Raw genomic sequence first — 56622 nt, forward strand, 5'->3', positions numbered from 1 at the left:
CCGCTGGTGTGAACGCCGCGAACACGATTGAGAATGCGAAAAACCCGGCGCGCCATGCCCGGCTACCATGGAGACGTCCATGGATCGGGGCGGCACTGCCGGGTTTCAACACGACCCTGTTCCCGATCAGAACGGGATTTCGTCGTCGAGGTTCTGCGAATAGCCGCCTCCGCCGCCACCGCTGTCGGCGGGGCCGGACTGGCCGAAGTCGGAGCTGCGATTGCCGCCTCCGCCACTGTATCCGACCTGACTGTCGCCACCCTGGCCGCGCGTGTCGAGCATCTGCAGTTCGCCACGGAATTTTTGCAGCACGACTTCGGTCGTGTAACGCTCCTGACCGTTCTGGTCGGTCCATTTGCGCGTCTGGAGCTGGCCCTCGATATAGACCTTGGCGCCCTTCTTCAGATACTGCTCGGCAACCTTGGCGAGATTGTCGTTGAAAATCACCACATTATGCCATTCGGTGCGCTCACGCCGCTCGCCCGACTGGCGATCGCGCCATGTTTCCGATGTGGCAATCCGCATGTTGACCACCGGATCGCCGGAATTGAGCCGGCGAATTTCCGGGTCGGCGCCCAGATTTCCCACCAGAATGACCTTGTTGACGCTGCCCGCCATAACGCTTCTCCACGCTTGTCCGAAATCTGTCGCGCACCTTATCGCAAGCGAAGCTGCCGCGCGCTCTTCGCCTTTGTCCGCTCCGCTGTCGTCCACAGCTCATTTGTTCTTATTATGTTCACATTCGGCGGACATCTGTCAATGCCGTCAAGAGCGCCTTCCGGGACGCCCTCTGCGGCCGCCCCGAGCGACGCTCCGGGCCGGCAGATGCAAGGAAAAGCCCCGCCGCCTTCTGGTCGCGCGGGGCTTCGGGTCTTCTGACCCTCCATACCGGGAATGGTTTACCGGTGCCGTCAGGCAGGGCGATTTCACCAACCCTGTCTTCAAGTAAATCTGATTTTTGGGGGCAGCCAGCCGCCAGCGTTGTCATGCCTGCCGGCGAATGCGTTCTCCAGAAACGTCATGCGCCATGGACCGGAACCGAAACACATGCGTCGCGCCATGCGCCGAATGCGTTGCGGACCGATCAGCCAGCTGTGGCTTCGCGATCGAGGCGAAGCCCGGTGGATCGGTCAGGTGGATTCATGCCTTCCTCCTTCTTCGCGTTTCGGACATTTGCTCGGCGTCAGCGTGCTCAAGCGACGATGCGCAGCCGAAGCGCCCACCGGCGCCTCTTGCGAGCGCTCAAAAGCCGCGAGCGCTGACCGGGGCATACTGCGCCTTCGGGTTTCGCCGGTCAAGCGAATGGCCCGCCATGCCGGCAAATGTGATCGTCTGTAACGATCCGCACACTCCTGCCAGACACGCTCCGGCCATAATTGTCAGGAGAACGTTCGGCCTTTGTTCTTTTTGCTTGCCCATCAGCCGGGCAAGCGTGTTAAGGAAGGACATGCGCCCTTCCGCTCGTTGAGCGGCACTGGCGTATCTGCGGCGAAGCGATACCGGCTGGCGTCATCCCTGGCGCTGCGGTCGACATTTGCGTGCCGCTTCCTACATGATGCACGGACCGGCATGCTGCCGGCCAATCCGGTTTCTCAAGACAGGCAGCGACGGGGCATGCCAGAACACAAGTCCATTACCATTCGCGGTGCGCGCGAGCACAATCTGAAGAATGTCGATCTCGACCTGCCGCGCGAGAAGCTGATCGTCATGACAGGCCTGTCGGGTTCCGGCAAGTCGTCGCTCGCCTTCGACACGATCTATGCCGAGGGACAGCGGCGCTATGTGGAGAGCCTTTCGGCCTATGCGCGCCAGTTCCTGGAAATGATGCAGAAGCCGGATGTCGACCAGATCGACGGGCTTTCGCCGGCCATTTCCATCGAGCAGAAAACAACGTCGAAGAACCCGCGCTCCACCGTCGGCACGGTGACGGAAATCTACGACTATATGCGTCTGCTTTTCGCACGCGTGGGCGTGCCCTATTCGCCAGCCACGGGCCTGCCCATCGAGAGCCAGACGGTGAGCCAGATGGTCGACCGGGTGATGGCGCTGGACGAAGGCACGCGGCTCTATGTGCTCGCTCCCATCGTGCGCGGACGCAAGGGCGAATACCGCAAGGAGATGGCCGAACTCCAGAAGAAGGGCTTTCAGCGCGTCAAGGTGGACGGCACGTTCTATGAGATCGCCGAGGTGCCGGCACTCGACAAGAAATACAAGCACGACATCGACGTGGTGGTGGACCGCGTCGTGGTGCGCGACGACCTGGCGACCCGGCTGGCGGATTCGCTCGAAACCTGCCTAAAACTCGCCGAAGGGCTGGCGATTGCCGAATTTGCCGACAGGCCGTTGTCCGACGAGGCGACCGCAAAGGGTGGCGGGGCCAACAAATCGAAGAACGAGACGCATGAGCGCATCGTTTTTTCGGAAAAGTTTGCCTGTCCCGTGTCAGGTTTCACGATCCCGGAGATCGAGCCGCGTCTGTTTTCGTTCAACAATCCGGCGGGCGCATGCCCCACCTGCGACGGGCTCGGCAGCCAGCGCGCCATCGATCCGAATCTGGTGGTGCCGGACGACAATGCGATCCTGCGCGAAGGGGCAATTGCACCCTGGGCGAAATCGACCTCGCCCTATTATCTGCAGACGCTGGAGGCGCTGGGCCGCGAATACGGCTTCAAGGTGGGCGACCGCTGGCGCGACCTGCCGGCAGACGGACAGCACGCGATCCTGAATGGCACGGGCGAGAAGAAGATCGTCTTCGACTATGATGACGGCCTGCGCAGCTACCGAACCACAAAGCCCTTCGAGGGTGTCGTGGTCAATCTCCAGCGCCGCTGGAAGGAGACCGAATCGGCCTGGATGCGCGAGGAGATCGAGCGCTACATGTCGGCACACCCCTGCCCGGCGTGCGGCGGACACCGCCTGAAGCCCGAGGCGCTGGCGGTGAAGATCGACGGCCTGCATATCGGTCAGGTCACCGAAATGTCGATCCGCAAGGCGGGTGCATGGTTCGAGGATCTGCCTGAGAATCTCAATGACAAACAGAATGAGATTGCGGTCCGCATCCTGAAGGAGATCCGCGAGCGGCTGCGCTTTCTCAACGATGTGGGCCTCGACTATCTGACGCTTTCGCGCAATTCGGGCACGCTTTCGGGCGGCGAGAGCCAGCGCATCCGGCTTGCCTCACAGATCGGTTCCGGCCTGACCGGCGTTCTTTATGTGCTCGACGAGCCGTCCATCGGCCTGCATCAGCGCGACAATGACCGGCTTCTCGCAACGCTTAGACATCTGCGCGATCTCGGCAATACGGTGATCGTGGTCGAGCATGACGAGGACGCCATTCTGACGGCCGACCATGTGGTCGACATCGGCCCTGCCGCTGGCGTCCACGGCGGGCAGATCATCGCCGAAGGCACGCCGCGCGACATCATGGCCAGCCCGGCCTCCATCACCGGCAAATATCTGACCGGTGCGATGGGGATCAAGATGCCCGAGCAGCGCCGCGAAATCCCGAAGAAGCGCCGCATCCGCGTCGTGGGCGCGCGCGGAAACAATTTGAAGGATGTGACGGCGGAAGTGCCGCTCGGCACGTTTTCCTGCGTCACCGGCGTTTCCGGTGGCGGCAAGTCCACGCTTCTGATCGAGACGCTGTTCAAGTCTGCCTCGCGCCGGATCATGGGCTCGCGCGAACAGCCCGCCGAGCATGACAGGATCGAAGGGCTCGAACATCTCGACAAGGTGATCGACATCGACCAGTCGCCGATCGGGCGCACGCCCCGGTCCAACCCGGCCACCTATACCGGCGCGTTCACGCCGATCCGCGACTGGTTTGCCGGCCTGCCGGAAGCCAAGGCGCGCGGCTACCAGCCCGGGCGCTTCTCGTTCAACGTCAAGGGCGGCCGCTGCGAGGCCTGCCAGGGCGACGGCGTCATCAAGATCGAGATGCATTTTTTGCCGGATGTCTATGTCACCTGCGATGTCTGCCATGGCAAGCGCTACAACCGCGAGACGCTCGAAGTCACCTTCAAGGGCAAGTCGATTGCCGATGTGCTGGAAATGACGGTGGATGAAGGCGTGGAATTTTTCGCTGCCGTGCCGGCCGTGCGCGACAAGCTGGTCACGCTCGCCCGCGTCGGTCTTGGCTATATCCATATCGGCCAGCAGGCCACCACACTTTCAGGCGGCGAGGCGCAGCGCATCAAGCTTGCCAAGGAACTGTCGAAACGGGCCACGGGCCGCACGCTCTACATTCTGGACGAGCCAACCACGGGCCTGCATTTCCACGATGTGGCAAAGCTGCTTGAAGTGCTGCATGAACTGGTCGACCAGGGCAACACGGTCGTGGTGATCGAGCACAATCTCGAAGTCATCAAGACCGCGGACTGGATCCTCGATCTGGGTCCCGAAGGCGGCGACGGCGGCGGCGAACTCGTCGCCTCGGGCTCCATCGACGACGTGATGGCCGAGCCGCGCAGCTATACCGGCAAATTCCTGAAAGAACTTCTCGAACGCCGGCCCGCCGGCAAGGCACAGGCAGCGGAGTAAACTGATGACCACAGGCACCATTCGCGCCGGCATGGGCGGCTGGACGTTTCAGCCATGGGAAGGCACGTTCTATCCCGACGACCTGCCGAAGAAGCGACAGCTTGAATATGCCTCACGGCAGGTGCCGACAATCGAGGTGAACGGCACCTATTACGGCAGCCAGAAACCGGCCACCTATGCCAAATGGGCAAGTGAGGCGCCGGATGGGTTTGTCTTTTCGCTCAAGGGAAACCGCTTCGTGACGAACCGCAAGGTTCTCTCGGAAGCAGCTGAATCTCTTGAAAAATTTCTTGGATCGGGCATTTCCGAGATCGGCGAGAAGCTGGGCCCGCTGGTCTGGCAGTTCGCGCCGACGAAAAAGTTCGATCCCGAGGATTTCGAGGGTTTTCTGAAACTGCTGCCGCACCAGCGCGATGGCGTGCCTCTCCGACATGTTCTGGAGGTACGCAACGAGACCTTCTGTACACCGGAATTTCCTCAGCTTGTGCGCAAATACGGTGCGGCAGTCTGCTATGCGCATCACAACACTTACCCGGAGATCGCCGACGTGACCGGCGATTTCGTCTATGCCCGCCTGCAGCGCGGCGAGGACGACATCCCGACCGCATATCCTCCCAACGAGCTCGATGGATGGGCGAAGCGCGCGAGGCTCTGGGCCGCGGGCGGACAGCCGGACGACCTGCCCCTCATGGACCCGGCCTTCACGCCGGAGACAAAGCCGCGCGACGTGTTCGTCTATTTCATCCATGAAGGAAAGATTCGCGCGCCGCATGCCGCCAGGGCTTTCATGGAGCGTGCAGGCTAGATCGCCGTGCGTCCACCCGGACGCACAAAGGACGATCTAAATTATGGATGGAGCATCGGAATAGCCCGAAAGCCGGATTCCACTTTTCGGTCCGATGCTCTGGCTCATGTCTGCGTGATTTTATGAGTTGCCTTTGGTATTCGCTCTAAAACGCTAATTTTGCTTATGTTTGTTCGCTTCTTTGGGAGCGTTCCGCGTGCGTTTGTATGGTCCCAGCCCGCGGGCGGCGCGTGAAAACTGGCGTTGCTCATGCCATGGCCGATGGGGCTCGCTGATCGCATAAGCGATGTTGAACAGAAGCGCGTCAGGCCCCTTTCGTTCAATGCGTATCTCGGCACTGCCACGACGGGCCAGGTCGCGCGCCGTGACTGTGTGTGTGCCATCGACCCCGCAGGGCTGATCGATGCGCGCATCATTGATGACGACAAGATCGACGGCCCCACACAGTTCACGAAGGGACCGTCTCGACATTGGCACATCCCCCTTGCTCACATGGCCGATAATCGCTCCGCTTTCGTGGCGCAGGACGCAGATGGCGTCGTTGCACAGGAAGTGATGCGCTGACGCCCGGGCAATGAGTTCGGCGGTGCTCGCGCCGCTCAACCCGTCCGGTTTTCGCACAGTTTCGGTGCCTTCTGCGCGCAGCCAGTTTTCCAGCGAAAACGCATTGGGACGCTTTCGATTGACTGCGAGCGCGCCATCCTGCGTGCGTACCGCCACGAGGCGTGCGTCCTCGGAGATGAGGACGTCAGGCAGACTGCGTGTCGCTATGAGAAAAAATCCCATCGCCAGGAACGGCAATGCGGCAATCCTCAACCTCGTTGTGGTCATGGTGAGAACGACGAGTGCCGCTGTCAGGCTCAGTGTGGCGCCAAGCGGTATCGCCCCGGTCGCATCGATGGGGGTTCGCTCCGAGAACCATCGCGAGATGCTCATGACCGTGGAAATGCCCCATCCCATCACGGCCAGCGGCCACCCATCGAGATTGAGCGGCATGGTCGCAATTGCGGCGACGGCCGAGGGCATCACCACGAGGGAAACGACAGGCATCGCCGCCAGATTGGCGCCGAGAGCCAGCGGCGAGGCCCGCTGAAAATGCCAGACGCCATAAAGCGTTGTTGCGGTTCCGGCGATCAGGGATGTGAGCGCAATTCCGCCAATGGCCAGGAGAACGAGATGGATGAGCTTCGCAGCACCTCTCCGCTCGACATATGGCTTTCGGGCTAGCCGCTTCTCGCGGTGCGCGTTCCACGCCGCATAGCCTGCGATCAGGGCGGCCGTTGCCGAAAAAGACATCTGGAAGCCCGGCCCGACCACCTCATGTGGCGTCGTGATGATCACCGCCAGTGCCGCAACCGCGAGGTTGCGCATGGTCAGGGCAGCGCGGTCGAACAACAGCGCCAGCAGCATGACCGCCAGCATGAGAAAGCTGCGCTGCGCCGCCACACCGCTGCCGGAAACAAGCAGATAGAAGAAGCAGACAAGCAGCGCCGCTGCGGCGGCGTATTTGCGCACGGGATGGCGTGAAGAAAAGCCCGGGAACAGGGCAAAGCCCAGCCTTGCCGCCCCGATGATCGTGAAAGCTGCAAGCGCCATGTGCAGCCCCGAAATGGCAAGGACATGCGCAAGCCCGGCGCGGCGCAGGTCTTCATTATAGGCTTCGGGGATGCCGCCCCTCATGCCGGTGATCAAGGCGGCTGCAACCTCGCCTTCGGCCCCGCCCACTCGCTCGCGCAGCCTCGCGGCCAGGCTTTCCCGCAGTCCCTGCAGGGTGGACGACATCCGCTGCACCCACTGCCGCGCCCCGGGCAACTGCTCGATCTCCACAGGTTCGGGATCGCGCATGAAAAAGCCCACAGCCCCGAGGCCGTCAAAATAGCTCTCGAAAGAAAAATCATAGGCGTGCGGCCGCACCGGCCCCGAGGGCGTCATCAGGCGCACGAGGCCCTCGATCCCGTCACCCGGCCTCAGCCCAGCCGGGATGGAGCGCGCCGACAGGCGCGCCCGCGCCGGTGCATAACGCAATTGCGGGCGTCTGGTGGACACCACATCCACTGTCAGGCGGAAACGCCCATTCGCACGATGCTCAATGCTGATGACGCGGGCGGTGAGCCGGGTGGTCACGTCGGCGCCGAGCATGGGCGTACCGGCCCGCCAGCTCTCCACTTTGGCGCAGGCGAGCCCCAGCAGAACGATGAGGGCGGCAAGAACGGCACCACGCAGCAGCGGCTTTCCCGCGGCCAGGAATGCCACAAGGGCAAGCGCGAGCAGACCGCAGACAACGGCATAGGCCGGTGGTTCGACCGGCAGGGCGAAATAAGCGAGCGCGCCACTGCCCAGCAGGACAGGAAGCCAGAGGAACAGGGTGCCTCTTGCGGCTTCCCGCGAAAGTGCGGCGCGCATGTCTGCATTCAGGCGCTTGCCGAGCGGAGCGCCGAGGCCATGGATACGCGCTGCGACCGGCGTATGCGCAGGGCGCGCCGGCGGCACCAAGATGCCCTGCGTTGCGTCTTCAGCTTCCGGCGTCTGCGTGCCGACGGCGAACTGCGCCCGCTCGTCGCTCTCCGCAATTGCCAGTTTGCCCCCCATCGGCCTGGCCTCCCGTGCAATACTTGCGCCCGGACCGTTCTATGCTACATGACAGCCAACCGAAGGCCACCTGCGGTATCACACACCCTAGCGGATCGTGAGACCGCGCCAATTCCCGGGATAGATTCATGACCACACCCGTCGTCACGCGCTTTGCACCCTCGCCCACCGGATTCCTTCATATCGGCGGTGCGCGCACGGCCCTTTTCAACTGGCTCTATGCGCGCCACACCGGTGGAAAAATGCTGCTGCGCATCGAGGACACGGACCGGCAGCGCTCGACCGATGAGGCCACGGCGGCCATTCTGGACGGGCTTGCCTGGCTGGGGCTCAACTGCGACGGAGAACCGGTCTCGCAGTTCGAGCGGGCGGACCGGCATCGCGCGGTCGCCGAGGAACTGGTCGCCAGGGGCGAGGCCTATTACTGCTACAGCTCCCAGGAAGAGCTTGAGGCGATGCGCGAGAAGGCGCGCGCCGAGGGCCGCCCGCCCCGCTATGACGGCACCTGGCGCGACCGTGATCCTTCAGAGGCTCCCGAAGGCGTCAAGCCGGTGATCCGCATCAAGACGCCCCGGGAGGGCGAAACCGTGGTCCAGGACCAGGTGCAGGGCACGGTGCGCTTTCCCAACAAGGATCTCGACGATTTCATCATCCTGCGCTCCGACGGTTCGCCGACCTACATGCATGCCGTCGTGGTGGACGATCACGACATGGGCGTCACACACATCATTCGTGGCGACGATCATCTGACCAATGCCGCGCGCCAGACGGTGATCTACAGGGCCATGGGCTGGGAGGTGCCGGTGATGGCCCATATCCCGCTTATTCATGGGCCAGACGGCGCCAAACTCTCCAAGCGCCACGGTGCGCTCGGCGTCGAGGCCTATCGGGAGATGGGATATCTTCCCTCCGCGCTGCGCAACTATCTGGCACGGCTCGGCTGGAGCCACGGAGATGACGAGATCATGTCCGACGAGGACATGATTCGCTGGTTCGACATCGTTGACGTGAACAAGGGCGCCGCGCGTTTCGATTTCCAGAAGCTGGAAGCGCTCAACGGCGTGCATATGCGGCAGATGGACGATGCGAAGCTGCTCGACGTGCTGGTCGGCACATTGCCATATCTCGACGGTGGGAAAGCGCTTCTCGACGCACTCGACGAGACCCGGAAAAACCAGCTTTTGCAGGCCCTTCCCGGCTTGAAAGAGCGTGCCAAGACTCTCGTGGAACTCGTTGATAGTGCGGGCTTTCTTTTCGCAGAGCGCCCACTGTCGATCGACGAGAAAGCTGCACAGCTGCTCGATGAGAATGCACGCCAGCTGCTTGCGGAAATTCTTCCCGTATTGCAAAATGTCGGCGATTGGACCCTTGCGAACATCGAAGCTGCTGTCCGCGTCTTTGCGGAACAGACCGAACGCAAGCTTGGCAAAGTTGCCCAACCCTTGCGGGCAGCGCTCGTCGGGCGCACCACATCGCCAGGCATCTTCGATGTTCTCTCCGTTCTTGGGCGAGAGGAGAGTTTGGCGCGCATCCGCGATCAGGCTGCCTAGCTTCGTCCCGCAAAGGACCTGGCTGGCGGACAGGGTTCGATCACCGAGAGCGTGCTGCACTGCAATATTCAGATGCTGCACGCGCTTGGCACCACGGGGGAAATGCGTTAGCTATTTCGCGCGCTCGACCGCCGGCCATTTTTATTTGGGCGACAGTTTTCTGGCGCCAAGTTCCTTGAAGTGAGAGGTGATTGCGATGACCAAACCAACTGCGAAGCTGGAAATTGGCGGCCAGGAAGAAGGGCACGAATTCGAGGTTTTGAAGGGCAGCGTAGGCCCGGATGTCGTCAACATCACCTCGCTCTACAAAGACACCGGCATGTTCACCTACGATCCGGGCTTTACCTCGACCGCAAGCTGCGAATCGAAGATCACCTATATCGACGGCGACGAGGGAATTCTGCTGCACCGCGGCTATCCGATCGAACAGCTTGCCGAACATGGCGACTTCCTTGAGACCTGCTACCTGCTGCTCTACGGCGAACTGCCGACCAAGGCGCAGAAAGAGGATTTCGACTACCGCGTGACGCACCACACCATGGTGCATGAGCAGATGAACCGCTTCTTCACCGGTTTCCGCCGCGATGCACATCCGATGGCCGTCATGTGCGGCGTGGTCGGTGCGATGTCGGCCTTCTACCACGACTCGACCGACATTTCCGACCCGCATCAGCGTATGGTGGCGAGCCTGCGCATGATCGCCAAGATGCCGACCATCGCCGCCATGGCCTACAAATATCACGTGGGTCAGCCGTTCGTTTATCCCAAGAACGAGCTCGGCTATGCCGCCAACTTCCTGCACATGTGCTTTGCCGTGCCGTGCGAGGAGTACAAGGTGAACCCGGTTCTGGCGCGCGCAATGGAGCGCATCTTCATCCTGCACGCCGATCATGAGCAGAACGCCTCCACCTCGACGGTGCGTCTGGCCGGTTCTTCCGGTGCCAATCCGTTCGCCTGCATCGCGGCCGGCATCGCCTGTCTCTGGGGCCCGGCCCATGGCGGCGCCAACGAGGCAGCGCTCAACATGCTGGACGAGATCGGTTCCGTCGACCGCATTCCCGAATTCATCGACCGCGCCAAGGACAAGAACGATCCGTTCCGCCTCATGGGCTTCGGCCACCGGGTCTACAAGAATTACGATCCGCGCGCGAAGATCATGCAGAAGACCTGCCACGAGGTGTTAAGCGAACTGGGCATCAAGGATGACCCGCAGCTCGACATCGCCATGGAGCTGGAGCGCATTGCGCTGACGGATGAGTATTTCATCGAAAAGAAGCTCTACCCGAACATCGACTTCTATTCCGGCATCACGCTGAAGGCGCTGGGCTTCCCCACCACCATGTTCACGGTGCTCTTCGCGCTCGCGCGCACCGTCGGCTGGATCGCCCAGTGGAAAGAGATGATCGAGGATCCGAAGCAGAAGATCGGCCGCCCGCGCCAGCTCTATACGGGCGCGACGCAGCGCGACTACGTGCCGATCGCCAAGCGCTGATTCCTTATAGGATGCGACGAAGCCCCGCCGTTTTTCGGCGGGGCTTTTTCTTTATGGAGCGGCTCTGGCTTCCAGCGTGAGATGCGGCAGCCCGTTGGATGTGCGCTCGCGGGAATGCCCGTCCGGACCGAGAGTTCCGCGAATGCGTTTGCGGTGGTTGGAGAAGCTCTCGAACGTGACGACGTCCACGGGTTCGTCCAGGTCGATCACGACGCGAAACCAGCCGGGGCGCTGCCTTTGCGAAGCGATCAGGGTTCCCTCAAACGGCCGCGAGAGATAGGTCCCCTGCACGCGCTGCCCGGGAGTCCATGCATCAGGCCCATTCTGCCCGATTGCCGCGCAAAGCGTGTTCCAGTCGCGATATCCATGCTGGTGCGCGATGGTTTCGAGCGCCTGCGCATGCGATACGACGCGGCCGCGGTCCTTCAGATGCTGACGCAGGCGCTTTGCGAGCGCCTTTGCCTCTGCCATCGTCGGCAGTTCGGGCTTCATGCCTGCTCTCCCCTCACCGGCGGAAAAAGCCCCCATCCCAGCCTGTTTCCCCGGGCCATGCGGTAAAGCACGATGACGGTGAGGACGAAAAGCATCGCTTCGGCAAACGGCCCGGCAACCCAGATACCGGCCTCGCCGAAAATTGCGGCGAGCGCGAAGGTGAGCGGGATCGCAAAGAGATATGGCTTCGAAAGACCGAGCAGCGCCGCCCGGCCCGCATCACCGATCGCCTGAAAATGCATCGCGATCATCATCAGCGGACCAGTGGCGAAGAACAGGCCCGTCATCACGGGAAGGATGCGCGCCACTTCGGCCACGACCGCTCGATCCCCGACGAAGGCCTGCCCGATCGCAGAGGCGAAACAGGCCATCAGAACCTGAAGCGCAAGGCAGTAGACGAAGGCGACGACAACAGCAAATTGCAGGTTCCTGTTCACGCGCAACAGCCTGTCCGCGCCGAAATTGTTGCCCGTGATCGTCTGCATGGCATGGCTCAATCCAAGAAGCGGTAGGAAAGCGAAGGTCATGACCCTCGTTATGATCCCGTATGCCGAAACGGTGGTCCCATAGCCCGGCGCCCCTACCCATTGAAGTGCTGTAAGGATCGTTGCCGACCCCAGCGCGAGGCCGATAAAATTCAGGCTCTGCGGCGCGCCGAGTGCCAGGATGCTTGCCCAGCCTCCATGCAGCCCGTGGCGCACAAGCACGGAAAGAGGCAGTTGCGTCCGGCCCCGCAGACGAAAGGCAAGAATGCCTGCGAATGCGAGCGCCTGAGCGAGTGCGGTTCCATAAGCAGAACCGGCAACCCCCATGCCGAGACCGGCGATCAACATGTAGTTGAAGCCGATATTGGCGATTGAGACCAGAAGGCTCATCGCGGCCATCAGGTTGACGCGGCCCTCATTGCGCAATGCGTCGGAGTTGACGGAAAGCAGGAACAGAAGGGGTGAAAAGAAGACCGTGATCCGCAGATAAATCAGCCCCATCTCCGCCAGTTGCTGCGAGCCACCGGCAACAAGCAGGGAGATCGCCGGTCCAAACGGAAGGAAAAGCAGCATCAGAAGAAGGCTGACAAAAAGCGCGAGCCCGTGCGCGCCGGCGAACACTCTGCCTGCCGCCTGTATTTCGGCCGCGCCAAGACGACGTGCCAGAAGGCTCGACATGCCGCTCGAAACAAGCGTCGCCAGTGCGACAACGAGCATATAAAGCGGAAACATGAGCGTGACGGCGGCCAGCGCATCCGGTCCGACGAAATGCCCGAGGAAGAGCGCGTCGCAGACAGCAAGCAGTCCGTTCATGCCCATCACGAAGATGATCGGAAGCGCGGTACGCGCATAGATGGGTCCGAGAGGACCTTCGGTGAATGCGTTGGTGGGCTTTTCAGACAAATCCCCGTTCTCCTGTCGCAAGAGCCGCGCTGAAAAGGACGGGGGTCCGCATTGCCATCCGCGCGACATGCGTGGAAGAGGATCGAAAAGGTCTGAGGCAGAACTTCACCGTGACATGATGCCAGCGGACGGCAGGCGTCTGCAGCCGATCTGCTCTCTAGCCGGAAGCCGCCTCGACGTCAATGATCTGCGTGCTTTGCGAGCCTGTTGCCGGAAAAGCCTGCAAAATCTCAGGCGGCGCCTGAAACATGCCGGAGAACCACCTGCGCAGCGATCTCACCGGACGGTCGTGCGGTGGCCAGTGCGTCGGCGATCTCCTGGAAGCCGGCCATCTGCGCGGCCCGACCCGGCTTGTCGTCCCACAATGTCGTGATCTGGCGGGCCAGATAGGACGGCCGGACATATTGATTGAAATGTTCAGGCACGACCGGCCAGCCGGCAATCAGGTTTGGCAGGGCGGCCGACCACACGGTGATCAATGGAATAAGCGCACGCGCCGCGAAATCCGTCTTGTAGCAAAGAATGGTCGGCACCCGAGCCAGGGCCAGCTCCAGCGAGACGGTTCCGGAGCATGCCAGTGCTGCATCGGCCTCGGCAAACGCCTGCCATTTGCGGTTCTGATCGAGGATGATTTCGGGCTTTTGGGGCCAGTCCTTCACCGCAGCCTCGATCATGGAGGCGACGTGCGGGACGGTGGGCATCAGCACACGGAAATCGTGCCCCGCCTCATGAAGGTGGCGCACGGTTTCCCCAAAAGGCTGGAGAAGACGCGAGACCTCGCCACGGCGCGATCCGGGCAGAAGAAGCAGCGACCGCTGTTCGTCAGGCGCTTTGTCCGCCCCAGACAGATGCGCCTGCGCCGCAGCCAGGATGTTCGGGTCGCTTGCCAGACGATGGCCGACAAAGGTGCCGGCCGGGCCGCCGAGCCGTTCCAGCTCCGCGGGTTCGAACGGCAGAAGACAAAGCACCTCGTCGACATGCGGGCGCATGGCGGGCGCCCTTCCCGGCCGCCATGCCCAGACGCTCGGGCAGACATAATGAATGATCGGGATGGAAGGCGCGAGCGCGCGCACCTTCTTCGCGACGCGGAGGCTGAACTCGGGACTATCGATGGTGATCAGGCAGTCGGGCCCGGCATCTGCAATGGCTTTTGCCGTCTGGCCGATGCGGCGTATCAGTCGGGGCAGATCGCGCACGATAGCGCTGATCCCCATCAGAGCAATCTCCTCGGCATCAAAGATCGACTCCAGGCCCTGTGCGATCAGCCCTCGCCCGCCAACACCCAGAAGCTCGACGTCCGACCCGCTTTCCCGACGGAGCGCCTCTATGAGGTCTGCACCCAGAAGGTCCCCGGATTCCTCGCCGGCAATGATGGCAATCTTCAAAGGGCGGCGTTCAACGCTCATCGTGCGCCTCCGGATCGAGCCCGATCACGAACAGACCATGCTCGTCTGCCAGCCCGATCGTGGTCGCATAGTCCAGGATCAGCGAACGCCCGGCCTCGACGCCGACGCCGGCGAGCCCGGCGGCATGTGCCGCCCGTATCGTATCGGGGCCTATGGTCGGCATGTCGGCGCGTTTCTCCTGATCCGGCTTGACGCACTTCACCAGTGCGCCGCCCGCCTTTCCCGCAAGGCGCCCATGGTTGCGCATGCCGCGCATCCGCTCAAGCAGCCCTGCAGTTCCCTCAATGCCTTCCAGCGCCACGGCACGGCCGCCCACGGCGATGGCGGCCTGACCGATGTCGAGCGCACCGATCATGCGGGCTGCCTCGTAGGCGGCGGCCAGGTCTTTCCTGTCGGAGGCCTTTGGCCCGCTGCGGGTCATGACCCCTTCGGGCGCGAGAAGCTCCGGTGCAATCTCGTGCGCGCCCAGAACGCGAATGCCTTTGGATTCGATATGCGCAATGACCGCGCGCAGGAGACCATCGTCCCCCTTTGCATAGGCTGCCAGAAGTTTGGGAAGAGCGCGGAACACATCCCATCCAAGCCTGACCTTCAGGATCGGCGGTCGGCGGCTTACCCCCCCGGCAAGCACGAGATGGGTCACGCCTGCGCGCTTGAGCCTGGGCAGGAACAGCCCCAGACGCTCGGCCGGCGCCGGCCATAGATCGAAATCGGCGACGTTCTCGCCATCCAGCCAGTCCGCCTCACCCTCAATGGCAACGACGAGCGGCCTGTGCCCGCCCTTGACGAGCGTGCGCACCACATCCCGCGGCAGGGCTCCGCTGCCGGCGACGACCGCAACACGGGCATCGCGCGGCAGAACCGGGTGGTTTTCAGGCTGTGTCATCATCCTCGGACGCGCCTTTGCCACGCGCCGGGAGTGTGAAGTGGCGCTTGTCCCTGCCGGAAACGAAGGCGACAATGTCTCCGATCAGCTCCGAAGAGGGATAAGCGTTCCGGACAGCGACGGCGTTTTCTTCCAGCGATGCCCCTTCCGCAAAGAGCATCCTGTAGGCCCTGCGCAGGGCCGCAATGTCCTCGCGCGGCATGCCCGAGCGTTTCAGGCCGACAAGGTTGAGGCCACGCAGGCGCGCCCGGTCCCCGACCGCCATGCCATAGGGGATGACATCGCCCACCACGGCGGCAAATCCGCCCAGAAATGCGTGATGGCCAATGCGTACGAACTGATGAACGGCGGCATAGCCCGAAATGATCACATGATCGCCGATCTCTGCATGCCCGCCGAGACCGGCATAGTTGGCCATGGTCACGTGGTTGCCGACATCACTGTCATGCGCGACATGCGAATAGGCCATGAAAAGGCCGTGTGAACCGACCGTCGTCCTGCCGCGGCTTGTGTCCGTTCCCGAGTGAAAGGTTACGCCCTCGCGTATCACGCAATGGGCGCCGACATCGAGCGTGCTCTTGCCGCCCTTGTGCTTGAAGTTCTGCGGCGGAGCGCCGAGAACGGCCTGCGGGTAGACCTGGCAGGCCTCGCCCAGCGTCGTGTCGCCCATGATCGTCACATGGCCGATCAGTTCCACGTCGTCATGAAGCCTGGCGCCCGAAGACACATGGCAAAACGGGCCGATGCGAACCCCTTCGCCCAGTTCGGCACCGGGCTCGATAACGGCCGAAGGGTGAATGACAGTCTCGCGCGCCATAAAATTCCCGTCAGCTCGCCTGCTCAACGGACATCATCGCCGAGATGACCGCCTCGGCAACCTTGGCCTCGTCCACCTTTGCGACGCAATCGAACTTCCAGATGCTGCCGCGCTGCTTGACCTTCGTCACGTGGATCTCGAGACGGTCGCCGGGCACGACGGGCTTGCGGAACTTGGCATTGTCGATGGTCATGAAATAAACGAGCGAAGGGGTTTCGTCGCCGGCATTGTTGATGCAGATCGCACCGGCGGTCTGCGCCATTGCCTCGACGATCAGGACCCCCGGCATGACCGGCTGCGCCGGAAAGTGCCCCGTGAAATGAGGCTCGTTCATCGTGACATTCTTGATGCCGATGGCCGAACGGTCACCGTCGATCTCGACAATCCTGTCGACCAGAAGAAACGGGTAACGATGCGGAAGCAGCCGCATCAGATCCATGATGTCCAGGCTTTCAAGCGTGGTCGAAGCGGTGTCACTCATCCCCGTCCCTCATTCTCTTTCTCTTCCCGTCTACCAGCCCCCGCAAGGCAGCCAGCTCGCGAAACGCCTCGCGTATCGGCTGGGCGGGGGAACCGGCCCAGCGCTCGCCGGCCGGCACGTCGTTCATGACGCCGCTCGACGCGGCAAGCTGCGCACCGGTGCCTATGTTGATGTGATCGGCTATACCGACGCGGCCGCCCAGCATGACGAAATCACCCAGCGTCACAGAGCCCGAAAGGCCGCAATTGCCGGCAATGACGCAGCTGCGGCCGATGCGGACATTGTGCGCCACCTGGACGAGGTTATCGATCTTCGTGCCCTGCCCGATGACCGTATCCACGAGTGCGCCGCGATCAACGGTGGTGTTGGCGCCTATCTCGACATCGTCCTGAATGACGACCCGGCCGATCTGCGGCAGTTTTTCCAGTCCCCTTGCGCCCGGCAGATAGCCGAAACCGTCCTGGCCGATCCGCACGCCGGCATGGAGGATGACGCGATCACCGATCATGGCGCACTGGACCGAGGCCCCGGGGCCGACATAGCTGTCCCGGCCAATCCGGGTGAATGCACCGATCACGGCATTGGGCGCGATGGTCGTGCCGCGTCCGATCATGACGCCCGCGCCGATGACGGCGCCGGGCTCCACAATCACACCATCCTCAAGAACGGCATCGGCCGCCACGCTCGCCCGGACGGATATCCCGGTCTCGCCGGTCATCGATCCGGGGCTCATGGCCTGAGGAAAGAGAAGCCGTGTGATCTCGGCGAATGCGACCTGCGGCTTGTCGACGATCAGAACCGCGACAGTATCGGGGCAATGGCCTGCCGCCTCGCGCTTGCACAGGACAGCGGCGGCTGTCGTGTTTCGCACGAGCTCGGCGTTGCGTTTGCCCTCGATGAAAACAAGCATGCCGGCCCCGCCCTCAGACGCGGCGGCAACGCCCTCGATCACGACCTCTGCGAGCTCGGGGCGAACAAGCTCAGCTCCCGTCAGCGAGGCAACCTCGCCTGCCGTGATGCGGCGTGCGGGAGGAAAAAAATCAGGGTCCTTCATGGAAACCTTTCGCCCGGGCCCACAGGGCCCGGGCTAAACGGAACTGCTCCAGCAACACGCAACGGCTAGAAGCGTGTCGAAATACCGAAGTTGAAATGCTCCACGTCGTCCGTCTCTTCCTTCAGGACGGGGTAAGCATAGTCAACACGCAGCGGACCGAAGGGCGAAGCCCAGATCAGGCCGGCGCCCACGGAGGCGCGCCACTGCAGATCGGTTCCGATCGCGCCGGCAACGTCGCTGCCGTAGAGCGTGGCGGCGTCGGCGAAGACCGCGCCGCGAAGGCCGAAGCTCTCGGGCAGGATCGGGAACGGGAACTGGGCTTCGGCGGAAGCGTTGAAATAGGTCTTGCCGCCGATGTGATCGATGCCACCACCCGTCGAATTCTGATAGGGGCCGATGCCGTTGTAATCAAAGCCGCGAATGATGCGGTCGCTGCTCGAGAAATGATCGAACACGCGGAGATCGCCATCAAGCGCCTGAATGTGACCGGCGCCGACCGTGAACAAGCCGACCAGATCAAGCTCTTCCGACAGCGTGTGGTAATAGGTGCTGCGCGCGGTGGCCTTGACGAACTTGGCATCGCCACCGAGACCGGCAACCTCAAGCGTCAGGTTCGCATAAAGACCCGAATGCGGGTTCTTCATGTCGTCGATCGTGTTGTAGATCAGCGAACCGCTGACCGACGACTTGATCCACTTCTCCTGACCGATCGCTTCGACGAGCGCCGGAGCGAGGTTACAATTAGCGTCGTTGGCAGGATTCCCGTCGTTCAGGTTCGCGCAGTTGCCGATGCCCGTATATTCCTCCTGAGAGAGGTTGTAGGCGAGCTGCGTTGACAGCGCCTCGGTGATCGGCAGGCCGAAGCGGACCGTCGCACCCGTCGTGTCGCGCTCATATTTGTCGTCGAACTTGCGGGTGCGGCGATAGACGTCGAAACCGGCCGAGATGCGGCGACCAAGGAAATATGGCTCGGTGAACGAGAACGAGTAATCGCGCGAGTTCTTGCCGCCGCCGGCAGCAACGCGGACATACTGACCGCGACCAAGGAAGTTGCGCTCCGTGACGGAGCCTTCCACAGAGAAGCCACCGCTGCTGTCGACACCGCCGCTGGTCGAATAACCGGCGCCGATGGAGAATTCACCCGTCGACTTCTCGACCACATCGACCACCAGGACAACCTGATCGGGCTGCGATCCCGGCACGGTCGAGATGTTGACCGTCTGGAAGAAGTTGAGCGCTTCAAGGCGACGCTTGGCACGCTGCACCAGAACCTGGTTGAAGGCATCGCCCTCGCTCAGGTCGAATTCGCGGCGGATCACATAGTCGCGGGTGCGCTGGTTGCCGCGGATTTCGATGCGCTGGATATAGGCGCGCGGTCCCTCATCGATCGAATAGACGACATCGATCTCGCGGGTTTCGAAATTGCGGTTGCCGCGCGGCGTGACCTGCGCGAAGGCATAGCCCATGCCAGCGACGTGCTCGGTCAGGGCGATGATGGAATCTTCAACATTCTTCGCGCTGTAGACGCTGCCCTGACGGGTTTCGACCTGCGAGCGCAGGGTCTCCGGATCGATGCCGGAAATCGTGCTCTCGATGCCGATATTGCCAAAGCGATAGCGCTCGCCCTCTTCCACCGTGAAGGTGAGTGTGTAGGCGTTCTCGGTTTCGTCGAGATCGGCCGTCGCGGAAATGACGCGGAAATCGGCATAGCCACGATTGTAGTAGAAGCGACGCAGGGTCTCTTCGTCCGCGCGCAGGCGGTTATCGTCATAGATGTCGTTGCGCAGCAGGAAGGAAAGGAAATTCGACTGTTTCGTCGAAATCACATCCTTCAGACGACCATCACGGAATGCGTTGTTGCCGACGAAATTGATCGCGGCGATCTTCGTACGTCCGCCTTCCTGTACCTCGAAGATGACGTTGACGCGGCCATCCTCGAGTTCCTGCGTGCGGCTGCTGACGGTCGCGTCATCGCGGCCGATGCGCCGATAGGCTTCACGAATGGTCTCCTCGTCAGCCTGAAGCGCCTGATTGGAGAAGGACTTGCGTGGCTGCAGCTGGACGGCGCGCGCCAGGTTGGCGTCCTTGATCTTCTTGTTGCCCTGGAAAATCACCTGATTGACGATCGAGTACTCGTCGACCGTGACGATCAGCGCACCGCCCGACTGGCTGATCGAAACGTCAGCGAAAAGGCCAGTGGCAAACAGGCGTTTGACGGCATCATTCACATCGTCCTGCGAAAACGAACGCCCCGGGCGAATGCTGATATAATTGCGAATGGTTTCCGCGTCGACGCGACGGTTTCCACGCACCTCGATACGGCTGACCGTAGCGGCCTCGGCCGCCTCTATCGTGGCAAGCTCGACGGCGATTGTCCCCGTCATCGCCAACCCCGCCGAAAGGGCCACTGCCGAAACGGCGTTCTTAAAGCTCGAAGATGCCTTCATTGGGCCTGAAAACCTCTATTCTCTTTGTCCCCGCAGCGAGAAATAGGAACAATCTTGCAAAGCAGCTAACCTAATAGCCAGATTTTCCCTACACGCAAGCCTTCTGGTTAATTTGCGTTTACGAACCACCGCTTAGTGGCATTCGCATCACGCCAAAATCGAAGCCATGGTAAATATCGTCTCAATTTTTACACATTTTGCCTTCCCGAGCCTCCCTAGCACCCAAACAGGTCGTTCCAAAAAACAAACCCCATGAATGCGAGAACGGCGAACAGACCAACACGGTAAACCGCGTCCATGACCCTCTCGGACACGGGACGGCGCATCACGGCTTCTATGGCGTAGAACACCAGATGCCCGCCATCAAGGGGGGGAATGGGCAAAAGATTAAGAACGCCTATCCCGACTGACAATAATGCAACAAGTTGCACCAGCCATTCGAACCCGAGTTGCGCGGCCTTTCCGGCCATGTCTGCAATCTTGACCGGGCCGCCGAGCTGGCAGCGGTCTTCCCGGCCGGCCACGAAACGCTTGAGAAACTGGCCGGTGCGGTAAATCACATAGCCGGTTTCACGCACCGCCTCGCCAAGCGCCTCGACCGGCCCGAATTCGATCAGGCGCGGCTGTCCCGTCTCCTGATCGTTAACGACGCCGATAATGCCGATCTTCACCGTGTTTCCAAGGGCATCCTTCTGTTCGAGGAGATCCGGCGTCGCCGTCAGGGTCAGCTCCTCATCGCCCCGGCGGACGACGAAGGTCAGTTCGTCGCCCGCGCGGCCAGAAACGATGCGCTGGACATCGCCGAAGGTGCGAACCTGGCTTCCGTCGACCGAAACAAACCGGTCCCCCGGCTGGAACCCGGCAACGGCAGCGGGAGTGTCCGGACGCACTTCGGCGACCATCGGCTCCATGACATACCGGCCGAAACCCGCAAACATGACCGCGAACACGGCAATGGTCAGAAGAAAATTGAAGAACGGACCGGCAAACACGGTTGCCGCGCGCTTCCAGACCGGCTGGGTGTGGAAGGCGACCCGCAGCTCTTCCGGCGACAAATGCCCGGTTGATTCGGGGTCGGGCGTGCTGGTGACCGACATGTCGCCGGTGAACTTCACATATCCGCCAAGCGGTATGGCCGACAGTTTCCAGCGCGTACCGTGCCGGTCGTTGAAACCGAAAAGCTCTGGCCCGAAACCGATCGAAAACGCCTTCACGCCAATGCCGCACCAGCGACCGACGAGATAGTGTCCCATTTCATGAACGAAGACGACCACGGTCAGAACGAACAGGAACGGGATGATCGTCCCGACCAGCAGGCCGTTCGTGCTGAAGATGGAGGTAAGAAAATCGATCACGTCTTTCTCATTCGATCACGGTGTGCTTCAGCGCTTCAATCTGGAAGATCCTTACGACTTTCAGAAGGTCCGCTGCATTGTTCCAATAAGTTGCCGGTTAACACGGTCGCGCGCCGCAGAGGAGCCTCCCGAATCCCGACTTCCCCACACTCCATGCCATCGCGGCCGATCCAAGGCAAATGGTTACGGTTTCCTCAAAAGTTGAAAAGGGCGTGAGCCGGAGATTCCGCCCCGCCAAAAAGAGCAGCCAGCAGATAGAGGGCGAGTGCAGCCGCCATCAGCCCGTCCACGCGATCCATAACGCCGCCATGACCGGGGATGAGATTGCTGGAATCCTTCACCCCGCTGCGCCGCTTCAGGGCCGATTCGAAAAGATCGCCGATCTGAGAAATCACGGCGAGCACGAGCGCGATCAGGGCAATCAGCAACACGCCGTGGACTGCACTCTCATGAAACGCGAAGGCGGCTCCGGCTAGAACGGCGAAAACCGTGCCGCCGACAGCGCCGCTCCACGTCTTTCCGGGGGAAATGGAAGGCGCGAGTTTGGCTCCACCGAGAGTGCGTCCGGTGAAGTAGGCCATGACATCGGTGGTCCATACGACAGCGAACAGAAACAGAATCGCAAACAGTCCCGACTGGTCATCGGCGCGCAAATGCACGAGCGCCAGTGCGGGGGCGGCCGCATAGGCGAGACCTGCAGCCGTTCCCAGCCCGGAACCCGACATCCAGCCATGCAGGGCAAGCACGAGAAGTGCGGCAGCAAGGACAAGAAACAGGATCGTCGCGGGCTGGCCGAGAATCATCACAAGCATGACCCCGGCCAGGAGCGCACCGGCAATAGCCGTATGCACGCCGGGACCGGGGCGCATGGCGCACCATTCATAGAAAATCGCGCCGGCCATGGCCGCAGACATCAAACGAAACGGCAACCCGCCAAGATAGGTGATCAAGAGAACGGCGAAACCCAGAACAATCGCCGAGATGATCCGCAATTGCAGATTGCTGCGCTTTGGGCGGGGCGCCGGCGCCCCCTCCTCCCCACGCCCGCTCATAGGACGGCTTCGCGCGCTCCGACGCCGCCGAAGCGGCGCTCGCGGGCATTGAAGGTGGCGATGGCCGTTTCCAGATCGGCGCGGCCGAAATCCGGCCAGTGGCACGGCAGGAAAACGAACTCGGCATAGGCCGCTTGCCAGAGCAGGAAGTTCGACAGGCGCTGCTCGCCGCTCGTGCGGATGATCAAATCGGGATCGGGGATGCCAGCCGTATCGAGGTAGCCGCCGAACATATCGAGATCGATTGCGTCGGCTCCGATTCTACCGGACTGCACGTCGTGCATCAGCGCCTTCGCCGCCCTCAGTATCTCGTCGCGCGCGCCGTAGTTGAAGGCGATCACCAGGTTCATGCTGATGTTTTCCGCCGTCAGGTTCTCGGCCTCGAGCAATAGCGACCTGATGTCGTTTTCCAGGTTTTCGCGGTCACCGATGATGCGGACGCGAACGCCATTCTGATGCAGTTCGGCCAGGTCGCGCCGGATGAAAAGCCGCAAAAGCCCCATGAGGTCGTTGACCTCGGATCGCGGCCGCGACCAGTTTTCAGACGAAAAGGCGTAGACGGTGAGCCAGTTGATGCCCAGTTCGCCAGCCGAACGCACGGCATTGCGCAGCGCCTCCACGCCGGCACGGTGCCCGGCCCGGCGCGGCAGACCCCGCGCTTCGGCCCAGCGACCGTTTCCGTCCATGATGATGGCTACATGCGCCGGCTTCAACTGGCAGTCTCCCCTCACCTCTTGAGCATCGCCCCGGTGGCTGGAGCATCGGACCTTAAAGCGGAATCCGGTTTTCGGACTATTCCGATGCTCCATCAATGGTTTAGATCGTCCTTTGTTCGTCCGGATGGACGCACGACGATCTAGACCTGCATGATTTCGGCTTCCTTGGCGACCAGAAGCTTGTCGATGGCCGAAATCGTCTCATCCGTCATCTTCTGAACCTGGTCGGACTGCGTGTGTAGTTCGTCCTGGCTTATGTCGCCATCCTTTTCGGCCTTTTTGAGGTGTTCCATGCCGTCGCGACGCACATGGCGCGCTGCAACCTTGGCATTCTCGGCATACTGATGCGCGATCTTCACCAGTTCCTTGCGCCGCTCCTCATTGAGCTCCGGCAAGGGAATACGCAGGGTCGAGCCATCGACGATCGGATTGAAACCGAGATTCGATTCGCGGATCGCCTTGTCCACTGCGTTGACCATGCTCTGGTCCCAGACCGCAACGGAGATCATGCGCGGCTCCGGCACGGAAACCGTCGCCACCTGGTTGATCGGCATTGCCGCGCCATAGGCTTCCACCTGAACCGGATCCAGAAGGTTGGCCGAAGCACGGCCCGTTCTCAGCGAAGCAAGATCATGCTGGAAAGCGCTCGTCGCCCCGTCCATACGCCGCTTGAGGTCTTTAAAATCAACGCCGTCGGCCATCATTAAATCTCCTTACGCACCGGCACGCTGTTCTGGTTCGGCGTCATCGGACACGATGGTGCAATGCCCGCCGCCTTTCAAGATGGCGTTAAATCCGCCCTCTTCGTGAATCGAGAAAACGATTATCGGAATGTGGTTCTCACGCGCAAGAGCAATCGCGGCAGTATCCATGATGGCCAGCCCATCGCGGATCACCTGCGCGTGGCTCAGGCGCTCGTAGCGCGTCGCATCCGGATCCTTGCGCGGATCGGCGGAATAGACGCCGTCGACCTGTGTTCCCTTGAAAAGCGCATCGGCGCCGATCTCGGCAGCCCTTAGTGCCGCCGCCGAATCGGTGGTGAAGAACGGATTGCCGGTGCCGCCAGCGAAAATCACCACCTTGCCGGCATTCATATAGCTCGTAGCCTGGCGCTGGGAAAAGCTTTCGCAAAGCTCCGGCATGGCGATGGCCGACATCACCACCGCATCAACCCCCATCTTCACCAGCGAGGTGCGCAGCGCCAGTGAATTGATGACGGTTGCAAGCATGCCCATGTGGTCCCCGGTCACCCGGTCGCCGCCCTTGGAGGCCACGGCAACGCCGCGAAAAATATTGCCGCCGCCGATAACCACGCCGACCTCGACGCCAATCCTGCGCGCTTCCAGAATGTCGCGGGCGATGCGGTCGACGACCGAAACATCGATGCCGAACCCCTGCTCGCCCATAAGGGCTTCGCCGGATGCCTTCAGGACAACGCGCCGATAGCGTTTCTCGGTCATCTTCAAAGTCTCCAAATTTGACCCTGCGTTACACGAAGGGCGCCGCGTTGTCACGCGGCGCCCTTTGTCTTCAAACAGTTATTCGCCCGTCTTACGACTTTGCGGCAGCAGCCACTTCAGCCGCGAAGTCAGTCTCTTCGCGCTCAACACCCTCGCCGAGTGCGAAACGGACAAAGCCGACGATCTTTGCCGGAGCGCCGATTTCCTTCTCGGCCTCGGCCAGCGCCTTCTCGACCGTCAGGTCCGGGTTCATCACGAAAGCCTGCTTCAGGAGGACAACCTCCTCGAAGAACTTGCGCAGACGACCTTCAACCATCTTCTCGATGATGTTTTCCGGCTTGCCCGACTGGCGCGCCTGGTCGGAGAAGATGTCCTTCTCGCGGGCAACGGCCGCAGGGTCGACATCAGCCTCGGTCAGAGCCAGCGGGTTGGTTGCTGCCACATGCATGGCGACCTGACGGCCGAAGGCGCGGGCAGCGTCGGCATTGCCGGTCGTCTCGATTGCCACCAGCACGCCAAGCTTGCCAAGACCGTCGGTCACGGCGTTGTGGACGTAGCTTGCGACCGCACCGTTCTCCACCGAAAGCTTCGCCGAGCGGCGCAGCGTCATGTTTTCACCGATCGTGCCGATGGCGTCCTTCACCGTGTCGGCAACGGATTTGCCGGTCGCGGGATAAGTCGCGGACGAGACAGCGTCGATGGAACCGTCGGTGCCGAGCGCAACGGTCGCAATGTTGCTGACCAGTGCCTGAAAGGCGTCGTTGCGGGCAACGAAGTCGGTCTCGGAATTGACCTCTACGACAACGGCGCTGTTGGCGTCGGATGCAACACCGATCAAGCCTTCGGCAGCCGTGCGGCCGGCCTTCTTGTCGGCCTTGGCGATGCCCTTCTTGCGCAGCCAGTCCATGGCTGCTTCCATGTCGCCATTGTTCTCGGTCAGGGCCGTCTTGCAGTCCATCATGCCTGCGCCGCTCTTCTCGCGCAGTTCCTTGACCATTGCTGCTGTAATGCTCATCGTCGCCTCTTCATAAATCTTCTAACAAAAACGGCCGCGTAGCTTCCTGTGTGCCGCGCGGCCGCCGCGGGGCTCGAGCCCCGCATTTTCGGAACGGCGCTTATCAGGCGTCCTTGTTTTCTTCCGCTGCCGGCGCTGCGGCTTCATCGTCGAGAGCCGGTTCTGCCGGTGCCTCGACTGCTTCGCCGATATCGAGGCCGAGAGCACCCTGCTGGCGCTCAATGCCGTCGATCGCCGCCTTGGCAACGAGGTCGCAGTAAAGAGCGAGTGCACGTGCGGCATCGTCGTTGCCCGGGATCGGGTAGTCGACAACGTCCGGATCGCAGTTCGAATCGACAATGGCGACAACCGGAATGCCGAGGCGCTTGGCCTCCTGGACGGCAATCGCTTCCTTGTTGGTGTCGATCACGAACATCAGGTCCGGCGTGGAGCCCATGTCGCGGATGCCACCGAGGGCACGGTCGAGCTTCTCGCGCTCGCGCTCAAGGTTCAGGCGCTCCTTCTTGGTGAAGCCCTGTGCATCGGCAGCGAGCAGTTCGTCGAGCTTGCGCAGACGCTGGATCGAGTTGGAGATCGTCTTCCAGTTGGTCAGCATGCCGCCGAGCCAGCGCGCATTCACATAATACTGAGCCGAGCGCTTGGCGGAGTCGGCAACGATCTCGGACGCCTGGCGCTTGGTGCCGACGAACAGTATGCGGCCGCCCTTGGCGACGGTGTCGGAGACGGCCTTCAGCGCCTGGTGCAGCAGCGGCACGGTCTGGCTCAAGTCGATGATGTGAACGTTGTTGCGGGCGCCAAAGATGTAATTGGACATCTTCGGGTTCCAGCGATGGGTCTGGTGACCAAAGTGAACACCAGCTTCCAGAAGCTGGCGCATGCTGATATCGGGCAGTGCCATTCGTTATCCTTTCCGGTTGAACCTCCACGGACCGTCAGGCGGAAACCGCCACCGGAGGCGCTGGCCGGATGTCTCCCGACCGGAACCAAGATCCGTGTGTGGAATGCGCGCGCATATAGAAGCTTATGGCGCAGAATGCAAGCGTTTGGCCGGCGAAAGGGCCTAATCGGCGCAATCGCGCCCCTCTTTTGTCTCATCGAACATGGTCAGATCGACAAGCTGGCCGCGAATCGAGAACTCGCCATAATTCATGTCGAGGCTGCGGGTGACCCCGCTTTCATGCAACAGGAAGCTGATCTCGTAATCCGGCAAAGCCTCGCCGCGCTCCTGTGTCGGATCGAAATAGGCAATGCTCACCGGCCAGTAAGACTGGGTCCCAAGCGGCGCGGCGGCTGCACGTTCCGCTTCGCCCTCTCCCATGGGTTTCGGTCTGCCGATCGTCACGGACGTGATCATCACGCGGTCAGCATCCTCGGAGCTGTCATAAAGCGTGGTCTGGTAAAACCCGCCGCCGGATTCGGCCTTTGCCAGCACCTCTTTCATGTGCTGAACCGGGAACTGCGTCTTCTCAAGCGTCTCGCTGCGACGTTCGGGTTTGGAAAGTTCCACAAGTGTTTCGCCGTCGCCGAGGCGGGCAACACCCTTCACTTCCCGGTCGAGCGCGTTGTCGAGATACATCTTGTTGACGAACTGGAAGACCTTTCCGCTGCCGTCCTCATAGGTGGATGTCTGCTGATCGGAAAGCCGCGATGCCTCGTCCGTTTCAAGCCGCATGACGAAGCGGAAGGTGGTCGTGTAGCCCTCACAGGAGGATCCGGCGAACTCGTAGACCATGCGCCCGGTAATGCCGTTGATGCCGGAACGGTCACTCGCCTGTTCCAGAGAGAGGTCGTAAACGGCCCGATGCGGCAGCAGTTTTGGTGCAGCAAGGGCAACGCCCGGCCCGGCAACCGGAACGAAGAACAGGGCCAAGGCAAATAGGCGCGATGAGCGCATGAACGACCTCCGGAATTCGGCTTTTACGGTCGCAGCGTGTCGTGACCGTCTGGATGGTTCCCGTTTGAACGAGAGTCGTGGCGGAAGCGAGGCAAATATGCAACCTCTGCCGCTGCGGCACATTCCCCCTTGAGCGCAGATTCGATTGCGAAAGTGTTGCAACTGACGTTTAGTTTCGCCTGCGCGGCGGCGTTGCCGCGTCAAGAATCCTTTGAAATGCCGGGAGAGCAAGATGGCACGTAAAATCGAGAAAAGACTGCTGGAACTGGGTGTCGAACTGCCCGAAGCGGCAGCGCCGGTTGCAAACTATGTGCCTTATGTCCAGACCGGTTCGCTGCTGATGACCTCCGGGCAGCTCCCCATCAAGGATGGCAAGCTGATGGCCATGGGCCTTCTGGGGCGTGAACTGGGAACCGAAGCCGGCAAGCTCGCCGCCAAATGGTGCACCGTCAATGTGCTGGCGCAGGCGCGTGCCGCCCTTGGCGACCTGGAGCGGATCAAGCGTGTGGTGCGCATCTCCGTCTATGTCGCCTCGACGCCGGACTTCACCGACCAGCACCTGGTCGCCAACGGCGCTTCGGATTTCCTCGTGGCGGCGCTTGGAGATCGCGGACGCCATGCACGCGCCGCCGTCGGCATGGCATCGCTGCCGATGAACGCACCCGTCGAGATCGATGCCATCATCGAGGTTGCCGAGTAATGCCCGATCTTGACTGGCTGGCGGCACGACCCATCGCGCATCGCGGTCTTCACGACATGAACAACACGCGCTGGGAGAACACGCTCCCGGCTTTCGAGGCGGCGGCCGATGCCGGCTATTCCATCGAATGCGATGTGCATCTGTCATCCGACGGGGTGCCCATGGTCTTTCACGATCATGCACTGCGCCGTCTGACGGGGCAGGACGGGACGATTGCCGGAAAGACGGCGGCGGAAATGAGCGCGCTGAAGGTCGGCAATACCGCCGCTCATGTGCCGCCCCTTCGGGAAATGCTGGACCTGGTGGCCGGCCGCGTGCCGCTGGTGATCGAGCTCAAGGGCTCCGAGGGCCATGACGATGCGCTCGTTGCCCGTGTCGCTGAGACGCTTGAGGGGTATTCGGGGTCCGTGGCACTCATGTCGTTCGAGCATCGACTGGTGCGCCAGTTTTCCCGACTGGCACCCGGACTACCGTGCGGCCTGACGGCCGAAGGCACCTCGCCGGAGGCCATGGAAGCGCATTTTTCCATGCTGGCGTATGACATCTCTTTCGTCTCCTACGCGGTCCAAGAGCTGCCGAACCCGTTTGTCGCATTCGTGCGCGAACGCCTTTCCATGCCTGTCATCACATGGACGGTGCGGGACCGCGAGGCCGTCAAGCGCACCTTCGCTTATGCCGACCAGATGACGTTCGAAGGTTTCACACCCTGACTGCGCCAAGCGTTCGCAACCTCTTGAAGCCGCACCCGGCGGGCGCTTAGTTAAGCTATATGACCGCAACAGAAACCAACACGCCAATGTCGGGCGACGTGACCCTGACGGTTTCACCGTCACTTGCCGATCTGCCGGAGGCTGACTGGGCAGCTCTTTCCGGGGCGCGTCGGGACGGAACGGGTTCACCCTACAACCCATTCGTTTCATACGCGTTTCTGTCGAGTCTGGCAGACAGTGGATGCGCGGTGCGCGAAAGCGGATGGCTTGGGCAGCATCTGTTTCTGCGCGCGGCAGACGGCACGCTTCTGGGGGCGGTGCCGTGCTATCTCAAATCTCACAGCCAGGGCGAATATGTCTTCGATCATGGCTGGGCTGATGCCTTCGAGCGTGCCGGCGGGCGCTATTACCCAAAACTGCAGGTGTCGATACCCTTCACGCCTGCGAGCGGTCCGCGCCTCCTTGTGCGCGAGGGAGCGTCACCCCGCGCCGTGCGCGAGGCACTGGCGGAAGGAATCAAGACCCTGACGGACCGGCTGGGCGTTTCCTCGGCGCATGTCACCTTCGCGACAGACGACGACATCGCCGCGCTGGACCGCGCGGGGTTTCTGATGCGCACCGACCAGCAGTTTCATTTTTTCAATCGTGACTATGGCCGCTACGACGACTTTCTTGCCACGCTCGCTTCACGCAAGCGCAAGGCGCTGAAGAAGGAGCGTCGTACCGCGCTCGAAAACGGTATCGAAATCGACTGGCTGACGGGACCGGACCTTACAGAATCCGTCTGGGACGACTTCTTCAGCTTCTACGCCGACACCGGCAGCCGCAAATGGGGACGGCCCTATCTCAACCGCCGGTTCTTCTCCCTGATTGGCGAGCGGATGGCCGACGACATCCTGCTCGTCATGGCCCGCAGGAATGGCCGCTACATTGCCGGTGCGATCAATTTCATTGGCTCAGACACGTTGTTCGGCCGAAACTGGGGCTGCGTCGAACATCACCCCTTCCTGCATTTCGAGGTCTGCTACCATCAGGCAATCGAGTTTGCCATTGCGCGCGGACTGACGCGCGTGGAGGCCGGCGCGCAGGGCGAACACAAGCTCGCTCGCGGTTATGAGCCCGTTACCACCCGCTCAGCCCATTACATTCCCCACCCCGGCCTGCGGCGTGCGGTGGCGCAATATCTGGAAATGGAACGCCGCGACGTGGCGGAAATCAGCCGCATGCTGGAGGCCCATACACCGTTCCGCAAAGGCTGACGGGTTTCAGTGCATGACCGATTTCGAAAAGAGATTGATCACCAGAACACCGGCGATGATGAGCCCCACGCCCAGAAGCGCCGGAGCGTCGAGTGCCTGCTGAAACCAGAGCCAGCCGATGGCGGTGATGAACACGATACCGGCACCCGACCAAAGCGCGTAGACGATGCCGACCGACATGGTGCGCAGCGTGAGCGAAAGGAAGAAGAAGGCAACCGCATAGCCGATAAGCGTGACCAGCGACGGCATGAGGCGCGTGAAACCCTCGGTCTGCTTGAGTGCCGTCGTCGCCACCACCTCGAACAGAATGGCAACGATCAAATAAAGATAGGTCACGGTCTGAACCTTCTGGATAACGCGACGAATCGCTCGACACCGGGAGTTGACGGCCCGGACATTAGCGCAGAAAAATGCGGCGGCAATTGCCCGAGACGAGAGGTTCCCATGACCAGTGCCGCCTATGACAACGACAACGTTTTCGCAAAAATTCTGCGCGGCGAACTGCCCTCTCACAAACTCTATGAGGATGACGAGACCCTTGCACTGATGGACATCATGCCGCGCGGCGATGGCCACTGTCTCGTGATACCGAAAAAGCCCTCGCGCAACATTCTCGATGTCGACGCAGACAGCCTTGCGGCGGTGATGCGCACGGTGCAGAAGCTTGCCCGCGCCGCAAAATCAGCCTTCGATGCAGATGGCGTGACCATCCAGCAGTTCAATGAACTGGCCGGTGGTCAGGTCGTGTTTCATCTTCATGTCCACATCATCCCGCGTTTTGAAGGCGTTGCACTGCGCCCCCACACCGGCGAGATGGCGGATCAGACCGTACTTGCCGAACAGGCTGAAAAAATCCGATCCCAGCTTTAGATCAACCGATCACGTAAAGCCCGGTCAAAAGAACGGTTTCGGCAACGACGATCCCCGCGAGAATTTGCTTGCGGGCGAGAAGATAGGCGGCGAACCCTGCAATCGCCGCACCCACCCTCAGGACAAGAGGGGAATCGGCAAGCGCGCCGCTGGGAAAAACGATGAGATTGGCAATGACGGCAGCCACAAGCGCCGTCGCAACACAGCGCACAAAGACCAGAATGTCTGACTCCTCAGACATCTTGCCACCAAGATAGACGCCGAGATAGCGCCACGAATCCGTCGCCAGCCAGCCGGCAAGCAGGATGAACAGATAGGGCCACCACCAGGCGTCAAACGCGTCGAAACTCACCCGACCACCTCCCGTTTCACACGCATGCGATGCCAGATATAGGCGGCGCCCCCCGCCACGCCGCCGGCGGCGAGCAGGTCGAAGCCTGGCAGGACAATATGGAACACCGGCCCGCTTGCCAGCCCCAGGATCATTGCTACATGCCCTGCCCGTTCGCGTGCCGAACCCCAAAGCGAGGTTAGAAAATAGATCGGCGTCAGGAAGAACAGCGCTGCCGTCACCTGTACCGGCAGGCTTTCAGCCAACAGGAAGACGGTTGCGACCACGCCCATATTCACCAGAACGAGCGTGGACCCGATACCGGTGTAGTACGCCGTCCGCAGATGGCGCGGTACATGCTGGAAACTTTCCATGGCAAGCACCCAGGAGGTGATCGCGACGAAGTGAGAAAGGACGTAGAGAACCCATTTGCGGGTTCGGGGTGCACGCATTTCCGGCGTCAAGGCAACAACCATTGGCGCCAGACGAACTGATGAAAGGGCAACGGCGAAGGCCGCGGCAATCAGACTGTTGCCCGCCAGAACCGCGCCAACCAATACCACCTGCGCAGGCAGGGCCCAGACAACGCCGGTCATAAAAACGGTCTGGGGAAGCGTAAGCCCGGCCTCTCGCGCAAGGCCGGCAAACCCAATGAACGCGCTTACCAGCACCAGACCCGGTATCGAGAAGCAGCGCCGCACGCCCCGCAGATACCAGGCAAAGTGGCTTTCTTCGCTGCTCGATTCGGCTGTCGCATTCTCACTCATCGCTCCAACGACCTAGCACAGCCCGGCGCGGTGGGCGATACGACGAAGGCGTGGGTGCTTGGGACACCCACGCCTTCGAAATTAGGCCACTCGAAAACCGTCCCCGGCTATCAGCTCTTGCGCGGCAATTGCGGCACGAGGCTGCGCTTGGATGGACCCTTGGGCTTTTGCGCCTTCGGTTTGGCAGCCGATTTGGGCTTGCGCGTTTTCCTGGCGGCCGGTTTCGCCTTCTTCCTGGCCGGAACCTCGTCGCGCGGCTTGATCGGCGCATCGTCGGGCACGGCGTCAAGCTTCAGGCGGCTCTCGCCCGTATCGTCCTTCTCGACGGTTACGCGGACCGTGCCGCCCTTCTTGAGCCGGCCGAACAGCACCTCGTCTGCGAGTGGCTTCTTGATATGCTCCTGAATGACACGTCCAAGAGGACGCGCGCCCATCCGTTCGTCATATCCCTTGTCGGCCAGCCAGGCGACGGCATCGTCCGAGAGATCGAAAGTGACGCGGCGCTCGGCAAGCTGTGCCTCGAGCTGCATGACAAACTTCTGCACGACCTGATGAATGACCGGAACCGGCAGAGCGCCAAACGGAATAACGGCGTCCAGGCGGTTGCGGAATTCCGGCGTAAAGAGGCGGTTGATCGCCTCCATATCGTCACCTTCACGCTTCGACGATCCGAAACCGATGGCTGGCTTGGCCATATCGGATGCGCCCGCATTGGTCGTCATGATGAGGATCACATTGCGGAAATCGATGCTCTTGCCGTTGTGGTCCGTGAGCTTGCCGTGATCCATCACCTGCAACAGGATGTTGAACAGATCCGGATGCGCCTTCTCGATTTCGTCGAGAAGCAGCACGCAATGCGGATGCTGGTCGACACCGTCGGTCAGCAGGCCACCCTGGTCGAAGCCGACATAACCGGGCGGAGCGCCGATCAGCCGCGACACCGTGTGGCGCTCCATGTATTCCGACATATCGAAGCGCAGGAGTTCCACACCAAGCGATGCAGCGAGCTGTTTGGCGACCTCGGTCTTGCCAACACCCGTGGGGCCCGAGAACAGATAGGAGCCAATCGGTTTCTCAGGCTCCCGCAGGCCGGCACGCGCCAGCTTGATCGCCGAAGAAAGCGCCGTGATGGCTGCATCCTGCCCGTAAACGACACGCTTCAGCTCGTCTTCGAGCGTCGCCAGAACCTTTTCGTCATCGGCCGAAACGGTTTTCGGCGGGATGCGGGCCATGGTGGCGATCGTCGCCTCGATCTCCTTGACGTTGATCGTCTTGCGTCGTTTCGATTCCGGCAGCAGTTTTTGCGAGGCGCCGGTTTCGTCCAGCACGTCGATCGCCTTGTCGGGCAGCTTGCGGTCGTTGATATAGCGCGCCGAGAGTTCCACCGCCGCCTTCACGGCTTCATTTGTGTAGCGGACCTTATGGAAATCCTCGAAATAGGGCTTTAGCCCCTTCATGATCTCGATGGCGTCCTCAACCGTCGGCTCGCTGACGTCGATCTTCTGGAAGCGGCGTACCAGCGCACGGTCTTTTTCGAAAAACTGCCGGAATTCCTTGTAGGTGGTGGAGCCGATGCAGCGGATCGAACCGGACGATAAGGCAGGCTTCAGGAGATTGGACGCATCCATTGCACCGCCGGACGTTGCGCCTGCGCCGATGACCGTGTGAATTTCGTCGATAAAGAGAACCGCGCCGGGATAATCCTCCAGTTCCTTCACAACCTGCTTCAGGCGTTCCTCGAAATCGCCACGATAGCGTGTCCCGGCCAGAAGCGTGCCCATATCGAGGGCGAAAATCGTCGCGTCCGCCAGAACATCCGGCACATCGCCCTCGACGATGCGCTTGGCGAGCCCCTCGGCAATCGCCGTCTTGCCGACGCCGGGATCGCCCACGTAAAGCGGGTTGTTCTTGGAGCGGCGGCACAGGACCTGGATCGTGCGGTTGATCTCGGGCGCGCGCCCGATCAGAGGATCAATACGGCCTGCCCGCGCCTTCTCATTGAGGTTGACGCAATAGGCGGTGAGCGCATCCTGCGCCTGTTTCTTCTTGCCGCCCTCTTCCGCCTCCGCACCCGGTGCGCCGGCGTCGTCGTCTTCTGCACCGCGGGGCGTTCTTGCCTCCGACCCGCCGGGCCGCTTGGCGATGCCATGACTGATATAGTTGACCGCGTCATAGCGGGTCATCTGCTGTTCCTGCAGGAAATAGGCCGCATGACTTTCGCGCTCGGCGAAAATCGCCACGAGCACGTTCGCCCCGGACACCTCTTCGCGCCCGGACGACTGCACATGGATGACAGCGCGCTGGATGACGCGCTGGAAGCCTGCGGTCGGCTTGGAATCCTCGTCATAGCCCGTGACGAGGTTATCGAGCTCGCCGTCGATATATTTGACCACCGTATCCTTGAGCGCATCGAGATCGACATTGCAGGCCCGCATGACGGCTGCAGCGTCCGAATCGTCGATCAGCGCCAGGAGCAGGTGCTCGAGCGTCGCATATTCATGGTGGCGCTCATTGGCGAAGGTGAGCGCCTGATGCAGTGCCCGCTCCAAGCCTTGGGAAAAAGCCGGCATTCAGTACCTCATTTCTTTTCCATCACGCATTGAAGTGGATGCTGGTGCTGTCGGGAGAAATCCATCACCTGCGTTACCTTGGTTTCAGCCACTTCGAACGTGAACACGCCACATTCACCAACACCGTGATTGTGTACGTGCAGCATAATTCTGGTCGCGGCCTCGCGATCCTTCCTGAAGAAGCGCTCAAGCACGTGAATGACGAACTCCATGGGCGTGTAATCGTCATTCAGCAACAATACACGATAGAGACTCGGCTTCTTCGTCTTGGTTTTCGTACGCGTGATGACCGCAGTCCCGCGGTCGGAACTGTTACCGTCATCCTCGCCATCCTGCATTCGCCAGGCGTCGTGCTGCATGGCTTCACCGATATTCAAAAATTCCATTCCCTGTGCCGAGCCCTTACGTGGGACATGTAGGTACCCTTCCGACAATTTTAAGCCCTTATGCGTTCCTGACAATATGGGTGAAAGCCTTTTGCGTTCAAAACTACGCCATCGTGACAGTTGATCCGCCTTCGCCACCCTTTGACCGGAAAGATCGTTCGATTTCGAGTCAATGTTAAGAAATTCCGTCAACGAATGGCTCACCATAAACGGATTGGTAACGCCGACACCGATAGGGTGATGGGAAATGGGCCTGCGAGTGGGGATGCCTCGCGGCCTGAAACCAGATGCAAATGGGTGTAATCGTGCGTCAGGCGTTGTTGGGTAGAGCGAATCTTGTGCGGCTCTCAGGCAGGATTCTAACGGCACTTTTCGTTTCAGGTATCGTCATGCTGGGCGCGGCGGAGCAGGCTTCCGCAAACGCCAAATATGCAGGCATCGTCATGGACGCAAAGACCGGCAAGGTGCTTTACGAATCGAATGCCGATGCGCCGCGCTATCCCGCCTCGCTCACCAAGATGATGACGGCCTATCTGATCTTCGAGGCGCTTGCGAGCGGGCGCATCTCCAAGGATACGCGCATTCCCGTGTCACGCAATGCGGCGGCCGAGCCCCCGACGAACATCGCGCTGCGCCCCGGCGACAGCCTGACTGTCGATCAGGCGGTCCGGGCACTGGTAACCCGCTCCGCAAACGACGCGGCGACGGCCGTTGCCGAGTTTCTCGGCGGTTCGGAAGCCAAGTTTGCATCCATGATGACGGCGAAAGCACGTCAGCTCGGCATGTCCCGCACCACGTTCAAGAACGCGCATGGCCTTCCCAACAGCCAGCAAAAGACAACCGCGCGCGACATGGCCAAACTCAGCATCGCCCTGCGCGAGCACTATCCGCAGTATTACAGCTACTTTCAGACCACCTCCTTCACCTACAAGAAGCGCCGCTACGGCAACCACAATCGCCTTCTCGGGCGCGTCAACGGAGTCGACGGCATCAAGACCGGCTATACCCGCGCTTCCGGTTTCAATCTTGCCAGCTCCGTGCAGGCAAATGGCCGCAGCATCGTCGCCGTGGTTCTGGGTGGCCGCACGTCGCGCAGCCGCGACGCGCATATGGCCGATCTGATCAAGCGCTACCTGAACCAGGGTTCCACCGGGCGTGACCGCATGCTGATCGCCAAGGCGCCTGGCGGCGCCCGGACGGCCCTTGCAGCAATGATCCCCGGCAAGCAGGTGCCTCTGCCGACCGAGCGGCCGGAAGCTGAAACGCTGACAGCCTACGCGCCGGAGGCCCCAGTCAAGGCCGCCGCCATGAACACTGCCGTGCCGCGCCCGCGTGCGAAGGTTGCGGCGGTCGACCCGATGCCCACGGCTTCCACCGCGCCAGAGCCGCAGGGGGCAGCGTCCCCGGGCGGCTGGGTGATCCAGGTCGCATCGATGCCGAGTGAGGATGAAGCCCTCATGTTCCTCGCCGAAACCGAGAAGAAGGCCGGCCAGGTCCTCGCGCGGGCCGTGCCGATCACCGAAACGTTCGAAAAGGGTGGCATCACCTATCACCGCGCACGTTTCGTCGGGTTCGACAGCAAGTCCGACGCCTGGGGTGCCTGTGCGTCGCTCAAGAAGAAAAGCATCTCCTGCTACGCCGTGCAGCAGTAAGACCGGAGTTGAAGATGAGTCAGGATAGCGTCGCGCGTAGCGGAAATTCAGTGATGAGTGGACAGCAGAACGTCGCGCGCCTCGTTGATACGGGCGGCAAGAGACGAGGTTCCTCCCATGTCGGGATGCAGGCGCTGCATCAGGCGGCGGTGAGCCTCTCTGATCTGCGCAACGGTCGCACCTCGTTCAAGACCAAGGACCTCATAGGCCTCCTCCTCGGTCATGGGGCCCGTGCCCGGCGCAACTCCCTCCCCCCGGTCGCCATCCGACTGCGCGCTGTCGCGCCAGGCGGGGAATTCGCTGTCAAGATAGGTTTCGAGAAGCCGTAGGCTCTCCTCGTCGCGTTCGAGTTCGGCGTAGAGCGAAAGCAGTTCTTCCTGCGTCATGTCCGCGAGCCGGCGCCCTTCGTGCCGGCCGGCCAGAACCACACCGGACAATTTTCCGCTATCGTGATCGAGTTCCATCTCGATGGCAGCGGACCGCACGGTTGAGCGCTGGCCAGGCGTTTTGGTCCGCCCCATTCTCAGCCGCGCCGAACCGAACCAGGCGGCGGCTGCCGAAAGCAGCATTCCGCCGATCCCCGCCCTGCCGGCAAAGAGCATCACCACACCGACGAGCGCCAGCACTGCCGGGCCGACTATTCGCAGTGTATCGGCCACCCGCTTCGGGCTCGCATTGACGAATGCAAGACCGCCGAGAACCAGAAGCAGCAGAAGCCCAAAGAGAAAGAAGGGAAAGGTCATCGGTCTTTTCCGCCGCGCAGATGCTCCAGCATCCTGCGATCCTCCGGCCGGTTGCGATCGCTGAGTGCCTTCAGCCCGCCCGTCGCGTAGACGGCGACAGCGGACAGGAGCCTGCCGAGTTCCGCTGCCGAACGTGAATCGAACCGAAACCACGCCCCCTTCGACAGTCGGGCGATTTCACGGAAGGCACGCTCTGCGACGGGATCGTGCCCCTCCTGAAAGACGAAGACCGGAACGCCGCTCAGGCCAAGCCGCCCGGCCCTGTCGGAAAGCTCGTCCACGCTCTCCTCCATGGCATCGCCGATATAAACAAGCGCGTTGATCTTTTCGCGCGCTGTTTCCTTCAGCGCATGGGCAAGAACTTTGCCGATCTGCGTATGGCCGCCGCGACAGTCGATCTTCGTCATCAGCGTTTTCAACGCATCGGTATCGCGCACGAAACGCGAGGCGCGGCTTTCGCCAAAACCGCGGAAGTAGACGAGCTGGACATTGAGTGAACCGGCCTTGCCGACTGCGTCGAACATTTCCGCCTGAAGCTTGCAGGCGAGATCCCATGTCGGCTGACGGCTCATCGTCGCGTCGAGCGCCAGAATCAGGCGGCCTGTGCCCGTTCCGTGTACCGGCGCAACGGCACGGGCATGCCGAACGAAAGCGTCGATCGCGCCCGAACTGGACTTGGGCCCGGCGAGATCGGCTTTGGCGCGGTGTGGTGCAGGCGTTTTCTTGTCGCTCATGGTGAGAAAGATGGGCGTGTTCGGACCGGTTGCAAGGCTGACGACAAGCCTGCGCCAGAACGGTCGTTACAGCAAGCCGAGTTCAGAGAGCTCGCGGCGCAGTTCCTGAGGCATCGCGGCATCGTCTCCCGCACTGCCGATATCGCCCGGTGCATCCTTCGCATCCAGATAGCGCCATCCCTGAAAGGCCCGGCGTGGCTGAAACTGCGTACGCACCAGTCTGGGCTCCAGAACGAGATGGCAACGGGACACCCCCTCCGCATCGCGAAACGGGCGTATGTCGACAAGCCGTTGCCGGCATTGAATCGATCCCTTGATCACCCAGTAGAGGGAGCCGCCTTCCGTCAGTTCATCGACGCGTTTGGGCACCATGCGGGTCGTGTGGAAGTGTTCAGCCGGCTCGCCACGCGCCCTTTTTTCGCGAACGCGCAGCGCGATCCAGTCCTCCAGTTGCTCGACGCTTTCACAGCCGACGCACAATTTTATGAGATTCAGTGCCATGTCCTGAATGTCGGGTGGCGGGCAGTGAAGGTCAAGCGCGGCCCGTGCGCTCTCCACAGTGTCTGAACGCGCTCAGCACTCGACGACATTGACCGCGAGGCCGCCAAGGCTTGTTTCCTTGTAGCGTTCGTTCATGTCCATTCCGGTCTGCCGCATGGTCTCCACCGCAGCGTCCAGAGAGACGAAATGCTTGCCGTCGCCCTTGACGGCCAGTGAAGCCGCCGTGACGGCTTTGACAGAGCCCAGCGCGTTGCGTTCGATACAGGGAACCTGCACCAGCCCGGCAACCGGGTCGCACGTCATGCCCAGGTGATGTTCAAGCGCGATCTCGGCGGCATTTTCGACCTGCTCCGGCGTGCCGCCCAAAACGGCGGCAAGGCCTGCGGCAGCCATGGCGGAGGCCGACCCGACCTCGCCCTGGCAGCCCACCTCCGCCCCGGAGATGGAGGCGTTGTGCTTGACGATGCCGCCAATGGCCGCCGCCGTCAGCAGGAAATCGCGGATGCCGTTGGTGTCCGCATCCACGTGAAACTTCTGCCAGTAGCGCATGACGGCCGGCACCACACCTGCCGCGCCATTGGTCGGTGCGGTCACCACACGTCCGCCGCTGGCGTTTTCCTCGTTCACGGCCATCGCAAAAACGGAAAGCCAGTCGTTTGCAGCCAATGGGTTGGGACGGTTCTGACGCCAGTCCTCGTCCAGCTTTTCGTGCAGATGACGTGCGCGACGACGCACATTGAGGCCGCCTGGCATGACACCGTCCTGCGAGAGGCCGCGTTCGATACACGCGTCCATCGCCTGCCAGATGCGGTCCAGCCCGGCATCGAGTTCGGCCCGCGTCATGTGCTTTTCTTCGTTCGCCCGTTTCATCTCGGCAATGGAGAGCCCGCTCTCGGCCGCCATGGCGAGCATTTCGCGGGCGCTGGCGAAGGGAAACGGTACATCGTCCCTGGCGGGCTTTGCGGATTCGCTCTTGAGTGTCTGAAGCTCTTCCTCGGAAACCACGAAACCGCCGCCGATGGAGTAATAGATCCGCCGAAGGAGAAGCCTGTCGTCCACATCATGGGCGTTGAATGCCATGCCATTGGCATGCCCCGGCAGAGCCTGCTTTTTGTCCAGCACAAGATCGGTTTCCGGGTCGAAGTGGTAAGGCGGATGCCCTGCCGGCCGCACCATCTTTTCGGCGGCGATGGTGGCGAGCTGCCCGTCCATCCGGTCGGGATCAACGGTCAGCGGATTGTAGCCTGCAAGCCCGAGTATGACCGCCCGGTCCGTGCCGTGCCCGACACCGGTAAAGGCGAGAGAGCCATGCAGGCTCACCGAGAGCCGGTGCACGGCGCTTCCCGCCGGGCGCGGCCAGTCATCGCCCGCGATCTCAGCCAGAAAACGCTCCGCCGCCGTCATCGGCCCCATCGTGTGCGAACTGGACGGTCCGATGCCGATCTTGAACAGGTCGAAAACGGAAAGGAACATGGGTGAAGGCTCCAGAATGTAACCACAAGAAAGTTTCCAGTGGTCTGCGGCCATTGGCGGGTTGCGGCGCGGCATGCTCTGGCGTGACCGCGACATGCGAAGATGTAGGCGATTTCCCCGAACAAGCAAAGGGCGCAGCGGTTGCGCTGCGCCCTTCAACTTCAAAGAACCGATTTTGTGCGGTTTTGCTGGTAGTTCAGCCTGCCGTTGCTACGACCGCTGCCGTTTCGGCGCCAATCAAGAGCCATGCCAGAAAGATTATTCCCGCAAGCCCGATCACTGCTTTGGCGGTCACGCCCCAGCAGGATCTCTCAACGCTATCGTCCATGCATATCCCGTTTTGTTATCCGATCTCCGAACGGGATGATCCCGATCGCCGATCCGTGACGGCGGGAGATACTCCTCCGCGCAGGCTTCCGCAAGTCCAAAAACGGCAAAATGACGGCTGTGAAACAGTTAAAAAGCCTTAGAAAATCAGGCTTTCATAGTGCAATCAATCACTTGCAGGCGTAAAGGAATTTTCAAGAGATGTGGCGAAATACGGACAATTTTGCTGCATTGCACCATCATACCGCGAAGAAGACACCACGACTCAGTCCAAGGATGCCTCCGGAGCGGGCAAAAATGCATCTGTCCTGCCCGCGATGCGATAGGCGGCAAGGCCGATCCACTCGCGTATCCCGACCGTGACATTGCGCAGCGAATCGAGCGCGTTGTCTTCTGCGAAGCCCGGCTTCTCATTGCCGGCCGTCTTGTAATCGACCGGCCATGGCATCACAGGGAAACCGGCCTTGCGGAACACCCCGACGGCGCGCGGCATGTGGAAGGCGGAGGTGACGAGCAGCCATGTCTCACCTGCCGCCGGCTGCACCATCTCTCTGGAAAAGGCAGCGTTCTCATAGGTATCGCGCGAGCGATTTTCGAGGATGAGGCGGTCTGGGTCGACGCCCAGTGCGGTCAAAAGGCGCGGTGCGGTGTCCGCATCGCCCTCACCGTTCAGGAATACAGCGCCCTGCCCGCCGGAAATGAGAATTTTTGCCTGTGGGAAGCGGCGCGCAAGGATCGCGGCCTCCACGAAACGGTCGCCGCTGGCGTTAAGCTCGTGGCCGCCGCGCGCACTGTTGATGGAGCCTTCCAGCCCGCCACCCAGAACGACGATGCCGTGAACCCTCTCCGGGACGGGGTCGGGCTTCTGAAAACGGTCTTCGAGCGGTCCGAGAAGAAGCGCGCCAAGCGTCGTCCAGGCGGACAGAAAGAGAACCAGAAAAGAGAGACCGCCTGCCATCATGGACAGGCGGCGCCAGCCGAAAAAAGCGGTGACCAACGACACCGCAATCAGGATTGCGGCAAGGCCGAGTGGCTGCAGGAACAGCCAGCCAATCGCAGAGATAAAATGGAACATGACGCGGCCTTTCTATCAGGAAGCGAGCCGCGCCATGGGCATTACCACCACCTGTTCGGTGCGAAACGGCCTGCGGCCTGTTCGATCACGTGTGCTGTGCGGAACAGCGTTTCTTCTTCAAACGGCTTGCCTATGAGCTGCAGGCCGAGTGGCAGCCCCTTTGCGTCAAGTCCGGCCGGCACCGCGATGCCCGGAAGGCCCGCCATGTTCACCGTCACGGTGAAAATGTCGTTCAGATACATCTTCACCGGATCGGACGCCATCTCCTGATCAGCAACGCCGAAGGCAGCCGACGGCGTGGCCGGCGTCAGGATCGCATCCACGCCCTGATCGAAAACCTGTTCGAAGTCGCGCTTGATGAGTGTGCGTACCTTCTGCGCTTTCAGGTAGTAGGCGTCGTAGTAGCCGGCCGACAGCACATAGGTGCCAATCATGATGCGGCGCTTGACCTCACGGCCGAAACCGGCGGCGCGGGTCTGCTCATACATGTCGGCAATGTCCTTGCCGGGCACGCGCAGGCCATACCGCACGCCGTCATAGCGCGCGAGATTGGAAGAGGCTTCTGCCGGTGCCACGATGTAATAGGCCGGCAGCGCGTATTTCGTGTGCGGCAGCGAGATGTCGACGATCTCCGCGCCCGCATCGCGCATCCAGTCGATGCCCTGTTGCCACAGTGCCTCGATTTCCTCCGGCATGCCGTCGAGACGGTATTCGCGCGGAATGCCGATCTTCATGCCCTTGACCGACTGGCCGAGGGCGGCTTCGTAATCCGGCACTGGAAGATCGACGGAGGTCGTGTCCCTGTCGTCGACGGACGCCATGGATTTCAGAAGGATTGCCGCGTCACGCACGTCGCGCGCAATCGGCCCTGCCTGATCGAGCGAGGAGGCGAAGGCCACCGTGCCCCAGCGCGAACAGCGGCCATAGGTCGGCTTGATGCCGACCGTGCCGGTGAAGGCGGCGGGCTGGCGGATCGAGCCGCCGGTGTCCGTTGCGGTCGCCCCCGCGCACAGGAATGCCGCTACGGCTGCCGCCGAACCGCCCGAAGAGCCGCCGGGAACGAGGTCGGCATTGGAGCCTTCGGCGCGCCATGGGTTGATGACCGGACCATAGTATGACGTCTCGTTGGACGAGCCCATGGCGAACTCGTCCATATTGAGCTTGCCGAGCATCACCGCGCCATCAGCCCACAGATTGGCCGTGACGGTGGATTCGTATTTCGGCCTGAAACCATCGAGAATGTGGCTGGCCGCCTGGGTGTGGACGTCTTGCGTGGCAAAAAGATCCTTGATGCCGAGCGGAATGCCTTCCAGCGCGCCCGCCTCGCCCCTGGCGATCTTGTCGTCACTCGCCTTTGCCATCGCCCGCGCCTTGTCGTGCGTGACGGCGACATAGGCGTTCAGCTTTTCGTTGGCCGTGTCGATGGCCGAAAGATAGGCCTCGGTCAGTTCGGTGGCGGTGAAAGCTTTGGCGGCGAGCTTTTCGCGCGCTTCGGCGATTGTGAGTTTGGTGAGCTCTGTCATGGAAGATCCGTGAAAATCCGGAGGCCCTTCAGGGCAAATGGGTTTGGAAGCGGGGCGCTCTTATTCGACCACTTTGGGAACGACGAAGAAATTGTCTTCCGAAGCAGGCGCATTGGCGACGATATCGTCAGCCTTGCTGCCGTCGGTCACGCCGTCCTGGCGCTTCTTCATCGCCATCGGGATGACGGAGGTCATCGGCTCGACACCTTCAACATTCACTTCGTTCAGTTGCTCGACGAAACCGAGAATGGCGTTCAGTTCGCCGGTCATGCGCTCTGCATCGGCCTCATCAACGGCAATGCGGGAAAGGCGCGCAACGCGCTTCACGGTATCGATGTCCACGGACATGGTTTTCTCCAGGCGCTTATTGGCTGCGCCACGGCTATAATCGGCGCGCGGGCGGCGTGCAACCGCCAACGCGCTCCGGCGCACCGGAATTGCTATAGCGAAATCGTCTCGCCGACCTTCAGCGCCGGCACGTTCACACCCGAACCTTCCATCCCCTCGATGAATTTCTGCGCGGTCTGATCGATGATCGGGAACGTGCCGAAATGGCAAGGCAGCGCCGTCTCGAACTTGAAATAGCGTCGGCAGGCAAGAGCCGCCACCGCGCCGCCCATGGTGAAGCGGTCGCCAACCGGCACGAGGCCGATATCGGGCTGATGCAATTCCTGAATCAGCGCCATGTCGCCGAAAATGTCGGTGTCGCCCATGTGATAGAGCGTCTTGTCACCGGGGAAATGCAGGACAAGACCGGCGGGATTGCCCAGATAGGTGTTCGCACCGCCCTCGCCCGCAGACGACGAGGAATGCAGCGCGTTGACGAAGGTGGTGGTGAAGCCGCCGCAATCGACGGTGCCGCCGTGATTGCCGGGGTTGATGCGGTTCTGGTCCACGCCCTTGCCGACAAGGAACATGCAGATTTCGAAATTGGCGACCAGCATGGCGCCGGTGTTCTTCAGAATATCGACCGCATCGCCGATGTGATCGTCATGGCCGTGGGTGAGCAACACATGTGTCACGCCTTCAGCCGGCTCCTCCCACCCATTGTTCCAGGAAGGGTTCCCGCTCAGAAAGGGATCGATCAGGATGTGCGCATCGCCCGCATCCACGCGAAATGCTGAATGCCCGTACCAGGTCAGCTCCATGGAATTGTCCTCCTTGTCGGTTGTCGCGCCGCGCCGTCAGTGGCGACTATCGCGCAATGGCGGCTTTTCGTGTAACCGCCGCAGCGCTAGGGTCAGGACCTATTAGTATGGTCGCAATGGTCGGCCTGATTTGTGCGGATACGCGAAGCAGGACCGCGGGAAGACTTCACGTCTTTCAAGGTCTTGCGACAAAGTAGGCCGTGCAAATCAGGCCGATCCGAAGGACGCTCGATAGACCGGCGATCTGCCGCGTCAAACCCCTTGACCGGGGGGAAGACCCCGCTCTGCGGGCTTCTCCTTGCATTTCTTGGTCTATCGAACGCCATTGTGATCATATTAATAGGTCCTGCCCCTAGAACGATCCCACAGTCGTAATCGGAGAACACAGTTTTGTCAGTGGTCGACCTGCAGGAACTCCCCGCTTTTCTCGATGCAGGCCAGACGCTGGCCGGGCTCGATCTTGGCACCAAGACCATCGGGCTGTCCGTGTCCGATCGCGGGCTGTCTCTGGCAACCCCCCGTCAGGTGATCATGCGCAAGAAGTTCACGCAGGATGCCGAAGCGCTGCTTGCCGCCTTCAAGCGCGACAATGTCGGCGGGGTCGTCATCGGCCTGCCGGTGAACATGGATGGCAGCGAAGGCCCGCGCGCGCAGTCCACGCGCGCCTTCATTCGCAATCTTGAGCGGCTGACAGACCTGCCGGTCGCCTTCTGGGATGAACGCATGTCGACGGTTGCCGCAGAGCGGGCGCTGCTTGAAATGGATGTATCGCGCCGGAAACGGGCGGAGCGGATCGATTCGGCCGCTGCCGCCTTCATCCTTCAGGGCGCGCTGGACAGGTTGCGCGCTTCGGGTGCTGCGTCGCGGGACCGATAAGCGGCGCGTTTCTCCCTGAACCAGCCCCAGAGAGCACGTCGGCGCCTGAAAGCGACGATGCCCAGAAGGATAAAGCTGTCGAGCACGCAGGCGCGCGCCACCATGCCGGGAATGATCGCGGGATCGATGCCCAGAATGTCGCCGTAGATCCGGAACAGAAGATCGTTCATCTCGCGGCTGAAAAAGCCGAGGCCGAAATTGATGTCATGATAGGACAGGCCGTACCAGCCCCAGAACAGACCAAGCGGGAGTGCCCAGAAGATCAACAGGTAGCGCATCACGGGTTCCCATGGTCGTTGGCGGGCGGTGCGAAGCGCAGGCGCTGTCTTCGCGCGACACGATCAGCCATTGTGTCGTGTGCGGCATCGATAATGCGCAACGTCGAGACACGGGATGCGGTCCGCATTGCCGGCACCGTTTCTTCGCTCTCCGCGCCAACTTCAACACGGCGCAGAACCAGATGTGTCGCGAGCACGGCCAGGAACTTCATCGTTATCGCGGCCGAGGGAGCGACTGTTGCCGCCTTCGCAGCGAGCCCCGCGTAGAGAACATCCACCAGAAGCATGACCAGCGCAGCGGCGCAGGCAAGCCCGGCGAGATTTGCGGTCTCGCGCCGGTCCCCCTCCTCAAGCAGCGACACGAGCAGCGTCCATGCAAAGAGGGCGGCGACGAGCGCGTTGCCGAGCACCACGCCCAGATGGCCGAAAAACTGCGCCGCCTGCCAGACGCTGTCCGCACCTGGTGCGCCAGCAGGCATCATGATGCCTTCGGCCAGCGCGGCCGACCAGGCGGCAAGGCCGAAATTGACGGTCCAATAGACCGACAGAAGGATTGCGAATGTGCGGTTCATGAGTCTCGCCTCTGGATGAGAAGCACACTGAACCGACGCAAATCGACCTGCAACGCTTACCAATCGTTAAGGTTAACTTTCACAGGCGGCGCGCACCCGTCCCGCGCTTTACAGTTTCAATATCGACCATTAGCTAGGGTCAGGACCCATTAATATGGCCGCAATGGCGTTCGATAGACCAAGAGATGCGAGGAAACGCCCGCAGAGCGGGGCCTTTCCCCGGTCAAGGGGTTTGCCGCGGCAGGTCGCTGGTCTATCGAGCGTCCTTCGGATCGGCCTGACTTGCACGGCCTACTTTGTCGCAAGGCCTTGAAAGACATGAAGTCTTCCTGCGACCTTGCTTCGCGTATCCGCACAAATCTGGCCGACCATTGCGGCCATATTAATGGGTCCTGACCCTAGAAGAACCCTCCTGCCGCCGGATTCCCCATGTTCGCTATTTTCGAAAGCATCCTTCCGATCTTCCTGCTCATCATTGCGGGCAATGTGTTGCGGCGGACGCCGCTCATCCGGGATGAGACGTGGCCGGGGCTCGAGCAGCTTTGCTACTGGTTCCTCTACCCGGCGCTGCTTTTCATCACGATTGCCAACGCCGATTTCTCAAAACTCCGGCTCGATGCCCTGCTCGGCGCGCTTTCGGTCTCGGTCTTTGCGATGATCTTGCTGGTCCTGGCGCTGTGGCCGGTGCTCAGGGCGAGCCGGTTGATCCGGCACAGTCAGTATTCCTCGCTGTTCCAGACGGCCATACGCTGGAACGGGTTTATGGCACTGGCTGTGGCGCAGAAACTCTTTCCGCCTGAGGGTGCCGCCGTGGTCGCGCTGGTGATGGCGACGATCATCATTCCCATCAACATCGCTTCTGTGTTCGTTGTGACGCGCTTCGCCGACAGCAGCGCATCCTGGTCGAAAGTGCTTCTGGACGTTGCGCGCAATCCGATGGTGCTGGCGGCGGCGGCGGCCGTCGTGCTGCGCTTCATGCCGTTCGGTCTCTATCCGCCGCTGAACCAGACGCTGGACCTGGTCGGACGCGCCGCGCTCGGCATGGGGCTTTTGACCATCGGTGCGAGCCTGCGCCCGGGCGATTTCCTCGCCGCACGGGCGGCACTTTGGACATCCGCTTTTTTAAAGCTGGTTTTCTTTCCGGTGTTGATGATCTCGATCGCGCTTGCCTTTGGCGTTTCGGGCCCGGCGCTCGATTATCTGGCACTTTGCGCTGCGGTCCCGACCGCAATGAACGGTTATCTTCTCGCACGACAGCTTGGTGGCGATGCACCGCTCTATGCGAGCATCACCACACTGCAGACGGCACTCGCCTTCTTCACGATACCGCTGGTTCTGACAGTCGTGGCTCAGCTCGCCTCGGGGTAAAGCACATCGAGGATGGAAGCCGCGTCATGGCGCGCATCCAGCATGCCATAGGTGCTGCGCCACTGGCCGGCCAGACGCGTCTCGATGAAGGCATCGGCAACACGGCCGGCGCCCATGCGCTTGAGTTCGGCCGCTGCAGCGGCGAGCGCGAGCTGCTCGGTCAGGATGCGCGCCGAGCCCTCGTCCGTCTGACACACGCGGGCTGCGGCGGCCAGAACCTCGAGCGTCGCTCCACCCTTTTCGCCAAGATCCCCGCCGATCATGCCCAGCACCTCGTCAAAAAGCCCGGCGTTGCGTTCGAGGACCCGCAGAACGTCGAGCCCCATCACATTGCCGGAGCCTTCCCAGATCGCGTTGACCGGGGCTTCACGGTAGTGACGGGCGAGCGGGGCCTCCTCGACATAGCCATTGCCGCCCAGGCACTCCATCGCCTCATAGGTGACGGCGGGCGCCAGCTTGCAGACCCAGTATTTGACGACCGGCGTCATGACGCGGGCGAAAGCCGCATCGCCGCGGCTGTCGGCCGCCTCGTCGAAGGAGCGTGCGAGCCGCATAGAAAGCGCCGTTGCGGCGGCGACGTCCAGGGCCATGTCGGCAAGCACTCGCATCATCAGCGGCTGCTCGATGAGCCGCGCGCCGAAAGCCTTACGGTGGCGCGTGTGATGCACGGCTTCCGCCAGTGCGGCACGCATCATGCCCGCTGAGCCCAGTGCACAGTCGAGCCGCGTCAGCGTCACCATGTCCATGATGGTGCGGATCCCACCACCCGGCTCGCCAACCAGTTCGCCCATCGTTCCGTGGAATTCCACTTCCGAGGACGCATTCGAGCGATTGCCGAGCTTGTCTTTCAGGCGCTGGAGATGGAGGCCGTTTCCGGTGCCATCTTCAAGCACGCGCGGAACGAGGAAACAGGACAACCCCTTGTCGGCCTGCGCCAGAACGAGAAAGGCGTCCGACATCGGCGCCGACAGGAACCATTTGTGCCCGGTCAGGCGATAAATCTTACCTTCAAGGCGTTCGGCGCGGGTCGTGTTTGCGCGCACATCGGTTCCACCCTGTTTCTCGGTCATCCCCATGCCGATGGTGATGCCGCTTTTCTGAGCGACGGGCTTGTTCGAATGATCGTATTTGCGGACGGCCACACGCGGCGCCCAGCGGCGAAACAGCGTGTTGTCCGCCATTAGCGCCGCCAGCGAGGCATTCGTCATGGTCAGCGGGCACAGATGCCCGCATTCAAGCTGCGCAGTCAGATAAAAGCGCGCGGCGCGTATCTGGTGGCGATGGCCCGCCTCCGCTTCTGTCTTCTCCCAGATGGAGGAATGAAGCCCATTGGCGGCCGAACGGCGCATCAGTGCGTGATAGGCGGGGTGATACTCAACCAGATCGAGCCGGTTGCCGTATCGGTCATGGGTTCTGAGCTGGGGCGTCTCGGCATTGGCCAGCCGGGCCAGATCGAGCGCCTCCTGATTGCGCACGAAACGCCCGAGCGTATCGAGCTCTTTGCGCACGGGCTCGGAAAACCGCTCCGCCGCCTGCATCAGCAAAGGATCGCTGCGCCAGGCATTGGTCCCGGCGATCGGAGGCGACTGGTTGGTTACTTCGTGCGTCACGGCTTCACTCTATCACAACAAAAATGCGGCGCGTCGGGAATCAAGGCGCGCTCGACGCTTCATAGTGGCAAGCACACCTTGCCAATCGATGAAAGCGCGATGAACCACAAAAACACAAAACCTGTTATTTGTGCCCCGTTGATGTGCTTCGCACGCGATGCGCGCTTGCAGCCCACCAGACTGCGGCCTATAGCAGGCTCTTGAGATGACAAACGCCTCTTTCCCACTTTACCCGCACCGCCATCTGCTTGGCATCAAGGGGCTGTCGCCCCTCGACATCGAAACCCTTCTCGACCGGGCTGACGCCGCCGTAGCCATTTCACGGCAGCAGGAGAAGAAAACGGCCGCGCTGCGCGGCCGTACGCATATCAACCTTTTCTACGAAGCCTCGACACGCACCCAGTCTTCGTTCGAACTGGCCGGCAAGCGGCTGGGCGCGGATGTCATGAACATGTCAGTCGCAAGCTCCTCGACCAAGAAGGGCGAGACGCTGCTCGACACCGCGATCACGCTGAACGCCATGCGGCCCGACATTCTGGTGATCCGGCACGCGGCGGCCGGTGCTGCAGCCCTGCTCGCACAAAAGGTTTCGTGCTCGGTCGTCAATGCCGGCGATGGTGCCCATGAGCACCCGACGCAGGCGCTGCTTGATGCGCTGACGATCCGCCGCGCGAAAGGCCGAATCGGCGGGCTCACCGTGGCGATCTGCGGCGATGTGCTGCATTCGCGCGTGGCGCGCTCGAACATCGTTCTGCTGAATGCAATGGGCGCGCGGGTGCGGGTCGTTGCGCCCTCGACGCTTCTTCCCGCCGGCATCGAACAGATGGGCGTCGAGCCCTTTACGCGCATGGATGAAGGCCTCAAGGGGGCGGACATCGTGATGATGCTACGGCTCCAGCGTGAGCGGATGGCGGGATCGCTCATTCCCTCGGTGCGGGAGTATTTCCGCCATTTCGGCCTCGACGCAGAGAAACTGAAGGCTGCCAAGGACGACGTGCTGGTCATGCATCCCGGCCCCATGAATCGCGGCGTGGAAATCGCCTCCGAGATCGCCGACGGGCCGCAAAGCCTCATTCAGGAGCAGGTGGAGATGGGCGTGGCCGTGCGCATGGCCGTGATGGAAGCGCTGCTCGATCCGCGACGCAACGCCGAGGGAGGCCCGGCATGAGCGCGACCGTCTTTCAGAACGCCCGTATAGTCGACCCCTCGCGCGGCATGGACGAAAACGGTTCGGTCATCGTCGCCGACGGCAAGATCGTTGCCGCCGGCGCCGACGCGCACAATCAGGGCGCGCCCGAGAACGCCCGGACCGTCGACTGCCGGGGGCATGCCATCCTTCCCGGCCTGGTGGATTCGCGTGTGTTCATCGGTGAACCCGGCGCGGAACATCGCGAAACCATCGCCTCGGCGAGCCGGGCCGCTGCCGCAGGCGGCGTGACCTCGGTCATCATGATGCCCGATACGACGCCCGTGATCGACGATGTTGCGCTGGTTGAGTTCGTTAAACGCACCGCGCGTGAGACGGCGACAGTCAATGTTTTTCCCGCCGCCTCCGTGACCAGGGGCTTTGCCGGTAAGGAGCTCTCCGAATTCGGCCTGCTGCGTGAGGCGGGCGCGGTCATGCTGACCGAGGGGCGTTCGACCATCGCCAACGCGCTGGTGATGCGGCGCGCCCTCACCTATGCCCGCGATCTCGGCATCACCATTGCTCACGAGACGCAGGACCCGCATCTGGCGTCCTCGGGCGTGATGAATGAAGGGCTTTTCGCAAGCTGGCTCGGGCTTCCCGGCATTCCACGAGAGGCCGAAACCATACCGCTCAGCCGCGATCTCATGCTCGCCGGACTGACCGGCGGACGCTATCACGCGGCCAAGATTTCCACCGCCATGTCGGCGGCAGCCATTGCCCGCGCCAAAAATGATGGCGCGGATGTCAGTGCCGGCGTCTCGATCAACCACCTGACCTTGAACGAGAACGATATCGGCGATTATCGCACCTTCTTCCGGCTTTCGCCGCCCTTGCGCACCGAGGATGACCGGCTCGCCATGGTCGAAGCGCTCAAAACGGGGGCGATCGACATTATTGTCTCCTCGCACGATCCGCAGGACGTGGATACGAAGCGCCTTCCCTTTGCCGAAGCCGAGGCCGGTGCCATCGGGCTTGAGACGCTTCTGGCGGCGGCCCTACGCCTTTATCACAATGGCGACCTGCCGCTCATGCGTCTTGTCGAGTGCCTGTCAACCGCGCCGGCGCGTCTGTTCGGCCTGCCCGGCGGAACGCTGAAACCCGGAGCAGGCGCAGATCTGGTTTTGGTGGACCTCGACGCGCCGTGGATCGTGCGCGAGACGGATATTCGCTCACTTTCAAAGAACACGTGTTTCGAAGGTGCGCGAATGCAGGGCCGGGTCTTGCAAACAATGGTTGCAGGCCGCACAGTGTTCACGGCCTGAGTGAACGCAGTTTCAGGGGAGAGAGCCCGATGCCGGATCCCATCAGTTGGCAGCTAGCACTGCCCTATCTCGTGGCCGCGCTCCTTTTCGGCTATCTGCTCGGCTCCATTCCGTTTGGCCTTATCGTGACGCGGCTTGCCGGCCTTGGCGATGTCCGCAAGATCGGCTCGGGCAATATCGGCGCAACCAACGTGCTGCGCACAGGCAACAAGAAGCTCGCGGCCCTCACGCTCCTTGGCGATGCGCTGAAGGGCACGGTCGCCGTTCTGCTGGCCGGCCTTTACGGGCCCGATCAGGCTGTCGCGGCGGGGCTTGGCGCGTTTCTCGGCCATCTCTTTCCGGTCTGGCTCGGATTTCGCGGCGGCAAGGGCGTCGCCACCTATCTCGGCGTCCTGATCGCCATCGCCTGGCCGGGGGCTCTCATCTTTGCCGGAATCTGGCTCGCGGTGGCCTTCATCACCCGGTATTCGTCGCTTTCCGCCCTCGTGGCCGCCATCGCCGTTCCGGTCGGCCTCTATCTTCTGGACTATGTCCAGGCGGCGGAACTTTTCATCCTCATGAGCGTGATCGTGTTTATCAAACACCGTACCAACATCTCCCGACTGATGGCGGGCACCGAAACCCGTATCGGGGGCAAGGGGTGAACGCGCCCGGCGAAGGCGCGCGGCTTAGCGACCGACAGCGCCTCGCCTGGCTTCAACTGCTGCGCAGCGAGAATGTCGGCCCGGTGACATTCCGCCAGCTCGTCAATCACTATGGCTCTGCCGAAACGGCTCTGGAGATGCTGCCCGAGCTCGCGCAGCGTGGCGGGGCAAAAAGACAGATCGTCATCGCCTCACGGGCGGATGCAGAGCGCGAGATGGAGGAAGCCCGGCGTCTGGGCGCCGCCTTCGTCGCCGTGGGCGAAGCTGATTATCCGCCGCTGATGCGGCGCATGGATCAGCCCCCGCCCCTTTTGGCAATGAAGGGCGATCTCTCCATCGTGCACAGACCGACGGTTGCACTGGTCGGCGCGCGAAACGCCTCCCTCACCGGCATGAAAATGGGCCGGCAACTGGCGGCCGCACTTGGAAGCGCCGGTTTTTCCGTTGCTTCCGGGCTGGCGCGGGGCATCGATGCCGCCGCTCATCAGGGCAGCCTCGACACCGGCACCATCGCCGCCCTTGCCGGCGGGCTGGACAAGCCCTACCCGCCCGAAAACTGCGCTCTTTTCGAGGAAATCGCAGAACGCGGGACCGTTCTCAGTGAAATGCCATTCGGGTGGTCGCCCCGGGCGCGCGATTTTCCGCGCCGCAACCGTCTCGTCGCGGGGATTGCCTTTGGCCTCGTTGTGGTGGAAGCCGCCAGGCGTTCCGGTTCCCTGATCAGTGCACGGCTGGCGGGAGAGATGGGGCGGCTTGTCTTTGCAGTGCCTGGATCGCCATTCGACCCCCGCACCGGCGGAACGAACGCTCTGCTCAAGGACGGAGCGATCCTCGTCACCGAAGCCGACGACGTGATCTCCCACATCGCGCCGCTGCTGGACAGGCCCATTTCGAGACCGGAAAGCCTGGAAGAGCCGCCGTCATTCTCGGCTGCTCCGCCACCCAGTGACAGCGACCGCGATCGCATCACTCAGGCGATGGGGCCGTCACCCGTACTGATAGACGACATTATCCGTCATACGGAACTGCATCCATCGCAGGTGCTGACCGTGCTGCTCGAACTCGATCTGGCTGGCCGGCTTGAACGGCATTCAGGAAGCGCGGTTTCGCTTCTTCCCCCGGACATCTAGGTCGAGCCCGTTCCCTTCGAAACGATATGGCTGGTCGCCGCGGATGATGTCACCCGCCTCCAGATATGCCATCTCGATCATGTAAGCGAGCATGTCACAGCGTTCTGCGAGCGCCATCGTCCGCAACTGACCGAGCATCGCCTGCATGTAGTCGAGTGCGTCTGTTCGACCCCCACTGCAATGTTCGCCCATTCGCCGACACTCCCTTCCAGAGCATCGGACCGAAAAGTGGAATCCGGTTTTCGGACTATTCCGATGCTCCACCAATAGTTTAGATCGTCCTTTGTGCGTCCGGATGGACGCACGGCGATCTAGTGCATCGGACCGAAAAGTGGAAACCGGTTTTCGGGCTGCTCCGATGCTCCATCCATAGTTTAGATCGTCCTTTGTGCGTCCGGATGGACGCACGGCGATCTTGCGCCAGGCACCCTTTCGTCCAGGCACCCCTTCGTGTTGTCCGATGCTTTTTGGTGCTGCTTTCGTGTGCTTTCGTGTTGCCCGCTACCTGCCGTCCCCGATCATTCTCCATTAAGGACCCAGATGGAGTATACACACCATTATAAACAAATAAACGGAAAATTTTACGATAAACAAACCCTGTCCACAGGCGCTTTACAGCGGACGAAATTCCCATTGGCCCTTGACCGAACGAGAAAGCACGGCCATTTGACGAGGCTGGATTCGTTCAAATTGCGAGGCGCCGCGACACGCCGGATGCCTGCGGGGAAATCTGAAAGCTTATGGATCTCGTTATCGTCGAGTCGCCGGCCAAGGCGAAAACCATCAACAAATATCTGGGCTCGAACTACAAGGTTCTGGCTTCGTTCGGGCATGTGCGGGACCTTCCGCCCAAGGATGGCTCCGTGCGTCCCGACGAGGATTTCGCCATGTCGTGGAGCGTGGACAGCCCGTCCTCCAAGCGGCTGAGCGACATTGCCAAGGCTGTGAAGGATGCCGACACGCTGATCCTTGCCACCGACCCCGACCGCGAGGGTGAGGCGATTTCCTGGCATGTGCTGGAAGTGCTGAAGCAGAAAAAGGTGCTGAAGGACAAGCCGGTCCAGCGTGTTGTTTTCAACGCCATCACCAAAAAGGCCGTACTCGATGCGCTCTCTCATCCGCGTGAGGTGGATGCGCCGCTGGTGGATGCCTATCTTGCGCGCCGTGCGCTCGACTATCTGGTCGGCTTCACGCTCTCGCCCGTCCTGTGGCGCAAACTGCCGGGAGCGCGCTCGGCCGGCCGTGTGCAGTCGGTGGCGCTGCGGCTTGTCTGCGATCGCGAGGCGGAGATCGAACGGTTTATCCGCGAGGATTACTGGCAGATTGCCGCCACGCTCGCCACGCCGCGCCAGGAAAGTTTTGAGGCGCGGCTGACGACAGTCGACGGAAAGAAGCTGCAGAAGCTCGACATCAAGAGCCAGGAGCAGGCCGACGACATCAAGGCGATGCTTGAGGGCGCCTCGTTCAGGGCGGTCTCCGTCGAGGCGAAGCCGACGCGGCGCAATCCCGCCCCGCCCTTCACCACCTCCACCCTGCAGCAGGCCGCCTCCTCGCGCCTCGGTTTCGGTGCGTCGCGCACCATGCAGGTGGCGCAGCGCCTTTATGAGGGCATCGACATTGGCGGCGAGACAGCCGGCCTCATTACTTATATGCGTACCGACGGCGTTCAGATGGCGCCCGAGGCGCTCGATCAGGCCCGCAAGGCGATCGGCGCGGAATTCGGCGAGCGCTATTTGCCCGAAAAACCGCGCTTTTATTCGGTAAAGGCCAAGAATGCGCAGGAAGCGCACGAGGCGATCCGCCCGACGGATTTCTCCCGCACGCCCGATCAGGTGCGCCGCTATCTCGATGCCGATCAGGCCCGTCTCTACGAAATGATCTGGAAACGCGCCATCGCTAGCCAGATGCAGCCGGCGGAGATCGAGCGCACCACGGTCGAGATCGCGGCCGAAAACGGTGCCCGCAATGCCGGCCTGCGTGCCGTTGGTTCGGTGATCCGGTTCGAGGGTTTCCTTGCCGCCTACGCGATCGACAAGGACGAAAACGCCGAGGACGAGGAAAGCCGCCGCCTGCCCGAAATTCACGAGGGCGAGACGCAGACGCGCGAGAAGATCGACGCCACCAAACACACGACCGAGCCGCCGCCGCGCTACTCGGAAGCCTCTCTCATCAAGAAGATGGAAGAGCTGGGCATCGGCCGCCCCTCCACCTATGCGGCGACGCTCAAGACGCTTGAGGATCGTGACTATGTGACGATTGAGAAGCGCAGGCTCATGCCGCAGGCCAAGGGCCGGCTCGTGACCGCATTCCTCGAAAACTTCTTCGAGCGCTATGTGGAATACGATTTCACGGCGGACCTTGAGGAAAAGCTCGACAAGATCTCCGACGGCCAGCTTTCCTGGAAGGAGGTTCTGCGTGACTTCTGGCAGGATTTCTCCGGCCATGTGGACGAGATCAAGGAACTGCGTGTCACTAATGTTCTCGATGCGCTGAACGAGGAACTTGCGCCGCTCGCATTCCCCGCCAAGGAAGATGGCAGCGATCCGCGCGCCTGTCCGCGCTGCGGCACCGGTCAGCTCTCCCTGAAACTCGGTCGTCACGGCGCGTTTGTCGGCTGCTCCAACTATCCCGAATGCGGGTTTACCCGCCAGTTCGGCGAGGCCGGCAATGGCGAAAATGGCGAAAACGGCCTCGACGGCGACAAGGTGCTCGGCAAGGACCCGCACACCGAAGAAGAGATCACGCTGCGCTCCGGCCGTTTCGGCCCCTATGTGCAGCGGGGTGAAGGCAAGGAAGCCAAGCGCGCCGGCCTACCGAAGGGCTGGGCGCGTGATTCCATCGACATCGAAAAGGCATTGGCGCTGCTCTCCCTCCCCCGCGATGTCGGCCAGCATCCCGAATCCGGAAAGATGATTTCGGCCGGTATCGGGCGCTATGGTCCCTTCCTTCTCCATGACGGCGCCTACGCCAATCTCGAGAGCGTCGAGGACGTGTTCTCCATCGGTCTCAACCGCGCTGTCACGGTGATTGCGGAAAAACAGGCCAAGGGCGGGCGCGGACGTTCCACGCCGACGGCCCTCAAGGAGCTTGGCGATCATCCGGACGAGGGCGGCAAGATCACCGTCCGCGACGGGCGCTATGGCCCCTATGTGAATCACGGCAAGATCAACGCCACCCTTCCCAAGGGGAAGGACCCAATGGATGTCACCCTTGAGGAAGCCTTGGAGCTGATTGCCGCCAAGGCGGCCAAGGGCGGCAAGAAGAAGCCGGCGGCGAAAAAGAAGGCTCCCGCGAAGAAGACGACAACGGCGAAAAAGACCACCGCGGCGAAGAAGAAAACCGCAGCCAAAAAAGAGGAATAACGCCTTGGCGCGCAGCATTTCCGGCAAGTCGAAAGCAAAGACCCGCACCCTCGGCAAAGCCGGACGCAACGCGAAATCTGCCACGGCGGCAGCCGGAGACGGTCTTCCCGATCGCGATGCGGTG

At 61.7% G+C, this 56622-nt stretch carries 54 protein-coding genes (2 of these 54 running past the window's edge); 18 read left to right on the plus strand and 36 right to left on the minus strand.

The annotated features are described in order from the left end of the window. From KUG85_RS03210 to KUG85_RS03220, 3 genes are all read right to left on the minus strand, one after another. On the minus strand, positions 1 to 112 hold the start of the coding sequence (locus KUG85_RS03210; RefSeq protein ID WP_322098555.1) for a hypothetical protein. It extends 326 nt beyond the left edge of the window; 112 of the gene's 438 nt are visible here — the first part of the coding sequence; its start codon is at positions 110 to 112; its stop codon lies beyond the left edge, outside the window. A 14-nt stretch (positions 113 to 126) separates the two neighbouring features. After that, on the minus strand, positions 127 to 618 hold the full coding sequence (locus KUG85_RS03215; protein WP_223004103.1) for a single-stranded DNA-binding protein: 492 nt from the start codon (positions 616 to 618) through the stop codon (positions 127 to 129). Between the two features lie 624 nt (positions 619 to 1242). Continuing rightward, positions 1243 to 1449, minus strand: a complete 207-nt coding sequence (locus KUG85_RS03220) for a hypothetical protein (RefSeq protein WP_223004104.1) — start codon at positions 1447 to 1449, stop codon at positions 1243 to 1245. A 165-nt stretch (positions 1450 to 1614) separates the two neighbouring features. On the opposite strand from KUG85_RS03220, the gene uvrA reads away from it, so the two are divergent. Both uvrA and KUG85_RS03230 read left to right on the plus strand, forming a co-directional pair. Further along, positions 1615 to 4539: an excinuclease ABC subunit UvrA gene (gene uvrA, locus KUG85_RS03225; protein WP_223004105.1), complete on the plus strand. Its 2925-nt coding sequence runs from the start codon at positions 1615 to 1617 to the stop codon at positions 4537 to 4539. Between the two features lies 1 nt (position 4540). Further along, positions 4541 to 5344 carry a DUF72 domain-containing protein gene (locus KUG85_RS03230; RefSeq protein WP_223004490.1) on the plus strand — a complete coding sequence of 268 codons (804 nt, stop codon included), beginning with the start codon at positions 4541 to 4543 and terminating at the stop codon, positions 5342 to 5344. Positions 5345 to 5497: 153 nt separating this feature from the next. On the opposite strand, the gene KUG85_RS03235 is transcribed toward KUG85_RS03230, so the two are convergent. Beyond that, entirely contained in the window at positions 5498 to 7933 is a 2436-nt protein-coding gene (locus KUG85_RS03235) for a ComEC/Rec2 family competence protein (protein WP_223004106.1), read from the minus strand. A gap of 128 nt (positions 7934 to 8061) precedes the next feature. Between KUG85_RS03235 and gltX the strand changes: the two genes are divergently transcribed. Continuing rightward, entirely contained in the window at positions 8062 to 9483 is a 1422-nt protein-coding gene (gene gltX / locus KUG85_RS03240; protein ID WP_223004107.1) for a glutamate--tRNA ligase, read from the plus strand. 196 nt (positions 9484 to 9679) lie between these two features. Continuing rightward, the gene (gene gltA, locus KUG85_RS03245) at positions 9680 to 10975 is read left to right on the plus strand and encodes a citrate synthase (RefSeq protein WP_007006705.1); all 1296 of its coding nucleotides are present in this window, start codon (positions 9680 to 9682) and stop codon (positions 10973 to 10975) included. Positions 10976 to 11026: 51 nt separating this feature from the next. Here the strand turns inward: gltA and KUG85_RS03250 are convergent, their stop codons facing one another. The 16 genes from KUG85_RS03250 to KUG85_RS03325 all read right to left on the minus strand — a co-directional run bounded on the left by KUG85_RS03250 (position 11027) and on the right by KUG85_RS03325 (position 27438). Continuing rightward, a complete protein-coding gene (locus KUG85_RS03250) occupies positions 11027 to 11467 on the minus strand; it encodes a glyoxalase superfamily protein (RefSeq protein ID WP_223004108.1) in 441 nt (146 codons plus the stop codon). After that, positions 11464 to 12855, minus strand: a complete 1392-nt coding sequence (locus KUG85_RS03255) for an MATE family efflux transporter (RefSeq protein ID WP_223004109.1) — start codon at positions 12853 to 12855, stop codon at positions 11464 to 11466. Before KUG85_RS03255 ends, KUG85_RS03250 begins: the two co-directional genes overlap by 4 nt. 230 nt (positions 12856 to 13085) lie before the next feature. Then, on the minus strand, positions 13086 to 14261 hold the full coding sequence (lpxB, locus tag KUG85_RS03260) for a lipid-A-disaccharide synthase (protein WP_223004110.1): 1176 nt from the start codon (positions 14259 to 14261) through the stop codon (positions 13086 to 13088). Further along, positions 14251 to 15150, minus strand: coding sequence for an LpxI family protein (locus tag KUG85_RS03265; protein ID WP_065817491.1), 900 nt, complete (start codon positions 15148 to 15150; stop codon positions 14251 to 14253). Before KUG85_RS03265 ends, lpxB begins: the two co-directional genes overlap by 11 nt. Further along, complete coding sequence (gene lpxA, locus KUG85_RS03270; protein ID WP_223004111.1) at positions 15134 to 15964, minus strand: acyl-ACP--UDP-N-acetylglucosamine O-acyltransferase; 831 nt, start codon at positions 15962 to 15964, stop codon at positions 15134 to 15136. The genes KUG85_RS03265 and lpxA overlap by 17 nt, the downstream gene beginning before the upstream one ends. A gap of 10 nt (positions 15965 to 15974) precedes the next feature. Then, positions 15975 to 16445, minus strand: coding sequence for a 3-hydroxyacyl-ACP dehydratase FabZ (fabZ, locus tag KUG85_RS03275; protein ID WP_065817492.1), 471 nt, complete (start codon positions 16443 to 16445; stop codon positions 15975 to 15977). Beyond that, on the minus strand, positions 16438 to 17499 hold the full coding sequence (gene lpxD, locus KUG85_RS03280) for a UDP-3-O-(3-hydroxymyristoyl)glucosamine N-acyltransferase (RefSeq protein WP_223004112.1): 1062 nt from the start codon (positions 17497 to 17499) through the stop codon (positions 16438 to 16440). The genes fabZ and lpxD overlap by 8 nt, the downstream gene beginning before the upstream one ends. Positions 17500 to 17564: 65 nt before the next feature. Further along, complete coding sequence (gene bamA / locus KUG85_RS03285; RefSeq protein WP_223004113.1) at positions 17565 to 19946, minus strand: outer membrane protein assembly factor BamA; 2382 nt, start codon at positions 19944 to 19946, stop codon at positions 17565 to 17567. 215 nt (positions 19947 to 20161) lie between these two features. Further along, positions 20162 to 21301 carry an RIP metalloprotease RseP gene (gene rseP, locus KUG85_RS03290; protein WP_065817495.1) on the minus strand — a complete coding sequence of 380 codons (1140 nt, stop codon included), beginning with the start codon at positions 21299 to 21301 and terminating at the stop codon, positions 20162 to 20164. 194 nt (positions 21302 to 21495) lie between these two features. Further along, a complete protein-coding gene (locus KUG85_RS03295) occupies positions 21496 to 22353 on the minus strand; it encodes a phosphatidate cytidylyltransferase (protein ID WP_065817496.1) in 858 nt (285 codons plus the stop codon). Continuing rightward, on the minus strand, positions 22350 to 23039 hold the full coding sequence (locus KUG85_RS03300; RefSeq protein ID WP_407673646.1) for an isoprenyl transferase: 690 nt from the start codon (positions 23037 to 23039) through the stop codon (positions 22350 to 22352). Before KUG85_RS03300 ends, KUG85_RS03295 begins: the two co-directional genes overlap by 4 nt. Positions 23040 to 23209: 170 nt before the next feature. After that, a complete protein-coding gene (gene frr, locus KUG85_RS03305) occupies positions 23210 to 23770 on the minus strand; it encodes a ribosome recycling factor (RefSeq protein ID WP_065817755.1) in 561 nt (186 codons plus the stop codon). A gap of 12 nt (positions 23771 to 23782) precedes the next feature. Next, complete coding sequence (gene pyrH / locus KUG85_RS03310) at positions 23783 to 24529, minus strand: UMP kinase (RefSeq protein WP_065817497.1); 747 nt, start codon at positions 24527 to 24529, stop codon at positions 23783 to 23785. A gap of 91 nt (positions 24530 to 24620) precedes the next feature. After that, positions 24621 to 25544 (minus strand): translation elongation factor Ts, encoded by a 924-nt coding sequence (tsf, locus tag KUG85_RS03315; protein WP_223004115.1) that lies wholly within the window; start codon positions 25542 to 25544, stop codon positions 24621 to 24623. 103 nt (positions 25545 to 25647) lie between these two features. Beyond that, positions 25648 to 26442 (minus strand): 30S ribosomal protein S2, encoded by a 795-nt coding sequence (gene rpsB / locus KUG85_RS03320; RefSeq protein WP_065817499.1) that lies wholly within the window; start codon positions 26440 to 26442, stop codon positions 25648 to 25650. Positions 26443 to 26604: 162 nt separating this feature from the next. Next, positions 26605 to 27438 carry a cell envelope integrity EipB family protein gene (locus KUG85_RS03325; protein WP_065817500.1) on the minus strand — a complete coding sequence of 278 codons (834 nt, stop codon included), beginning with the start codon at positions 27436 to 27438 and terminating at the stop codon, positions 26605 to 26607. 232 nt (positions 27439 to 27670) lie between these two features. Between KUG85_RS03325 and KUG85_RS03330 the strand changes: the two genes are divergently transcribed. From KUG85_RS03330 to KUG85_RS03340, 3 genes are all read left to right on the plus strand, one after another. Beyond that, a complete protein-coding gene (locus KUG85_RS03330; protein WP_065817501.1) occupies positions 27671 to 28138 on the plus strand; it encodes a RidA family protein in 468 nt (155 codons plus the stop codon). Beyond that, positions 28138 to 28848, plus strand: a complete 711-nt coding sequence (locus KUG85_RS03335; protein WP_223004116.1) for a glycerophosphodiester phosphodiesterase — start codon at positions 28138 to 28140, stop codon at positions 28846 to 28848. Before KUG85_RS03330 ends, KUG85_RS03335 begins: the two co-directional genes overlap by 1 nt. An 86-nt stretch (positions 28849 to 28934) precedes the next feature. Continuing rightward, entirely contained in the window at positions 28935 to 30107 is a 1173-nt protein-coding gene (locus KUG85_RS03340; protein WP_065817503.1) for a GNAT family N-acetyltransferase, read from the plus strand. Positions 30108 to 30113: 6 nt separating this feature from the next. Here the strand turns inward: KUG85_RS03340 and KUG85_RS03345 are convergent, their stop codons facing one another. Next, positions 30114 to 30443 (minus strand): DMT family transporter, encoded by a 330-nt coding sequence (locus KUG85_RS03345; protein ID WP_065817504.1) that lies wholly within the window; start codon positions 30441 to 30443, stop codon positions 30114 to 30116. 108 nt (positions 30444 to 30551) lie between these two features. Here KUG85_RS03345 and KUG85_RS03350 point away from each other — a divergent pair, with 108 nt between their 5' ends. Beyond that, a complete protein-coding gene (locus KUG85_RS03350; RefSeq protein ID WP_065817505.1) occupies positions 30552 to 30977 on the plus strand; it encodes an HIT family protein in 426 nt (141 codons plus the stop codon). 1 nt (position 30978) lies between these two features. On the opposite strand, the gene KUG85_RS03355 is transcribed toward KUG85_RS03350, so the two are convergent. The 4 genes from KUG85_RS03355 to clpS all read right to left on the minus strand — a co-directional run bounded on the left by KUG85_RS03355 (position 30979) and on the right by clpS (position 34983). Next, the gene (locus tag KUG85_RS03355) at positions 30979 to 31329 is read right to left on the minus strand and encodes an AzlD domain-containing protein (RefSeq protein WP_065817506.1); all 351 of its coding nucleotides are present in this window, start codon (positions 31327 to 31329) and stop codon (positions 30979 to 30981) included. Continuing rightward, on the minus strand, positions 31326 to 32075 hold the full coding sequence (locus KUG85_RS03360) for an AzlC family ABC transporter permease (RefSeq protein WP_223004117.1): 750 nt from the start codon (positions 32073 to 32075) through the stop codon (positions 31326 to 31328). Before KUG85_RS03360 ends, KUG85_RS03355 begins: the two co-directional genes overlap by 4 nt. 110 nt (positions 32076 to 32185) lie before the next feature. Beyond that, positions 32186 to 34645, minus strand: a complete 2460-nt coding sequence (clpA, locus tag KUG85_RS03365) for an ATP-dependent Clp protease ATP-binding subunit ClpA (protein ID WP_065817508.1) — start codon at positions 34643 to 34645, stop codon at positions 32186 to 32188. An 8-nt stretch (positions 34646 to 34653) separates the two neighbouring features. Then, positions 34654 to 34983 carry an ATP-dependent Clp protease adapter ClpS gene (clpS, locus tag KUG85_RS03370; protein ID WP_065817756.1) on the minus strand — a complete coding sequence of 110 codons (330 nt, stop codon included), beginning with the start codon at positions 34981 to 34983 and terminating at the stop codon, positions 34654 to 34656. A gap of 341 nt (positions 34984 to 35324) precedes the next feature. On the opposite strand from clpS, the gene KUG85_RS03375 reads away from it, so the two are divergent. Next, the gene (locus tag KUG85_RS03375) at positions 35325 to 36683 is read left to right on the plus strand and encodes a serine hydrolase (protein ID WP_374730075.1); all 1359 of its coding nucleotides are present in this window, start codon (positions 35325 to 35327) and stop codon (positions 36681 to 36683) included. 47 nt (positions 36684 to 36730) lie between these two features. Here KUG85_RS03375 and KUG85_RS03380 read toward each other — a convergent pair whose 3' ends face one another. The 4 genes from KUG85_RS03380 to KUG85_RS03395 all read right to left on the minus strand — a co-directional run bounded on the left by KUG85_RS03380 (position 36731) and on the right by KUG85_RS03395 (position 40134). After that, positions 36731 to 37426: a DnaJ domain-containing protein gene (locus tag KUG85_RS03380; RefSeq protein ID WP_065817510.1), complete on the minus strand. Its 696-nt coding sequence runs from the start codon at positions 37424 to 37426 to the stop codon at positions 36731 to 36733. Further along, positions 37423 to 38160, minus strand: coding sequence for a vWA domain-containing protein (locus KUG85_RS03385; RefSeq protein ID WP_223004118.1), 738 nt, complete (start codon positions 38158 to 38160; stop codon positions 37423 to 37425). Before KUG85_RS03385 ends, KUG85_RS03380 begins: the two co-directional genes overlap by 4 nt. A 66-nt stretch (positions 38161 to 38226) precedes the next feature. After that, positions 38227 to 38661 (minus strand): DUF1489 family protein, encoded by a 435-nt coding sequence (locus KUG85_RS03390; protein ID WP_065817757.1) that lies wholly within the window; start codon positions 38659 to 38661, stop codon positions 38227 to 38229. A gap of 72 nt (positions 38662 to 38733) precedes the next feature. Beyond that, the gene (locus KUG85_RS03395) at positions 38734 to 40134 is read right to left on the minus strand and encodes an L-serine ammonia-lyase (protein ID WP_223004119.1); all 1401 of its coding nucleotides are present in this window, start codon (positions 40132 to 40134) and stop codon (positions 38734 to 38736) included. Positions 40135 to 40136: 2 nt separating this feature from the next. Between KUG85_RS03395 and KUG85_RS03400 the strand changes: the two genes are divergently transcribed. Further along, a complete protein-coding gene (locus KUG85_RS03400) occupies positions 40137 to 40604 on the plus strand; it encodes a hypothetical protein (protein ID WP_171900105.1) in 468 nt (155 codons plus the stop codon). Between the two features lie 122 nt (positions 40605 to 40726). On the opposite strand, the gene KUG85_RS03405 is transcribed toward KUG85_RS03400, so the two are convergent. From KUG85_RS03405 to KUG85_RS03420, 4 genes are all read right to left on the minus strand, one after another. Further along, on the minus strand, positions 40727 to 41536 hold the full coding sequence (locus tag KUG85_RS03405) for a YdcF family protein (protein ID WP_223004120.1): 810 nt from the start codon (positions 41534 to 41536) through the stop codon (positions 40727 to 40729). A 41-nt stretch (positions 41537 to 41577) separates the two neighbouring features. Then, positions 41578 to 43059, minus strand: coding sequence for an Asp-tRNA(Asn)/Glu-tRNA(Gln) amidotransferase subunit GatA (gatA, locus tag KUG85_RS03410; RefSeq protein WP_223004121.1), 1482 nt, complete (start codon positions 43057 to 43059; stop codon positions 41578 to 41580). Between the two features lie 60 nt (positions 43060 to 43119). Further along, on the minus strand, positions 43120 to 43407 hold the full coding sequence (gene gatC, locus KUG85_RS03415; protein WP_007006738.1) for an Asp-tRNA(Asn)/Glu-tRNA(Gln) amidotransferase subunit GatC: 288 nt from the start codon (positions 43405 to 43407) through the stop codon (positions 43120 to 43122). 92 nt (positions 43408 to 43499) lie between these two features. Then, positions 43500 to 44207, minus strand: coding sequence for a metal-dependent hydrolase (locus KUG85_RS03420; RefSeq protein WP_223004122.1), 708 nt, complete (start codon positions 44205 to 44207; stop codon positions 43500 to 43502). Positions 44208 to 44597: 390 nt separating this feature from the next. On the opposite strand from KUG85_RS03420, the gene ruvX reads away from it, so the two are divergent. Then, positions 44598 to 45083, plus strand: coding sequence for a Holliday junction resolvase RuvX (gene ruvX / locus KUG85_RS03425; protein WP_223004123.1), 486 nt, complete (start codon positions 44598 to 44600; stop codon positions 45081 to 45083). On the opposite strand, the gene KUG85_RS03430 is transcribed toward ruvX, so the two are convergent. Next, a complete protein-coding gene (locus KUG85_RS03430; RefSeq protein ID WP_223004124.1) occupies positions 45029 to 45361 on the minus strand; it encodes a DUF6105 family protein in 333 nt (110 codons plus the stop codon). The two genes, ruvX and KUG85_RS03430, sit on opposite strands and share 55 nt — an antisense overlap. Further along, the gene (locus KUG85_RS03435; RefSeq protein WP_223004125.1) at positions 45361 to 45933 is read right to left on the minus strand and encodes a hypothetical protein; all 573 of its coding nucleotides are present in this window, start codon (positions 45931 to 45933) and stop codon (positions 45361 to 45363) included. The genes KUG85_RS03430 and KUG85_RS03435 overlap by 1 nt, the downstream gene beginning before the upstream one ends. Before the next feature lie 429 nt (positions 45934 to 46362). Between KUG85_RS03435 and KUG85_RS03440 the strand changes: the two genes are divergently transcribed. Beyond that, on the plus strand, positions 46363 to 47301 hold the full coding sequence (locus KUG85_RS03440) for an AEC family transporter (protein WP_223004126.1): 939 nt from the start codon (positions 46363 to 46365) through the stop codon (positions 47299 to 47301). Here the strand turns inward: KUG85_RS03440 and KUG85_RS03445 are convergent. Beyond that, positions 47283 to 48911, minus strand: coding sequence for an acyl-CoA dehydrogenase family protein (locus tag KUG85_RS03445; RefSeq protein ID WP_223004127.1), 1629 nt, complete (start codon positions 48909 to 48911; stop codon positions 47283 to 47285). The genes KUG85_RS03440 and KUG85_RS03445 overlap by 19 nt on opposite strands. Before the next feature lie 205 nt (positions 48912 to 49116). Between KUG85_RS03445 and KUG85_RS03450 the strand changes: the two genes are divergently transcribed. From KUG85_RS03450 to rnr, 6 genes are all read left to right on the plus strand, one after another. Continuing rightward, positions 49117 to 50079 carry an aspartate carbamoyltransferase catalytic subunit gene (locus KUG85_RS03450; RefSeq protein WP_090326197.1) on the plus strand — a complete coding sequence of 321 codons (963 nt, stop codon included), beginning with the start codon at positions 49117 to 49119 and terminating at the stop codon, positions 50077 to 50079. Next, positions 50076 to 51362, plus strand: a complete 1287-nt coding sequence (locus KUG85_RS03455) for a dihydroorotase (protein WP_223004128.1) — start codon at positions 50076 to 50078, stop codon at positions 51360 to 51362. Before KUG85_RS03450 ends, KUG85_RS03455 begins: the two co-directional genes overlap by 4 nt. Positions 51363 to 51391: 29 nt before the next feature. Next, entirely contained in the window at positions 51392 to 52006 is a 615-nt protein-coding gene (gene plsY / locus KUG85_RS03460; protein WP_065817523.1) for a glycerol-3-phosphate 1-O-acyltransferase PlsY, read from the plus strand. Continuing rightward, a complete protein-coding gene (dprA, locus tag KUG85_RS03465; RefSeq protein ID WP_223004129.1) occupies positions 52003 to 53136 on the plus strand; it encodes a DNA-processing protein DprA in 1134 nt (377 codons plus the stop codon). The genes plsY and dprA overlap by 4 nt, the downstream gene beginning before the upstream one ends. Before the next feature lie 740 nt (positions 53137 to 53876). After that, a complete protein-coding gene (topA, locus tag KUG85_RS03470) occupies positions 53877 to 56498 on the plus strand; it encodes a type I DNA topoisomerase (RefSeq protein WP_223004130.1) in 2622 nt (873 codons plus the stop codon). 4 nt (positions 56499 to 56502) lie between these two features. Further along, positions 56503 to 56622: the 5' end (the start) of a ribonuclease R gene (rnr, locus tag KUG85_RS03475; RefSeq protein WP_223004131.1), read on the plus strand. 2220 nt of this gene lie beyond the right edge of the window; 120 of the gene's 2340 nt are visible here — the first part of the coding sequence; its start codon is at positions 56503 to 56505; its stop codon lies off the right edge, out of view.

The organism is Nitratireductor rhodophyticola (genome assembly GCF_019891355.1).
GTDB classification, from domain to species: domain Bacteria; phylum Pseudomonadota; class Alphaproteobacteria; order Rhizobiales; family Rhizobiaceae; genus Nitratireductor; species Nitratireductor rhodophyticola.

What these genes read in the sequence shown, in the direction of transcription:
- KUG85_RS03265 (WP_065817491.1), bottom strand. Translation starts at nt 15,150, where the DNA reads ATGATGACACAGCCTGAAAACCACCCGGTTCTGCCGCGCGATGCCCGT.
- KUG85_RS03430 (WP_223004124.1), bottom strand. Translation starts at nt 45,361, where the DNA reads ATGCGCTACCTGTTGATCTTCTGGGCACTCCCGCTTGGTCTGTTCTGG.
- KUG85_RS03390 (WP_065817757.1), bottom strand. Translation starts at nt 38,661, where the DNA reads ATGGCACTGAATCTCATAAAATTGTGCGTCGGCTGTGAAAGCGTCGAG.
- plsY (WP_065817523.1), top strand. Translation starts at nt 51,392, where the DNA reads ATGCCGGATCCCATCAGTTGGCAGCTAGCACTGCCCTATCTCGTGGCC.
- KUG85_RS03335 (WP_223004116.1), top strand. Translation starts at nt 28,138, where the DNA reads ATGCCCGATCTTGACTGGCTGGCGGCACGACCCATCGCGCATCGCGGT.
- KUG85_RS03295 (WP_065817496.1), bottom strand. Translation starts at nt 22,353, where the DNA reads ATGAGCGGGCGTGGGGAGGAGGGGGCGCCGGCGCCCCGCCCAAAGCGC.
- KUG85_RS03450 (WP_090326197.1), top strand. Translation starts at nt 49,117, where the DNA reads ATGACAAACGCCTCTTTCCCACTTTACCCGCACCGCCATCTGCTTGGC.
- KUG85_RS03250 (WP_223004108.1), bottom strand. Translation starts at nt 11,467, where the DNA reads ATGAAGCCCGAACTGCCGACGATGGCAGAGGCAAAGGCGCTCGCAAAG.
- pyrH (WP_065817497.1), bottom strand. Translation starts at nt 24,529, where the DNA reads ATGACCGAGAAACGCTATCGGCGCGTTGTCCTGAAGGCATCCGGCGAA.
- uvrA (WP_223004105.1), top strand. Translation starts at nt 1,615, where the DNA reads ATGCCAGAACACAAGTCCATTACCATTCGCGGTGCGCGCGAGCACAAT.
- rpsB (WP_065817499.1), bottom strand. Translation starts at nt 26,442, where the DNA reads ATGGCACTGCCCGATATCAGCATGCGCCAGCTTCTGGAAGCTGGTGTT.
- KUG85_RS03340 (WP_065817503.1), top strand. Translation starts at nt 28,935, where the DNA reads ATGTCGGGCGACGTGACCCTGACGGTTTCACCGTCACTTGCCGATCTG.
- gltA (WP_007006705.1), top strand. Translation starts at nt 9,680, where the DNA reads ATGACCAAACCAACTGCGAAGCTGGAAATTGGCGGCCAGGAAGAAGGG.
- KUG85_RS03360 (WP_223004117.1), bottom strand. Translation starts at nt 32,075, where the DNA reads ATGAGTGAGAATGCGACAGCCGAATCGAGCAGCGAAGAAAGCCACTTT.
- topA (WP_223004130.1), top strand. Translation starts at nt 53,877, where the DNA reads ATGGATCTCGTTATCGTCGAGTCGCCGGCCAAGGCGAAAACCATCAAC.
- KUG85_RS03375 (WP_374730075.1), top strand. Translation starts at nt 35,325, where the DNA reads ATGGGTGTAATCGTGCGTCAGGCGTTGTTGGGTAGAGCGAATCTTGTG.
- KUG85_RS03215 (WP_223004103.1), bottom strand. Translation starts at nt 618, where the DNA reads ATGGCGGGCAGCGTCAACAAGGTCATTCTGGTGGGAAATCTGGGCGCC.
- KUG85_RS03405 (WP_223004120.1), bottom strand. Translation starts at nt 41,536, where the DNA reads ATGTTCCATTTTATCTCTGCGATTGGCTGGCTGTTCCTGCAGCCACTC.
- KUG85_RS03385 (WP_223004118.1), bottom strand. Translation starts at nt 38,160, where the DNA reads ATGAGCGACAAGAAAACGCCTGCACCACACCGCGCCAAAGCCGATCTC.
- gltX (WP_223004107.1), top strand. Translation starts at nt 8,062, where the DNA reads ATGACCACACCCGTCGTCACGCGCTTTGCACCCTCGCCCACCGGATTC.
- clpA (WP_065817508.1), bottom strand. Translation starts at nt 34,645, where the DNA reads ATGCCGGCTTTTTCCCAAGGCTTGGAGCGGGCACTGCATCAGGCGCTC.
- KUG85_RS03330 (WP_065817501.1), top strand. Translation starts at nt 27,671, where the DNA reads ATGGCACGTAAAATCGAGAAAAGACTGCTGGAACTGGGTGTCGAACTG.
- KUG85_RS03350 (WP_065817505.1), top strand. Translation starts at nt 30,552, where the DNA reads ATGACCAGTGCCGCCTATGACAACGACAACGTTTTCGCAAAAATTCTG.
- lpxA (WP_223004111.1), bottom strand. Translation starts at nt 15,964, where the DNA reads ATGGCGCGCGAGACTGTCATTCACCCTTCGGCCGTTATCGAGCCCGGT.
- frr (WP_065817755.1), bottom strand. Translation starts at nt 23,770, where the DNA reads ATGGCCGACGGCGTTGATTTTAAAGACCTCAAGCGGCGTATGGACGGG.
- clpS (WP_065817756.1), bottom strand. Translation starts at nt 34,983, where the DNA reads ATGCAGGATGGCGAGGATGACGGTAACAGTTCCGACCGCGGGACTGCG.
- bamA (WP_223004113.1), bottom strand. Translation starts at nt 19,946, where the DNA reads ATGAAGGCATCTTCGAGCTTTAAGAACGCCGTTTCGGCAGTGGCCCTT.
- KUG85_RS03440 (WP_223004126.1), top strand. Translation starts at nt 46,363, where the DNA reads ATGTTCGCTATTTTCGAAAGCATCCTTCCGATCTTCCTGCTCATCATT.
- gatC (WP_007006738.1), bottom strand. Translation starts at nt 43,407, where the DNA reads ATGTCCGTGGACATCGATACCGTGAAGCGCGTTGCGCGCCTTTCCCGC.
- KUG85_RS03235 (WP_223004106.1), bottom strand. Translation starts at nt 7,933, where the DNA reads ATGGGGGGCAAACTGGCAATTGCGGAGAGCGACGAGCGGGCGCAGTTC.
- KUG85_RS03325 (WP_065817500.1), bottom strand. Translation starts at nt 27,438, where the DNA reads ATGCGCTCATCGCGCCTATTTGCCTTGGCCCTGTTCTTCGTTCCGGTT.
- KUG85_RS03455 (WP_223004128.1), top strand. Translation starts at nt 50,076, where the DNA reads ATGAGCGCGACCGTCTTTCAGAACGCCCGTATAGTCGACCCCTCGCGC.
- lpxD (WP_223004112.1), bottom strand. Translation starts at nt 17,499, where the DNA reads ATGAAGGACCCTGATTTTTTTCCTCCCGCACGCCGCATCACGGCAGGC.
- KUG85_RS03220 (WP_223004104.1), bottom strand. Translation starts at nt 1,449, where the DNA reads ATGTCCTTCCTTAACACGCTTGCCCGGCTGATGGGCAAGCAAAAAGAA.
- tsf (WP_223004115.1), bottom strand. Translation starts at nt 25,544, where the DNA reads ATGAGCATTACAGCAGCAATGGTCAAGGAACTGCGCGAGAAGAGCGGC.
- KUG85_RS03395 (WP_223004119.1), bottom strand. Translation starts at nt 40,134, where the DNA reads ATGTTCCTTTCCGTTTTCGACCTGTTCAAGATCGGCATCGGACCGTCC.
- gatA (WP_223004121.1), bottom strand. Translation starts at nt 43,059, where the DNA reads ATGACAGAGCTCACCAAACTCACAATCGCCGAAGCGCGCGAAAAGCTC.
- fabZ (WP_065817492.1), bottom strand. Translation starts at nt 16,445, where the DNA reads ATGAGTGACACCGCTTCGACCACGCTTGAAAGCCTGGACATCATGGAT.
- KUG85_RS03380 (WP_065817510.1), bottom strand. Translation starts at nt 37,426, where the DNA reads ATGACCTTTCCCTTCTTTCTCTTTGGGCTTCTGCTGCTTCTGGTTCTC.
- KUG85_RS03300 (WP_407673646.1), bottom strand. Translation starts at nt 23,039, where the DNA reads ATGGACGGAAACGGTCGCTGGGCCGAAGCGCGGGGTCTGCCGCGCCGG.
- KUG85_RS03420 (WP_223004122.1), bottom strand. Translation starts at nt 44,207, where the DNA reads ATGGAGCTGACCTGGTACGGGCATTCAGCATTTCGCGTGGATGCGGGC.
- lpxB (WP_223004110.1), bottom strand. Translation starts at nt 14,261, where the DNA reads ATGAGCGTTGAACGCCGCCCTTTGAAGATTGCCATCATTGCCGGCGAG.
- KUG85_RS03435 (WP_223004125.1), bottom strand. Translation starts at nt 45,933, where the DNA reads ATGAACCGCACATTCGCAATCCTTCTGTCGGTCTATTGGACCGTCAAT.